The organism is Cohnella sp. SGD-V74, assembly GCF_003001675.1.
Classification (GTDB): Bacteria; Bacillota; Bacilli; order Paenibacillales; family Paenibacillaceae; genus Cohnella.
Genome location: NZ_PVYW01000017.1, coordinates 57672 through 115342 on the forward strand (window position 1 = coordinate 57672; position 57671 = coordinate 115342).

Annotated in this window: 48 protein-coding genes (2 of these 48 cut by a window edge); 6 read left to right on the top strand and 42 right to left on the bottom strand. The window is 59.3% G+C overall.

Annotated features, from left to right (window positions below):
- The 15 genes from B0G52_RS23680 to B0G52_RS23750 all read right to left on the bottom strand — a co-directional run.
- Nucleotides 1-884: the 5' portion of an aldose epimerase family protein gene (locus B0G52_RS23680; protein ID WP_094047880.1), read on the bottom strand. It extends 58 nt beyond the left edge of the window; the window shows 884 of its 942 coding nt (coding positions 1-884); the start codon lies at nt 882-884; its stop codon lies off the left edge, out of view.
- Nucleotides 885-920: 36 nt separating this feature from the next.
- A complete protein-coding gene (locus B0G52_RS23685; RefSeq protein ID WP_094047881.1) occupies nt 921-2153 on the bottom strand; it encodes an NAD(P)/FAD-dependent oxidoreductase in 1233 nt (410 codons plus the stop codon).
- Nucleotides 2154-2168: 15 nt separating this feature from the next.
- Entirely contained in the window at nt 2169-2483 is a 315-nt protein-coding gene (locus B0G52_RS23690) for a MocE family 2Fe-2S type ferredoxin (RefSeq protein ID WP_094047882.1), read from the bottom strand.
- Nucleotides 2484-2508: 25 nt separating this feature from the next.
- Nucleotides 2509-3615, bottom strand: coding sequence for a fatty acid desaturase family protein (locus B0G52_RS23695; protein ID WP_094047883.1), 1107 nt, complete (start codon nt 3613-3615; stop codon nt 2509-2511).
- A 158-nt stretch (nt 3616-3773) separates the two neighbouring features.
- Nucleotides 3774-4682, bottom strand: a complete 909-nt coding sequence (locus B0G52_RS23700; RefSeq protein WP_094047884.1) for an AraC family transcriptional regulator — start codon at nt 4680-4682, stop codon at nt 3774-3776.
- A 122-nt stretch (nt 4683-4804) separates the two neighbouring features.
- Complete coding sequence (locus tag B0G52_RS23705) at nt 4805-5926, bottom strand: fatty acid desaturase family protein (RefSeq protein WP_094047885.1); 1122 nt, start codon at nt 5924-5926, stop codon at nt 4805-4807.
- Nucleotides 5927-6031: 105 nt separating this feature from the next.
- On the bottom strand, nt 6032-6826 hold the full coding sequence (locus tag B0G52_RS23710; RefSeq protein WP_158223840.1) for a response regulator transcription factor: 795 nt from the start codon (nt 6824-6826) through the stop codon (nt 6032-6034).
- The gene (locus B0G52_RS23715; protein ID WP_094047887.1) at nt 6819-8570 is read right to left on the bottom strand and encodes a sensor histidine kinase; all 1752 of its coding nucleotides are present in this window, start codon (nt 8568-8570) and stop codon (nt 6819-6821) included. Before B0G52_RS23715 ends, B0G52_RS23710 begins: the two co-directional genes overlap by 8 nt.
- Nucleotides 8571-8739: 169 nt before the next feature.
- Complete coding sequence (locus B0G52_RS23720) at nt 8740-10308, bottom strand: type 2 periplasmic-binding domain-containing protein (RefSeq protein WP_143762623.1); 1569 nt, start codon at nt 10306-10308, stop codon at nt 8740-8742.
- An 84-nt stretch (nt 10309-10392) separates the two neighbouring features.
- Nucleotides 10393-11274 carry a carbohydrate ABC transporter permease gene (locus tag B0G52_RS23725; RefSeq protein ID WP_094047889.1) on the bottom strand — a complete coding sequence of 294 codons (882 nt, stop codon included), beginning with the start codon at nt 11272-11274 and terminating at the stop codon, nt 10393-10395.
- Nucleotides 11275-11286: 12 nt separating this feature from the next.
- The gene (locus B0G52_RS23730) at nt 11287-12270 is read right to left on the bottom strand and encodes an ABC transporter permease (RefSeq protein ID WP_094047890.1); all 984 of its coding nucleotides are present in this window, start codon (nt 12268-12270) and stop codon (nt 11287-11289) included.
- On the bottom strand, nt 12267-14552 hold the full coding sequence (locus B0G52_RS23735) for a DUF5703 domain-containing protein (protein ID WP_094047891.1): 2286 nt from the start codon (nt 14550-14552) through the stop codon (nt 12267-12269). The genes B0G52_RS23730 and B0G52_RS23735 overlap by 4 nt, the downstream gene beginning before the upstream one ends.
- A gap of 251 nt (nt 14553-14803) precedes the next feature.
- Nucleotides 14804-15604 (bottom strand): ABC transporter permease, encoded by an 801-nt coding sequence (locus B0G52_RS23740; RefSeq protein WP_198960716.1) that lies wholly within the window; start codon nt 15602-15604, stop codon nt 14804-14806.
- Nucleotides 15588-16406 (bottom strand): ABC transporter permease, encoded by an 819-nt coding sequence (locus B0G52_RS23745; protein WP_094047892.1) that lies wholly within the window; start codon nt 16404-16406, stop codon nt 15588-15590. The genes B0G52_RS23740 and B0G52_RS23745 overlap by 17 nt, the downstream gene beginning before the upstream one ends.
- Nucleotides 16407-17402 (bottom strand): ABC transporter ATP-binding protein, encoded by a 996-nt coding sequence (locus B0G52_RS23750; protein WP_094047893.1) that lies wholly within the window; start codon nt 17400-17402, stop codon nt 16407-16409.
- 378 nt (nt 17403-17780) lie between these two features.
- Between B0G52_RS23750 and B0G52_RS23755 the strand changes: the two genes are divergently transcribed.
- The 3 genes from B0G52_RS23755 to B0G52_RS23765 are packed head-to-tail and all read left to right on the top strand — an operon-like array spanning nt 17781 to nt 20906.
- Nucleotides 17781-18986 (top strand): helix-turn-helix domain-containing protein, encoded by a 1206-nt coding sequence (locus B0G52_RS23755; protein ID WP_094047894.1) that lies wholly within the window; start codon nt 17781-17783, stop codon nt 18984-18986.
- A 40-nt stretch (nt 18987-19026) separates the two neighbouring features.
- Nucleotides 19027-20100 (top strand): ABC transporter substrate-binding protein, encoded by a 1074-nt coding sequence (locus B0G52_RS23760; protein ID WP_233162981.1) that lies wholly within the window; start codon nt 19027-19029, stop codon nt 20098-20100.
- Entirely contained in the window at nt 20097-20906 is an 810-nt protein-coding gene (locus tag B0G52_RS23765; protein ID WP_094047896.1) for an alpha/beta hydrolase, read from the top strand. Before B0G52_RS23760 ends, B0G52_RS23765 begins: the two co-directional genes overlap by 4 nt.
- Nucleotides 20907-21354: 448 nt before the next feature.
- On the opposite strand, the gene B0G52_RS23770 is transcribed toward B0G52_RS23765, so the two are convergent.
- The 8 genes from B0G52_RS23770 to B0G52_RS23805 form a co-directional block, all read right to left on the bottom strand.
- The gene (locus B0G52_RS23770; protein ID WP_094047897.1) at nt 21355-22332 is read right to left on the bottom strand and encodes an aldo/keto reductase; all 978 of its coding nucleotides are present in this window, start codon (nt 22330-22332) and stop codon (nt 21355-21357) included.
- Between the two features lie 24 nt (nt 22333-22356).
- The gene (locus B0G52_RS23775; protein WP_094047898.1) at nt 22357-23739 is read right to left on the bottom strand and encodes an aryl-sulfate sulfotransferase; all 1383 of its coding nucleotides are present in this window, start codon (nt 23737-23739) and stop codon (nt 22357-22359) included.
- A 28-nt stretch (nt 23740-23767) separates the two neighbouring features.
- On the bottom strand, nt 23768-24337 hold the full coding sequence (locus B0G52_RS23780) for a MarR family winged helix-turn-helix transcriptional regulator (RefSeq protein WP_094047899.1): 570 nt from the start codon (nt 24335-24337) through the stop codon (nt 23768-23770).
- Between the two features lie 207 nt (nt 24338-24544).
- Nucleotides 24545-25618 (bottom strand): ABC transporter substrate-binding protein, encoded by a 1074-nt coding sequence (locus tag B0G52_RS23785; RefSeq protein WP_369827117.1) that lies wholly within the window; start codon nt 25616-25618, stop codon nt 24545-24547.
- A gap of 17 nt (nt 25619-25635) precedes the next feature.
- Nucleotides 25636-25968 (bottom strand): 4Fe-4S dicluster domain-containing protein, encoded by a 333-nt coding sequence (locus B0G52_RS23790; protein WP_094047900.1) that lies wholly within the window; start codon nt 25966-25968, stop codon nt 25636-25638.
- Entirely contained in the window at nt 25965-27611 is a 1647-nt protein-coding gene (locus tag B0G52_RS23795) for an FAD-dependent oxidoreductase (RefSeq protein ID WP_094047901.1), read from the bottom strand. The genes B0G52_RS23790 and B0G52_RS23795 overlap by 4 nt, the downstream gene beginning before the upstream one ends.
- 31 nt (nt 27612-27642) lie before the next feature.
- Nucleotides 27643-28524: an ABC transporter permease gene (locus B0G52_RS23800; protein ID WP_094047902.1), complete on the bottom strand. Its 882-nt coding sequence runs from the start codon at nt 28522-28524 to the stop codon at nt 27643-27645.
- Between the two features lie 36 nt (nt 28525-28560).
- Complete coding sequence (locus B0G52_RS23805) at nt 28561-29373, bottom strand: ABC transporter permease (protein WP_233162983.1); 813 nt, start codon at nt 29371-29373, stop codon at nt 28561-28563.
- A gap of 205 nt (nt 29374-29578) precedes the next feature.
- On the opposite strand from B0G52_RS23805, the gene B0G52_RS23810 reads away from it, so the two are divergent.
- Complete coding sequence (locus tag B0G52_RS23810) at nt 29579-30355, top strand: ABC transporter ATP-binding protein (RefSeq protein WP_094047904.1); 777 nt, start codon at nt 29579-29581, stop codon at nt 30353-30355.
- A 106-nt stretch (nt 30356-30461) separates the two neighbouring features.
- On the opposite strand, the gene melA is transcribed toward B0G52_RS23810, so the two are convergent.
- From melA to nirB, 12 genes are all read right to left on the bottom strand, one after another.
- Nucleotides 30462-31760 (bottom strand): alpha-glucosidase/alpha-galactosidase, encoded by a 1299-nt coding sequence (gene melA / locus B0G52_RS23815; protein ID WP_094047905.1) that lies wholly within the window; start codon nt 31758-31760, stop codon nt 30462-30464.
- Between the two features lie 34 nt (nt 31761-31794).
- A complete protein-coding gene (locus tag B0G52_RS23820; RefSeq protein ID WP_094047906.1) occupies nt 31795-32676 on the bottom strand; it encodes a carbohydrate ABC transporter permease in 882 nt (293 codons plus the stop codon).
- A 16-nt stretch (nt 32677-32692) separates the two neighbouring features.
- Nucleotides 32693-33589: an ABC transporter permease gene (locus tag B0G52_RS23825; RefSeq protein WP_094047907.1), complete on the bottom strand. Its 897-nt coding sequence runs from the start codon at nt 33587-33589 to the stop codon at nt 32693-32695.
- Nucleotides 33590-33629: 40 nt separating this feature from the next.
- Nucleotides 33630-35303, bottom strand: coding sequence for an extracellular solute-binding protein (locus B0G52_RS23830; protein WP_094047908.1), 1674 nt, complete (start codon nt 35301-35303; stop codon nt 33630-33632).
- Nucleotides 35304-35663: 360 nt separating this feature from the next.
- Nucleotides 35664-36698: a response regulator transcription factor gene (locus tag B0G52_RS23835; protein WP_094047909.1), complete on the bottom strand. Its 1035-nt coding sequence runs from the start codon at nt 36696-36698 to the stop codon at nt 35664-35666.
- A complete protein-coding gene (locus B0G52_RS23840) occupies nt 36667-38433 on the bottom strand; it encodes a sensor histidine kinase (protein ID WP_094047910.1) in 1767 nt (588 codons plus the stop codon). Before B0G52_RS23840 ends, B0G52_RS23835 begins: the two co-directional genes overlap by 32 nt.
- A 364-nt stretch (nt 38434-38797) precedes the next feature.
- Nucleotides 38798-38971 carry a hypothetical protein gene (locus tag B0G52_RS35665; RefSeq protein WP_158223841.1) on the bottom strand — a complete coding sequence of 58 codons (174 nt, stop codon included), beginning with the start codon at nt 38969-38971 and terminating at the stop codon, nt 38798-38800.
- A gap of 37 nt (nt 38972-39008) precedes the next feature.
- Nucleotides 39009-39470 carry a flavodoxin gene (locus tag B0G52_RS23845; RefSeq protein WP_094047911.1) on the bottom strand — a complete coding sequence of 154 codons (462 nt, stop codon included), beginning with the start codon at nt 39468-39470 and terminating at the stop codon, nt 39009-39011.
- A 372-nt stretch (nt 39471-39842) separates the two neighbouring features.
- A complete protein-coding gene (locus tag B0G52_RS23850; protein ID WP_094047912.1) occupies nt 39843-40082 on the bottom strand; it encodes a hypothetical protein in 240 nt (79 codons plus the stop codon).
- Nucleotides 40083-40180: 98 nt separating this feature from the next.
- Complete coding sequence (locus tag B0G52_RS23855) at nt 40181-40693, bottom strand: hypothetical protein (RefSeq protein WP_094047913.1); 513 nt, start codon at nt 40691-40693, stop codon at nt 40181-40183.
- A 94-nt stretch (nt 40694-40787) separates the two neighbouring features.
- On the bottom strand, nt 40788-42929 hold the full coding sequence (nasC, locus tag B0G52_RS23860; RefSeq protein WP_094047914.1) for an assimilatory nitrate reductase catalytic subunit NasC: 2142 nt from the start codon (nt 42927-42929) through the stop codon (nt 40788-40790).
- A 27-nt stretch (nt 42930-42956) separates the two neighbouring features.
- Nucleotides 42957-45017, bottom strand: coding sequence for a nitrite reductase large subunit NirB (nirB, locus tag B0G52_RS23865; protein WP_094047915.1), 2061 nt, complete (start codon nt 45015-45017; stop codon nt 42957-42959).
- 418 nt (nt 45018-45435) lie between these two features.
- Between nirB and B0G52_RS23870 the strand changes: the two genes are divergently transcribed.
- Nucleotides 45436-46665 (top strand): nitrate/nitrite transporter, encoded by a 1230-nt coding sequence (locus B0G52_RS23870; RefSeq protein ID WP_094048066.1) that lies wholly within the window; start codon nt 45436-45438, stop codon nt 46663-46665.
- Between the two features lie 879 nt (nt 46666-47544).
- Here the strand turns inward: B0G52_RS23870 and B0G52_RS23875 are convergent.
- The 5 genes from B0G52_RS23875 to B0G52_RS23895 form a co-directional block, all read right to left on the bottom strand.
- Nucleotides 47545-48930 carry an alpha-L-fucosidase gene (locus tag B0G52_RS23875; protein WP_094047916.1) on the bottom strand — a complete coding sequence of 462 codons (1386 nt, stop codon included), beginning with the start codon at nt 48928-48930 and terminating at the stop codon, nt 47545-47547.
- 11 nt (nt 48931-48941) lie between these two features.
- Nucleotides 48942-50663 (bottom strand): ABC transporter substrate-binding protein, encoded by a 1722-nt coding sequence (locus B0G52_RS23880; RefSeq protein WP_233162985.1) that lies wholly within the window; start codon nt 50661-50663, stop codon nt 48942-48944.
- A 114-nt stretch (nt 50664-50777) separates the two neighbouring features.
- Nucleotides 50778-51677, bottom strand: coding sequence for a carbohydrate ABC transporter permease (locus B0G52_RS23885; RefSeq protein ID WP_094047918.1), 900 nt, complete (start codon nt 51675-51677; stop codon nt 50778-50780).
- A 16-nt stretch (nt 51678-51693) separates the two neighbouring features.
- Nucleotides 51694-52662 carry an ABC transporter permease gene (locus tag B0G52_RS23890; protein ID WP_094047920.1) on the bottom strand — a complete coding sequence of 323 codons (969 nt, stop codon included), beginning with the start codon at nt 52660-52662 and terminating at the stop codon, nt 51694-51696.
- 199 nt (nt 52663-52861) lie between these two features.
- A complete protein-coding gene (locus B0G52_RS23895) occupies nt 52862-55108 on the bottom strand; it encodes a helix-turn-helix domain-containing protein (RefSeq protein WP_233162987.1) in 2247 nt (748 codons plus the stop codon).
- A 132-nt stretch (nt 55109-55240) separates the two neighbouring features.
- Here B0G52_RS23895 and B0G52_RS23900 point away from each other — a divergent pair, with 132 nt between their 5' ends.
- Complete coding sequence (locus B0G52_RS23900) at nt 55241-56035, top strand: S1 family peptidase (protein WP_094047922.1); 795 nt, start codon at nt 55241-55243, stop codon at nt 56033-56035.
- A 224-nt stretch (nt 56036-56259) separates the two neighbouring features.
- On the opposite strand, the gene B0G52_RS23905 is transcribed toward B0G52_RS23900, so the two are convergent.
- The gene (locus B0G52_RS23905) at nt 56260-57048 is read right to left on the bottom strand and encodes an IclR family transcriptional regulator (protein WP_094047924.1); all 789 of its coding nucleotides are present in this window, start codon (nt 57046-57048) and stop codon (nt 56260-56262) included.
- Nucleotides 57049-57078: 30 nt separating this feature from the next.
- On the bottom strand, nt 57079-57671 hold the 3' portion of the coding sequence (locus B0G52_RS23910; protein ID WP_094047926.1) for an aspartate aminotransferase family protein. The gene runs 724 nt beyond the window's last position; only the last 593 of its 1317 coding nucleotides appear in the window; its start codon lies off the right edge, out of view; its stop codon occupies nt 57079-57081.

Here is a 57671-nt window from a genome sequence, read left to right on the forward strand (position 1 = left end):
GCAATACGCAACAGCTTGCCCTGCCTGAACGCCTCCGTCAAGCTGTCGTAATAGCCGTTGCACGGTTCCAACGCGCAGACGGAGCAGCCGGTATGCTCGCCTTCGTCGACCCAGAAGCCGAAGTACGGAAGCTCGGCCGCGGACCATGACAGGGAGACGAATTCTCCCGTATCGGCCTCGCGGAGCATAGCCCAGCCGTCCGTCAGTCCGTTCTCCGCGTAGAACTTGCGCGAATCGAGCGCGAAAGGCGGACCGATTCGGTCCAGCGCGCGGGCGCCGTCCCCTTGGGGCCACGCATAGCTTTCTCCCTGACGGAACGCCTTGCCGCCGTCGACGCACAGAAGCTTCTTCATCCCTTCCGGCAGCACGATTCGGGTCTGCTCCGTCGCCGCGAACAGCGGATGGGCCGTCCAGAAGACGAACAACGGCTCTTCACCGGCGTTCGCTGCCGAGTAGGACATGCGCAGCGTCGAGTCGTCTTTGAAGGCCAGCGCCCTCTTGAACCTATAAGGCAACGCGATGCCGTCGACTTCACCGATCAGCCCCGAGCCGCTCGCTTCCATTCGCCACGGGACGGACCACAGCTCGCCGTGATCAGGCATCGGCCTTCCGTAATAAGCGCCCTCCCCGGGATAACCGCACGCCACGATCGTCGGAAAGCACTCGTCCCAGCCGCTCAGATCGGCGCGGCCGTAATCCGACCCGTACGGCACTTTCGCCAGCGGCCTCGGGCCGGAGTCGATCAGCCATTCTTTGCCCGTCGGCTTGTACAGCAGGGAGACGATCTTTCCTCCCAGCTCCGGCAAGACGATAACGCTCATCCGCTCGCTCTCCAGCCTGTACGCAGGCCAATCCCGATAGCTCGTTTGCGTCAGTCTTCCCACGCAGTCAGCTCCTTCTCTTTGGCTTATATCTGTCGGTCAGTCCGCGAGCAGCGATTTCAATTTCACGTCCGGATCGGCCAGCTTGGCCGGATCGAGGACCGCTTGCCGGGCGATGAGCATCTCGGATACGCGGATATCCTTCGCCAAGCTCGGCGCGCCGACGCCGCTGGCGGCCAGGAGCCTGCCGGCTCCGTCCTGATGAAACACGATCGTGTTTCCCGCGGATTGCCGGGTAGCGGTCGACGTCGCGTCGTGGGACAAGCCCGCCACTTGCAGCGTCAGATCGTACTGATCCGACCAGAACCACGGAACCGCTTCGTAGGGCGCCGTCTCGCCAAGCATGCTCTTCGCCGCGTGGATGCCCTGATCGACCGCGTTGCGCCAAGCTTCCAGGCGAAATCTCCGGCCGCCGTAAAGCCGGTGCGGAAACGAGCAGCAATCGCCCGCCGCGAATATGTCGGGATCGCTTGTCGCCAGCCGCTCGTCGGCCGCGATGCCGTTGTCGATCGCCAGCCCGCTCTCCGCGGCCAGCGCCGTCTCGGGCGCCGCGCCGATGCCGACGATCAGCGTATCGCCCCGGAGCACTTCTCCGTCGGCCAGCTTGATCGCGTGCCACGCCCCTTCCCTTGCCGCGCCGACGATGCCTGTGCCGAGCTTAAAGGCGATACCCGCCCGGCGATGGCGTTCCTCCACGATTGCGGCGATCTCCGGCGGGAGAACGCGCATCAGAATACGCGGTCCAACCTCCAGCACGGTTACCTCGCAGCCTCTCTCCCTGGCGCTGGCTGCGACCTCCAGCCCGATGAAGCCCGCTCCGACGATCAGCACGCGATTGCCCGGCACCAGACGTTCGCGGATCGCGAGCGCATCGGCGAACGTCCGCAAGCAGAGCGCCCCGCTCAGATCGGCCCCTTCCATCGCCAGTCGGCGGGGGCTCGCGCCCGTCGCCAGCAGCAGCCGCTCGTACGGAACGGCGCGCCCGTCCTCCAGATGGACGGCGTGCGCCGACCGGTCGATTCGCACGGCGACGCTTCCCGCGATCCAATCCACGTTAAGCTCGCCCAGCCGCTCTTCTCGCGCCACGTAGACGGGCGTTGGCGTCTCTTCCGCCAGGAGCGCGGCTTTCGACAGCGGCGGCCGCTCATACGGCGCTTCCTTCTCCTTGCCGACGAGCGTAATTTTGCCGGTCCATCCTTGCTCGCGGAGCTGCTCGGCAGCCCTTGCTCCCGTCTCGCCCGCGCCGACGATTACCATTCCGAATGCGTTCATTCTTTTTTCTCTCCCTTAATCGACCTGGATGTACACCGTACCCGCTTCCACCTTCACGGGATAGGTCCTCAGATCGACGCAGGCCGGCGTCTTCTTCGCCTTGCCCGACGTATAATCGAACCTGCCGTTATGCTTGGGGCATTCGATGACCGCCCCCATGACGAGTCCATCCGCCAGGTGAACTCTCTCGTGCGTGCAAAATCCGTCTGTCGCGTAATAGTCGCTGTCCTCCGAACGATAGATGGCGAACGACCTGCCCTCGTGATCGAAACGGATTACATCTTCTTCTTCGATATCGTCCGCCGCGCAGGCGGCTACCCAATCTGCCATTGTCCATCTCTCCTCCATCGTATCTTCACGAGGTTGTCGGTTGCTCTCCCGGCGCTTCCGCGATAATCGGCTTCGGTCCGTATTGATAGGGCTGCGCCGTCGGCGGCAGCTCCCGCTGTATCGTATAATTGCGATCCTTGCGCTGCTTCAGCAGCGCATGAATGACTTCCCTGAACGCTTCCCACGTGCTGCGGTTCGGACGCGGGCAATCCGCCTTGATCTCCTCGTGCAACGCAGGCAAGGCGTGATACGGCACCATCGGGAACATGTGATGCTCGATATGGTAGTTCATGTTCCAATAGAGGAAGCGGAACACCGGATTCATATACACCGTGCGGGAATTGAGCCGATGATCGAGCACGTCCTCATGAAGGCCCAGATGCTGGATCATCCCGAAGATGACCATCAGCCCCGCTCCGTAAAACGACGGCAGAACGACGAACATCGCCGGCAGTATACTCCCCGTATAGAAGCAAGCGGCTATGACGCAAGCGAAAATCAACAGGTAGACCCGCGACTCGCGGAACGACTTGCGAAACTCCGACTCCGGAATGAAATCCCGCTCTTCCTTGCCGACGACGCCGAAGGCGTGCATGAACATCCTCTTGATATCCTTCGGTCCGCCGACGAGATGGGCGAACTGGATGATGATGACGCGCCACACCGGCGGACGCGGCTGGTGAATCTCGGGATCCCGGCCCACGACGTAAGTGTCGGTATGATGGCGGGCATGGCTCCAGCGCCAGGGCGTGGCCGGCCTCAAGACGAGAAACGAAGCGAATTGATAGACGACTTCGTTCATCCAAGGCGTCTTGAACGCCGTCCCGTGGCCGCACTCATGCCAACGCGAATCCCCTGGGGATGTATACAAAATCCCATAGACAAGAAACGCCGGCACGGCCCACAACGTTCCCCAGGAAAAATAGGCCAGAACGCCCGCTCCCGCCAGCAGAACGATCCAGAGAATCGTATCGCGGATCGCCGGTCCGTCCTTGCGTTTCATCAACTCCTTCATCCGCTTGCGCGGAATCGGACTCGCGTACCATTCGGCCGCGACCAGTCCGCGTTCCCTGGCTTTCCCCCCTTCGGGTCCCGTCAGACTGTAATCCCTCTTTTCTTGCGAAGCGCTCACTAGCATCTCCTCCCCAATAGTCCGGCGAACGGATCGCCGCTTCTTGAGTCAAATTATAAGCGCTTTCGCTTTAGCTGTATTTGGTCCAGAGTGATAATCATGTGACCAAAATCACACTGCTGTCACTTCCGACAAGAAGCTCGTTGAAATTCGATTCTTCATCTATCCGGCGTGTCCCGGTACAGCGTAGCGACGAACTGACTTAAGCTCATTCGCGTTTTACGCTTGAAAATTTTCCCGAAGGCATGGATGTCCGAATAGCCGACTTCGGCGGCGATCTCGCTGAACGACAAACCGGATTGGAGAGCAAGCTCCTTCGCTTTCTCGAGACGGATCCATACGAGATATTGCAGCGGCGACATGCCGAAAGCCCGCTTGAATTGCGAAATGATGTAGTTGCGGCTCCAGCCGGTCAGACGTTCCAGTTCGTCGTGGCGGAACCCGCTTTGCAGCCGCTCGTCAATATAATTGCGAATCTGGATCAGCTTGGCAGTGCCGGAAGGTTCGATCGCTCCGACCTTTCGCGGGCTTCCGACTTCGCCTGACCGGAGCTGTGCAAGACTCGTTAACACGCCAATCAGCAGGTGTTGGCAGCGCTGCTTGGGCAGCAGCCCGGGCTGTCGATAGAGATGGACGAGCTCGGTCAGACTGTTCTCGAGCGGATGCTCGGCATAGTTGCCCATGTCGTGGGGACGTTGAGCCGGGGCGGCAGCGGACGGCGGCGCGGCAAGCAGCTCATGCAACGGATAGTCGGAATCGCCGAAATGGAACACGATCGAAAGGCAGACATACGGTTTGCCGGGTCGCGTGCGGACGCTGTGGTCCTCGCCAGGCCCCTGGAACAGCAGGTCGCCCTTCCCCGTGACGTACGGAATGCCGCTGATTTCGTAATCCGCGACGCCCTCGACGACGTATTGCAGTTGATACTGCTTCAATACCCTCGGCTTGAGCGACCACCCCTCCGGAGCGTGAAACATATGCGCAAGCGTAATATACGGAGGAAAATAAAACTCCTCCAAATCCTCCAGTGTCTCGGAAGGATCGAGAATGTACAGCTTTTTGTCCATGGTCGCCTTCCTCCCCCCCGGGGCTATCGTTGACGTAAATTTCCTCGGCACACGCCGAGACGGAATACTCGATTGCTTGAAGGTTGCATCTAAATCTACTCTGCGAGTTACAAGGCGTTTTGTCAACGCATCCCGGATGGTCGTATCCGCTCCGCATCTCCCGGCACTTCTGCGTTCGCCGGCTTCGGTCCGTATTGATAAGGCTGCGCCGTCGGCGGCAGCTCCCGCTGTATCGTATAATTGCGATCCTTGCGCTGCTTCAGCAGGGCGTATATCACTTCCCTGAACGCTTCCCACGTGCTGCGGTTCGGACGCGGGCAATCCGCCTTCATCTCCTCGTGCAGCGCAGGCAGGGCGTGGTAAGGCACCATCGGGAACATGTGATGCTCGATATGGTAATTCATATTCCAGTACAGGAATCGGAACAGCGGATTCATGTATACCGTCCGGGAATTCAGCCGATGATCGAGCACGTCCTCATGCAGGCCTAGATGCTGGATCATCCCGAAGACGACCATCAGGCCCGCTCCATAGAAGGACGGAAGAATAATGAACATCGCCGGCAAAATGCTGGACGTGTACACGCAAGCCGCGATTACGCCGACAAAGATGAGCACGTACACGCGGGATTCCCAGAACGACTTGCGAAATTCCGCTTCCGGAATGAAATCTCTCTCTTCCTTGCCAACGATGCCGAACGCGTGCATAAACATCCGCTTGATGTCCTTCGGCCCCCCGACCAGGTGGGCGAATTGCATAATAATGACGCGCCACACCGGCGGACGCGGCTGGTTGATCTCGGGGTCGCGGCCCACGACGTAAGTGTCGGTATGATGGCGGGCATGGCTCCAGCGCCACGGCGTCGCCGGTCTTAAGACGAGGAACGATGCGAATTGATAGACGACCTCGTTCATCCAATGCGTCTTGAACGCCGTGCCGTGACCGCACTCATGCCAGCGGGAATCTCCCGGCGAAGTATACAAAATCCCGTAGACGAGAAACGCCGGTATCGCCCACCACGTCCCCCAGGACAAATAGGCCAGAACGCCCGCTCCCGCCAGAAGCGCCAACCATACAATCGTATCCCGTATTGCCGGACCGTCCTTGCGCTTCATCAGCTCTTTCATTCGCTTGCGGGGAATCGGCGTCGCGTACCATTCGGCCGCCACCAGCCCCCGCTCCTGAGCTCTCTTGCCCTCGGGCCCCGTAAGACTGTAATCCCTTTTCGCTTGCGAGGAACTCATTCGTTAACCTCCTCCCACAACTCACTCAGCTTTGTATTTGCTTTTCGGCGTCGCCAAAGAAACGGAATCGGAAGTCGATTCCGTTCGGAAGAAATATCGATTGGTCTAATCCTCCGATTTGTCGTCCCCTACAGCGACCGAATTTTTCTCGCGATACACTCCGGGCGTTACTCCCGTAAACTTCTTGAAAACCTTAAAAAACTGGCGGCTGTTCTCGTAGCCGACTTTAACGGCGACTTGTTCGACCGCAACATCGGGATTTTCTACCAGCATCGCCTTCGCTTTCGACGTTCTCACCCGATGAACGTATTGAACGAACGTCGTTCCCGTTTCCTTATGAATGAGTCCGCTGACATAGTTCGGATTCAAACCTACCGATTCCGAAACTTCCTGCAGCGAAATATCCTTCATATAGTGTTTCTTAATATACTTCTCGATCTGAGCGATTTTCTTGCTGCTTCTCATCGCATTGGCCATCCCGACCGGCGCGGAGTCTGCCTGCTCCTGCTCGGCAGCGACTATCGCGTTCTCGATCCGGTCCTGCATTCGACCAACCGCTTGCAATAGCTCGGCTTGGTTAACCGGCTTCAAGAAGTAATCGACCACTCCGTACCGAATCGCCGTCTGCGCATATTCGAATTCCCCGTATCCCGTCAGAATCATGCATTGTTCGCACAGATTGCGCTCTTTCGTGTGGCGGATCAACTCCAAACCGTCCATCTCCGGCATGTGAATGTCCGTAATAAGCAAGTCGGGGCGCACCGTTTCCATTAGTCTCAGAGCCTCGATCGCATCGTACGCGGTTTCGATTTGCGTGGGTCTGTCATACTCGTGAGCGATCATATTGGCCAACCCTCTGACGATCAGCGGTTCGTCATCCACGATCAACAGCCTAATCATCTCTATCACCGCCCTTTGCCAAGAGTACCAGCGTAAACGTGCTGCCTTTATCGACATGACTGACTACAGACAACCCGGAACCTTCGCCGTAGAAAGCTTTTATTCTCTCGTTCACGTTGTGCAGTCCGATTCCTCCCTCGATTTGCAGCAGGGGAGAATCGAGCCTGGAGCGCAATTTCCAAAGCTCATCCTCAGCAATGCCTACACCGTTATCGGAAATGGAGATCGTAATCCTCGGTCCTTCCTGAGCAATCTCAAGACGAACGATTCCCGTTCTTCTAAGTCCTGATATTCCATGAATGATGCTGTTCTCGACAATGGGCTGCAGCAGAAATTTCGGACAGATCAAGCTCCCCAGATCGGCTCCGTTATCTTCATATTCGAAAATAAGCCGCGATTCCATCCGAATCTTCTGTATGGCGATATAACGCTGCAAGTGGTCGACCTCATCCTGCAGGGTCACTGGATTTTTCTTCGTAATACTGTACCGCAGCAGCTCTCCCAGCGTATAGGCCATGTCCGCAACCTGATGGTCCCCGTTGATCTTGGCCAGCATCCGCATCGATTCCAGCGTATTGTACAGGAAGTGCGGGCGGATTTGAGCTTCGAGCATTTTGTACTCCGCGTCTTTTTTCATCATTTCCAAACGGTGCGCCTTATGGAACAGCTCGTTGTTCAGTTCGATCATCGCATTGTAGGAGCGGATCAGCCCGCCGATCTCATCGTTGCCCGTCTCTCCCTTAAAAGTCGCAGGACGCCCCGGATTCAGCCGTTTAATATGTTTCGTCAGCCGAATAACTCTCTTCGCCATGGAAGCCGCAAATTTATAATAGACGAGGGATAACGCGACAAGCAGCAGAACGCCAACGCCAATGTAGATGCCCTCCCTGCCTTGCATGCCGTTGAACAGAGAGTGTACGGGAGTAACCAGAACGCTGTCCAATCCGAAGGTTCCCAAGTGGATGCGATTCAGCAGCACTTTCTTGTCGCTCAAATAAACATACTCGGCATCGCTTGCCGCCAGTTTCCCGATTTCGCTCGCAAGCGCCGGATCGTCGGGGAAATTATCGCTTCTGTACACGAGCTTGGCCGTCTGATCGACAATCACATAAGACGAACCTTCGGCCAGGCTGACCGTTTCATAAAATTCCCTGAGGGCATCGGGCTTTAACGCGATTTCGATCAGACCGAGCTCATGGGAATACTGGTTGTTGAATATTCTGCTGTAATAGCTGAACGTCGGAAATTCGTCTTCCGTCCCCGCGCTGTAGAACCACTTCCCTTTTCCCGGAGGAATCCCCCGCAGTTGCTCCCATCTCTCCGGATCGGCAATGCTCCGTATGAGCTGGGAAATCGGCTGAATGTCAGGCGGAAGCGGAAGCTGCTCCTCGTTGTTATTGTAGATCGACAGTCTGCCAATTAACGGATTGCCGGTCACCGCGTACGTAATCGTAGGTTCGATGTCCTTCAAGTACGTGAATACCATATCGGCGTCCGTCAGCTGTCTTCGCGCCAAATACTCGATAATGCTATCGTTATTCTGAAAAAGTTTGGTTGCCGCCTCGGACTGCGCCAGACTAATATTCAAATTCCGGTTGGATTGCTCCAGGAAGTTCTGTCTGCCTCTCGAGTACTCGTCCAGCACGTTCTGCACGATAAGGTTATAGAATACGAACCCGAAAATGATAAACGGAATGCAGATGATGACGACATATCCGATAATCATTTTATGAACGATTCTCATTCCTCTGAACTCCGCTAAGAGCGCTTTCACTGAACGCAGCACCACTTCCAGGACCCCTTCGAATTACGTCTGGTTGCGTACGAGAATAACCCGAATGTCCCGCATTCGTCAATCGGAAGCTTTCCCCTCCGATCGGCGGAAGGACATTCGAGTCGTTCCCGTTAAGTCCTTAGTTGGGTTTTACTTCGTTATACTTCTCGTTTGCCCACTTCTCGTAATCCGCCAATCCCATGTCTTCCGCTTTCTTAAGCATTTCATTGTAGGCTTGAACAGCTTCCTCTTCGGTCTTGGCCAAGTACACCTTCGCTTCCTGATTTTCCAACATATCGCCGATATTGGTCAGAATGACTTGTTCTCTGGAGTCCGGATCCGGCTTTACTTTGGAAATATACGGATTATATACTTTGATCTTCGCTTGGTCGACTTCCGCTGCGGCCGTCTGCGTTCCCGGCGTATAGTAGAACAGTCCTTCGTTCACCGCTTTACCGACGAGATTGGCCCACCAGTAGATGCCGAGCTTGTTTTGAACTTCGGGATTGAGTTTATCGTAAGTCATCTCCGGGAACCCTTGCTCGTTCCAGTTCCAATGCTCGCCTTCAATGCCCCATTTCGCCAGCCGATCCCCTTCTTCGGAAAACAGGAACTGCATCAGCTTGATGGATTTTTCGGGATTTTTGTTATTCTTCGTAATGAACGTTCCGGACCAGCCCGCGGAATTTTTGTAGATAGCCGCTTGATCGTTCAATTGATTGACGATCTGCGTATAGCTGTAATCTCCGCCATTCGCCTTAATTTGAGCGTTAAACGTCTCAGCACCGTTCGTCGTCCATTCGTACGCGAAAGCTTTGCCGGACAGCGCCAATTGCTTGGCCTGATCCTCGTTCTTGTAAGCGAAGTTCTCGGCCGTAATCAGCCCTTCTCTGTACAGGCTGTTCATATATTTGTACGTTTCCAGCAGCTCCGCCTGTCTCAGGAAGTGGATCAGTTGTCCGTCCTTCTCGACAAGACCGTCGTTCGCCGCTCCGAATTGCGAAGAGAAATACGTGCGAATCCAACCTGCGGGATTCATGACGAGCGGAATTTGATCTTTGTACTCATTCTTGACGCGAATGAGGACGTTCTTGAAATCCTCCAGCGTGTTCAACGGCGGATTGCCCATCTTGTCCATGATGTCCTGTCTGACCATCACTCCCGGTCCCATGTCCGTAGCAAGCGGATACTGGGCCCACTCCTCGGGAGTGGAATACGCGCCCAATACCGTATAGATCTTGCCGTCATTGGCCGTATTCAGCTTGATTCTTTCCTCGTCCACGACAAAGTCCGGCGCGTATTGCGAGATCAGGTCGTCCCAAGGCAGACTCAGCTTCGGATCGGACATTCTGACGATCTGATTGCTGGTGAACACCAGGTCCGGCAAATCGCCCGAAGCGATCATCAGCGGCAGCTGCTTCTCGTCGGTGGCCACCGTGATATTCAGCTTAACTCCCGTTCTCTTCGTAATCTCCTCCGGAATCGGGCCGGACCAATCTTTGGTTGGATACCAGGAGTGGTCGACGAACAGCGAAAGCTCCACCAATTCCTCATTCGACGACGGATTGGCCGCCGACTCGGTCGACGTTGCCGAAGGCGATGCCGCCGGCTCGTTCCCCTTCGTATTCCCGCTGCTGCAGCCGACCACGCCAACGGTCAGTGCCGCCAGCAACAACAGCATCCCCTTAACACTCTTATTTCTTCTCATGTTCTGTTACCCTCCCTGAATGAATGATGACACGTTTGAAACATATATTAAAGCTTATCGCTCTAATATTGCCTGAAGGGGCATTCAGCCTTTGACCGAGCCCAGCATGATCCCCTTGACGAAATACTTCTGAAGGAACGGGTACACGCATACGATCGGAGCTACGGAGATGACCATCGCGGTGACCTGTACAGAGAAGCCGGTGACCTGACGCATCGCCGCATATTGACCGGACGCATTGTCCGTGGGAATCATCGATTGGTTAATGATCTGTATCATCCGGTAGGACATCGTCCTCAGGTCGTCGTTCTGAACGAAATAGGCCGAGTCCAGCCAGGAATTCCATTGTCCCGCTCCCATGAACAGCGCCATCGTGGCGATCAGAGGCGAGGATACCGGCAAGATGATCGTAAAGAAAATTTGCAGCTCCTTGGCCCCGTCGATGCGTGCCGATTCCCCGATCTCTGCGGGAATTTCCCGAAAGAACGAAATCGCGACCATTAGGAAGAAAAGATTGAGCATGGACGGGATGACGTATACGCCGAACGTATTGAGCAGCCCCAGCCCTTTCAACAAGACGTAATAGGTAATGAGGCCTCCGGAGAAATTCATCGCGACAATGAAGAAGATGAAATAAAACCGGCTGAACAGCAGTCCTTTCTGGCTGAGCCCGTAAGCGACCAGACAGGTGAATAGTACGGTCAAGCCGGCTCCGACAACCGTTCTTGCAAGCGTCACCACGAATGCGCTCGACCACTTGCCATCGTTGAAGATGTACGTGTAGTTGTCCAGAGTAAAGGCTCTGGGCCATAAATAGATGCCTCCGAAAGCCGTATCGGTTCCCTGGTTAAAAGACAAAATGAGAATATAGTAGAACGGGTAAAAGGTGCAGAGGCCGATTAACGCCAGCGCGACATAATTCAAGCTGTCGAGCACCCTGTCCTCTGTCGTTCGTTTTCTGCGCACAGGTCGTACCTCCTAGAAAAGACTGGATCCGGATACTTTCTTGGCGATATAGTTGCTGCTAAGAATGAGAGTCAGCGCGATCACGGATTGAATGAAATCGATCGCGGTCGCGAAGGCGAACCTTCCTTGTGCCAGTCCAACGTTAAAGGCGTACGTCTGCACGATTTGCGAAGTATCGCTGTTCAAAGGATTCCCGAGCAGGAACGACTGCTCGAAGTTGGAGCCGACCAGACCTCCGCCCAGAATGTTGCCCAAAGATAAAATGAGCACGACGATGATGGAGCCTTTAATTCCCGGGACCGTTACGTGCCGAATGCGCTGCAGACGAGTCGCCCCGTCGATTTCCGCCGCTTCGTAGAGCGAAGGATCGAGCCCCGCGATCGACGCCAGGAAGATGATCGTCCACCATCCGGCTTCTTTCCAGATCGAGCTCGCGACCGCCAGGCCCCAGAAGTAGTTCGGATCGGTCAAGAGGTCGAGAGGCTTGTCGATGATGCCGAGCTGCATCAGCATATCGTTAATGATTCCCACATCGGTAGAGAAAAAGGCGTATAAAATGCCGGTTACGACGACCCAAGAAATAAAATGAGGCAAGTAGCTGACGGTCTGAACGATTCTCTTAAACACTTGACTTCGCATCTCGTTAAGCATAATCGCGAACAGGATAGGCACCGGAAACGAGAAGAAGAGCTTGAGAAAGCTGAGAATCAGCGTATTCTTCACCAACGTCTCGAAATTGTAATCGGTTACGAAATCCTTGAAATGGCGCATCCCGATCCACTCGCTCGTGAAGATGCCGCCCACTCCGTCTACGATGCGATAGTCTTTGAATGCCATCAGAATACCGACCATGGGACCGTAGGAGAAGACGAGAAGGAATAGCATCCCGGCCAGGACGAAAAACTGAAAGGCCTTCTGTTTCTTGAACGTCGTCCAGACGGATGATCCATGAGAGACCCGGGGTCGCTCCGATGCCGGCTGCGCTTCGGGTTTCATTCGAACTCCCCCTTCTTGCCGTTCATTCGCACGATGTCTTTGCTCCGGGATTCAGGCGTCACGATCAGCGATTGCCATTGCCCGTCGCGGTATTCTCCCTCTACGATCGTGTTCATCGGCGCATGAAGCTTGAATCTCACGTCCCAATCGTCCGGCCAAGCCGGCAGCAAGTAAATCCGGTCGCCGTGCGTCTGCATGAGCATCTCCTGCAGGCCGATCATTCCCGAGCCGCCCCAATTGTGATCGGGCGTCCAGTCGTGTCCCGGTCCCCAGAATGCGGGGAACCTGAGGTTGCCGTCCGCCAGCTTCTTCACGGCGTATTCCGACGCTTCTTCCGTTAATCCGAGCTGCGCGGTGAAGATCCCGCCTTGATGCCAACTGACATGACTCTTCTGATTGTCGTGGTACAGGCTGTAGTTCCACGTATTCTTGGCCGTGATCAGCTCCGGTCTCCCTATACCGAACACCCCGAACGGAAACAGCGGGTACAGCTGGGGAATTTCCTGATTCTGCACATGAGACCACGATACCGCCGGCGCGATCGTTCGTTTGCCTTCCTTCTCCTCGTACGGCAGAGGAGGAATGCGCTCCAGCATGTCGAGCCACTCGCGCTTCTTCGCGGACTCCGCAATATCGTCGGGCAGAGCGAGCAGCGCAGTGAGGACGGCCAGCAATCCGGAGATAACGTCTGACGGGTTGGTCGCGTTCTTGAACATCTCGCAAGCGGTCGAAGGAGAGATGACCAAGTATCCGTTCGCGTCGAACGGCTCGCCCGTCAGCTGAATGCCGCGGAAACGATAATGCTCGTAAAAGAAGCGCACAGAGCTCTCCACGAAAGGCATATACTGTCCGATATCCTTCGCGCTGTAACGATAGAATTGCAAAATCATGAAGGCGAAATCCAGTTGATGAACGTATTGATAGCTGACGTATTCCGAATCCTCCACTCCGGGTTCGCACTGCTCGCTCCGCTTCCAGCCGTATTCCCGGCTGCTCGGAAGCCCCGTATTGTTTAGCTGTTCGGCGAAGGCCGCTCCCCTGTGTCCCCAATAAACTTCGCTTCTGCATTCCGCGGTGGACAACGCCCGCTTGTAGAACTCGAACTGCGGCGTCATCATTTCGAAATCCCCGGACTTCAGCATCGGCCAGTAGACCAGCCTTTGATTTTGCGCGGTGAAGGTGCCTCCGCCCCAACGCCGGAAATCGGGCGTCTCGTCGTCGTATTTCGGATGAACGTGCTTCGGATCAAAGGTGAACAATCCTCCGTTGAACTTGGTCGGATCGCTTCCATAAGCGTTGCAGGCCAGCATGAACCGGAAGAGCTGGTAATTGCGGCCGACTTGCCAGACCGGATCGTCCTCATCCTTCTTCTCTGCCCTGATCGTGATATAGCCCCGCTCCCAGAAGCTGCTCCACCATTCCGCGTTTCTCCGCCAAGCCTGTTCCGGGCTTGCCGCCTCGGCAATCGCCTGGAGCGCCCGTTGCTTCCAGTCGGCCGGTTCCGCGTATCGGCCTTGATGCAGCAGCAGGTTCAAGCGATGGGAGGTATTCACGGCGGCGCTGGCCAGTGACCAGCGGACATAGCCGGCGCCTTCGTACTCGCCCTGCTGCGTACCCGAGTATACAAGCCCTTCTCCCGACATCCGCCCCCCGAAGATGAAATCCCGCAATGGATCATAGATCCGGTCCTTATGCTCGCTTAGCTGCTGCAGCTCGATCTCCAGGTCCGTCACGAGGCGTTCGTTATCGTTCCGGTGATAAAACCAGATTTCGTTCCCGTCGACAGTTACGATGTCGGGCGACGTGAACACCTCGCCGGGATAATCGATGAGCGAAGCGCAAGGGTCCCGATCGATTACGACGCGACGCTCCGTTCGCCAGCTCTCGTAACCGGCTTCGACCTTGAGCGGCTGCTCGGAGTCGATTTCGATATGAACGCGAGGCTCGTGCACCTCGACCCACAGCTTCGCTTTCAGTTGCCCCCGCTCCGGATGGACGGCCTCAATCTCGATTGCCCCCTGCTCCAACCTCAACGTCTGTTTGAACGTATCGCAGCCGTCGAACGGATTGGGCGTCAGTCTGATGCGAAACCTTCCCAGCTTAAGAAGCTGGTTGTTCTCGTCCAGCGCTCCGCTTCTGCCGGCATAAAACCTAATTTCATGCTCCTGAACCCATACGTTAAGCCCTATATCTCCTCCGCCAACGGGCATCGATTCGGAGCTGCTGCCGCTCTCCGAAGTCCACTCGACGTCGTACTCCCGCAGGAACGGTTGAATCGCCATCTCTGTGACCACCTCTCTTGTGTGCGCTTACAAGGCCGATTATACTCCCGTCGACTTTGAACTTTATACGGTTTATTCTTCATACTAACCGTCCGAATTTCATATTTGCCCGTGCCCTTGGCTACCTGTTCGAAGCGCCTTGGCGCAGCTTGCGCAGCGCAAAAATCCCTCGCGGCCGCGAGGGATAATCGGTACGATAGGGTCAAGCCTGCATACTCCGCCTTCCAGTCAGGGACAGGCCCCCCGACCGCTCAACTCCGCATCGCAATCGTATTGCCCGAAGCGTATCTGCGCAGCCCTCTGCGGAAGAGCAGCGCTCCCGCGAGCGTTAATCCGCAGGCGGCGGTCACCGCGCCGGCCGCGAACAGCGGGTCGAAGTCGCGCAGCAGGCCGATCGGCAAGTAGCTGATAAAGCCGGCCGGCACAAGCGAGAACAGCGCCAGCTTCACGAAACCCCGGAAGATGTCGGAAGGATACGTCGTCAGGGCGATGAAGCTGTTGAACAGCTGCTGCGTCATTCCCTCCGCGTTGCCGATCCAGAAGGCCGAGCAGCCGGCGACGACCATCACCGCGATGAACAGCATGCCGCTGATCAGCAGCCCGAGCGCGAACAGCAGCATGCCCCGAGGCGACGTATCCCCGACCATCAGGTACACGGCGATTCCGAACAGGAAATCGCCCGCCGCCGTTACTGAGCAGCGGCTGACGAGCACGCTCAGCAGCACCGGTCTCGGCTGCGACAGGTAGACGTCCAGATGCCCCGTCGCCACGATGCCCGCGATTCGCGGGAAGTTGCCGAACAGCATCGCCGCCCAGCCGAAGCCTCCCGTGCTGACCGCCCACAGCAGCATCACGTCGTGAAGCTCCCAGCCCTGCACGACCGGAAACCGGCCGAAAAACAAGCTCCAGAAAAACAGCCAGATCGCGTTGTTCACGAACATCATCCCGGCCAGCAGCAGGAAGCTGAGCCTGTACTCCATCGCCGCCAGATTGACCTTCCAGCAGGTCCATACGTACCGGGCGTTCGCCATGAGTTTATCCGCCGTTGACATGCAGCTTGCTCACTCCTCTCCGGTACATTCGGCTTACGGCCAGCGCCAGCAGGACGATCCAGCCGATCTGGATCGCAAGCTGCTTGGCGAGCAGCGCCGCATCGAAATGCACGCCCATTCTCGCCGGGAAATAGAGCGCGGCCTGGAACGGCAGCCAGGCGCACACGCGCTGCAGCCATTCCGGCATCAGGTCGATCGGCAGCAGCATGCCCCCGATCGTGAATTGCAGCTTCTGCAGGACGAAGTACAGCCCGCTCGTCTCCTCGACCCAGAAGGCGCACAGCCCGACCAGCATCAGCAGCAGGAACGTCACCGTCAGCGCTCCCGCGCTGAGCGCCAGCAACCCGAGCCAGCCGTAGCCGAACGCCGGAGGTCCGACGAACGGCCAGGCGATGGCGCTGCCGATCGCCAGATGGACGATGAAGCGGGTCAGCGCCTCGGACGCGAAGACGGAGAAGTGATAGCCTGCGTAAGACTGCGGCCGAATCAGCCGAATCGCGACATCGCCGTTCTTCACTTCCTCCTCGATCCGGGAACACAGCGGCGGAGCCGCCAGCGTCAGCGCCTCGGTGAAGACGAGATACCAGACGATCTGCTTCAGCGTGAAGCCGGAGATCGACTTGGAGAAATCCCCTTCATATGCGGCCGACCAGAGCTGAATGAAGACGAATAGGATGAAGAGCAGGAAGAAGCCGCGCATGGCGAAGTCCGTCTTGTACGCCAACTGGTGGCGGAACGCGATTCTGCCGACCGCGGCCGCCTTGCGTCCCGCGACCGCCCACCGATTGCTCTCGCCGTCCATCTAGTCCGCCTCCCCTTTCATGCCGTAGATGTGCTTGATGATTTCCTCGAGCGGCGGGTCCTCGACGTTGACGTCCGTGAACCCGACCCGGCCGATCAGTTCGCCCAGCACGCGCTCGATCGTCGTGCGCTTCAGATCGACCGCCAGCCGACAGCCTTCCTCTTCCGTCTCCCAACGGGTTCCGGCAATAAGCGGCAGCGCAGCCGGATCAGCCCCCTCGGTCAGCTTCAGCGTGACGATCTTGCGGCTGAGCACCTCCCGCTTCATCCGCTCGACCGGCTCGTCGACGAGCACGCCGCCGTGATGGATAACGACCGCCCGCGAGCAGAGCGTCTCTACGTCGCCCGCATCGTGCGAGGTCAGAAACACGGTCGTTCCTTCCACGCGGTTTCGTTCGCGAATCAGCTCGCGGATGCGCTGCTTGACGACGGCGTCCAGACCGATCGTCGGTTCGTCCATGAACAGCAGGCGGGGCCCGTGCAGGAACGAGGCGGCGATCTCGCAGCGCATCCGCTCCCCGAGCGACAGCTTGCGCACCGGCGTATGCAAATACGGGCCAAGCTCGAACCGTTCGATCAGCTCATCCTTGCGCCGGACGTATTCGTCCCGCTGCAGCTCGTAGATGCGGCTGATCAGCTCGAACGTATCGATCGGCGGCAGATGGTACCACAGCTGCGACTTCTGTCCGAACACGGCCCCGATCCGATAAGCGAGCCGCTCGCGTTCCTTCCACGGCGTCAATCCGAGCACTTCCGCCTCCCCGAAGGAAGGATGCAGAATGCCGGTCAGCATTTTGATCGTCGTCGACTTGCCGGCCCCGTTCGGACCGAGGAAGGCGACCGTCTCCCCTTCCCGCACGGTCAGATCAATGCCCCGCACGGCCTCCTTCGTCTCCCAGTTCGGTTTCCAGAGCGAGCGGAAGCTGCCGGACAGCCCGGCTTCTTTTCTTTTCACGCGAAACGTCTTGCCCAATCCCCTGGTCTGCAAAGCCAGCATCTCGATTCCCCCTCATCTCTCTGCCTTGGTAAAGCAAAAAAGACCTCCGGCCCGCCCCGCCACATAGTAGCGGAACTTGCCGAAGGTCTTTTATCCCTCGCGGTGTAACGCGGCCCTTGCCGCAGCCGGTTTCGCTCGGTTCGGCGAGCTCGGCGCTGCGCGCCCTTCGCTCCCGGCTCCCTAGAAACCCTTCCGTTTGATGTAAGATTTTACTCCGGACGTTCGGGAATGGCAAGACATTTTTATAGTGGTTGTTCAGAAAGTCCGCTCTTGATCGCGAAGCCTCTCGGGAAGCGGACTCGACATCGAATCATCGATCGTCTATAATCTCCATATATAATGATAATCATTCTCATTCTCATTCAAGGAGAGAAAAGCATGAGTCTCACGAAACGCGCGGAAAACGATACGGCTGCGGATTCGATACGGAGCTCACTTGAAAAAATTCGCGAATACGTGGCCGAGCATTACGACGAGCCGCTGACGCTGGATCAGCTGGCCGGAATGACGTCGCTCAGCCCCAAATATTTCGGAGAGCTGTTCAAGAAACACTTCGGCCAAAGCGTAACCGACTATTTGACAGAAGTTCGAATCTATCAGGCCAAACGATATTTGCGGGACACGGACGGGCTGCTGCGGGATATCGCGCGCAAGGTCGGCTACAACGACGAGTTTTATTTCAGCCGCAAATTCAAGAAGGAAGTGGGCGTCCCCCCGTCCGCATATCCGCGCAGCGCGACGAGGCGCATCGCCGCCCTTTCCCCTTCCTCGGTCGGATATTTGCTCGCGCTCGGAATCGTGCCGGTGGCCGCTCCGGTCGACGCCAAGTGGACGCCTTACTACTATAACGCCTACTTCTCCCGCATTCCGATCCACCTCAAGCAGGGTGAAGCCGATTCGGGAGAGACCGGCGACGAGCTGCTGAAGGGCCGTCCCGATGCCGTGATCGGTTCCGAGCAGCCGCGCAACCTTCGTCTGCTCTCGGCTCTTGAGCGGCGCTCCCTCCCCTTGTTCGTGCCGGATCGTCAGCTCGGCTGGGAGGCCCAGCTTCGTCAGATCGCCGAGTTCCTGAACGCGCAGGGTCGCTGCGAGGCCTGGATCACGGCTTACCGCCGCAAAACCGAGCTGGCGCGCAATCTCGTCGGCCAAGCGGTCGGCATGGATTCGTTCGTCGTCTTGCGTCTGTGCGGGAACAGCATTCATCTTTACTGCAATCGGGGCATTCGCGACGTCGTCTATCACGATTTGCAGCTTCATTCAGCCTGCCTGAAAGCCGACGTATACAACGACAAAATCAGTCTGCAGCAGCTTCGCCAGCTCGATCCCGACCGCATTCTGATGCTCATCTGTCCAGACGCCGAGACTCGGACGGCTTGGCTGGCCCTTCAGCATTCGGCGGAATGGCGTTCCCTCCCCGCGGTGAACGGCGGCCGGATTTATCCGATCCCTTCCGATCCCTGGTTCGAATACTCCGCCTTCTCGATCAACCGCATGCTGAATGAAATGCTGATGATGTTTACCGGAAAATGTCCAAACGACGATCTGGAATACGTCCATGGAGACGGGAGGTTCTCTGAATTATAATCATTCAGTGAGAATGATTATCACTTTGAGGAGGATTTCTGTGTTTTCCTTTTATCGAAACAGGGCTGCCCGGCTCAAGAGAGTCGGCCTGCCTGCCTTGCTCGTCGCGGTCGTCGCCCTGGGTATGCTATCCGCCTGCGGCTCCGATAACGCCTCCGAGCCTGAAGCGTCCGCCGGGGCTTCGTCTCCCGCGGTCTCCGCATCTCCGTCTTCAGAGAGCGCGGCTGCTCCTTCGGCGGAGACCGCCGCTTCCCCATCGCCGGAAACTGCCGCAGCAGCGGCGTACCCGCAAACCTTCCAGGACGAATTGGGCCACGAAGTGACCCTTCCGGCCGCTCCGACAACAGTATTCGCGCCGGCCATGGAGGATTCCCTGCTCGTGCTCGGCGTTAAGCCCGTCGCGCAATGGGCCAACGGCGATATCGTGCCCGCCTATCTGCAGGAGCAGCTCGGCGGCGTGGCGAAGGCGGATTTCTCCGCGGGGCTGCCGTCTCCGGAAACCGTCGCTTCGTACAAGCCGGATCTCATCGTACTGAGCAACTCCTATTACGCGGAGAACGGCGTATACGAGCAATATGCGAAAATCGCGCCGACTTACGCCTTCAGCCAGTCATCGGCCGATCTCGACGGCTCCCTGCGCAAGCTCGGCGAGCTGCTGGGCAAGGAGCAGGAAGCGGAGCGGGCGCTGAGCGACTATAAGCGCAAGGTTGAAGCAGCTCGGACGAAGCTCGCTCCGGTCACAGAAGGGAAAAAGGCGTTGATCATCCGCATGAACGCCAGGGGCATGTTCCTGATGGGCGGGGATTATTACGGCGGCTACGTGCTTGCGCAAGAGCTCGGCTTCGGCAAGAGCAAGCTGGTCGAGAAGGAAAGCAGCGCGGACTTGTCGCTGGAGCTGCTGCCGGAGCTGGACGCGGATTATATTTTTATCGCGAACCATGCCGGCTCGGGGGACGCGTTCCACAAAGAATTGACGGACAGCCCGCTATGGAAAAACATTCCGGCGGTCAAAGAAGGAAGAGCGTTCGAGGTCGCGGACGACTCCTGGCTGAACGGCGGCTTGATCGCGGGCGGCAACGTAATCGACGAAGTCGTCCGGCTGCTTGCGCCATGAGCCAAGCGAATGAACTGCGCCTCGGCGCACACGAGGAGCACCGTCTTCAGGCGCGGAGCAACGGACGCGAATACCGGATTCTGATCGCAAGTCCGAAGGAGCCTCCCCCGCCCGGCGGTTATCCGGTCCTCTATGCGCTGGACGGCGACGCGACCTTCCTGACGATGGCGGAAGCGGTGCGGCTGCAGACGCGCAAGCCGCATGGCTTCGATCCCGCCGTCGTCGTCGGCATCGGCTACCCGTCGGGCGAACCATTCGACATGAGCCGGCGCTGCTACGACTTCACGATGCCCGCCGCCGAAGGGACGCTGCCTGCGCGTCCGGACGGGCGGACGTGGCCGGAGCATGGCGGAGCCGATCTGTTTCTGGACTTCCTGGAACAGGAACTGCTTCCGTTCGTGGGAGAGCGATTCCCCGTCGACCCGGCCAAGCATACGCTGTTCGGCCATTCGCTCGGTGGACTGTTCGTGCTGCACGCCCTGTTCTCCCGTCCGGCGCTATTCGCTCGGTATGTCGCGGGCAGCCCGTCAATCTGGTGGGGGGACGGCGCGATTCTGGAGGAATACGACTCCTTCGTCCGCCGCTTCGATGGCAAGCTGCCGCCCGCTCGCTTGCTGTTCACGATTGGGGCCGAGGAGCTTCCCGACATGGTCGAGGACGCGGAGCAGCTGTTCGCCAAGCTGCGGCCGCTCGCGGACGAAAGCGTAAGCTTCCAGGCGGGGCTCGCCAAGTTTCCCGAGGAGGAACACGTGAGCGTGCTTCCCGCGGCCATCAGCCGCTCGATCCGGTTCGGGTTGAAGAGCTGAACGAGAGATCCACGTCAAAAACCTGCGACTGCTCAATTGACCTACGGAGGAGCCCTTCACCAGGACGCCTCGTCTAAGCGCCAATGTTGGATTGTTAGAACAACGCCCCCGTTGAGCCTATTCAATGGCATGTGTCTATGTAAGAGAGCTAATCACTCGCAGAAAAGGGGCTATCCCATAAGTAGGGTTGTACAAGATTATCGATGAAAAAAGAAGGGCATCTATCTCCCGGAGACTGCCTCATACGGTCCTGAAATCACCTTTTAACGGGTTTACCGTTCTCATTTCAGGATCGTATAGCAGCGGAGGGAGATAGATGCCCATTACCCTGCATCCATCGATAATCGTTCAGTACAACTCTGTTTACTTGTGGGGCAACCCCTTTGGAGAGATTCACGACGGCCGTTCGGCCGTATTTTCGGGTCATGCGAGGCTGGCAGCCGTACGGCTAACCTTCCCCGCCAACAAGCGAGACAGCCGCTTCATAATCCAGCGCTACGTCCGCAGCCGACAGGCTCTCCAGCAGATGATCCTTCTTCTTGCTGCCGATGATCGGGAAGACGGGAAACGGATGGGTCAGCAAGTAAGCGAGCGCGACCTGCGTCGAAGTGGCGCCGAGCTCGCGGGCCAGCCGCTCGGCACGTTCGAGACGGGCAAAGTTCGTCTCGCTGTAATAGGAACGGACGACTCCGCTGCCGGAAAATTCCGCCGCCGTGTCCCGGCGATGCCGCCCGCTGAAGAAGCCGTTTGCCTGCGAGCTGTACGGAATAGCGGCGATTCCCGTTCGGCGATGCCATTCGACGAATTCGGGGTCGGAGACGACTTGCGTCGGGTCCTGGATCGAGCCGGGGTTGACCTCCGCCAGATTCCACAGATTCTGCACGGCGACGAACCCGGTATAGCCGTGACCGCGGGCGTACTCATTCGCCTGCTCGATGCGCTCGATCGTCCAGTTCGAGCAGCCGTAATACCGGATTTTGCCCTCGCGGACGAACTTCTCCAGCGTCTCCACGATCGTCTCGACCGGAACGCTCGGATCGTCTCTATGCAAGTAATAGAGATCGATATGATCGACGCCCAATCTGCGCAGACTGCCTTCCACGTCGGCGGCGACGTCCGCGGGAGCGAGGCGTCCGACAGCCGGCTTGTCCAGCCGGGGATGCCCTCCTTTGGTCGCCACGACAAGCTCGTTGCGGTTCTTCCGCGACTTCATCCATTTCCCGAGAAACCGTTCACTGCTGTGAGGCTCGATCGGCAGCCAGTTCGCGTACACTTCGGCCGTATCGACGAAGTTGCCGCCCCGTTCCGTATAGAGGTTCAGCAGCTCTTCCGACTCCTTCTCCGGAACGGTCGCTCCCAGATCGGCGGTTCCCAAACAAATGACGGAAGCGATAAGATCGGTTCGATTAATCGCGCTCAGCTTCATACGATAGACAGCTCCTTCTTGATGTTATGATTCGGCGTTCAGCCTTACGGTCGTCTCCGGTCCGCGCCCCGCGGCGCCCGGAACTCGCCAATCCGCGATGTCCGGCGGAACGATCGGCGTCTCCCGCGGACGGGCAAGCTGCGGCAGCCATTCGTAGGGAACCCGGTACGCCCGGTCGACGGGATTAGATCCGCGGCTGTTCTTATAAGGCGATATGTACTCCCATACGAGCTCGTGCTCTCGCGTCACTTCGAAGATGCGCCCGCCGCCCCCTTCGGTAATAAGCGTGTTGCCGTTCGGAAGCCGCTGAGCGGAGCCCAGATACGGGCTGTAAAACCGGTTGGCGTCCTGCGGCATCGCGTGGCCCGCCTCCGCGGGGCCGTACTGCCAGACGATCGCGAAGGTGACGGGGTCGAGCTCCAACACTCGGGAATAGTCGCGCAGCGCGGTTTTCAGGCCGTCCGCGGACGAAGCGTGCGGAGCGCCGTAACCCGCCCAGCCGCCGTTGTCGAACAGCAGCAGATTGCCCTCCCCGGGCAGCCCCCTGGGAATCAGATGCGGATGATGCGCTCCGATGATCCAACCGAGCGCATGCCACCGCGACGATTCGTAATTCGGTCCGAGCCGCCAGACGACGGCTCCCGTCGCCCGGTCCGTAATCGCGATAATATTGGCCTCGCGGGCGGACCATAGAACGTTCGCCGGGTGGAACCGGGCGTCTCCCCCGTCGTAGTGGCGGTTGGGCCCGAGTCTGGAAGCCGCGTTCATGTGCAGCCACAGCCCGGGATCGACGCCTTTGCGGCGCACGTTCGGATTGCGCCGGATGACGCGGCGCGCGTCGGCGCCGAAGCCCAACTCGCCGACATGATCGCTGGCAAGCCACTCCCAGACGATGCGGCCGGATTCGTCCACCTCCAGCAGCGCGTCGTCCGCCAGCGGCTGGTCGGAGATCTCTGGCACGGAGACGGTGCGGCGGGCCAGAATCAGCGTCGTCCCCTCCTTCTCCGAATCTTGGAGCTCGTGAGGCGAATAATAGACGGGGTCTCCGCCGCGCTGATAATCATGATGCGCCCGCGCCATCCATCGGGCAGGATAGCCGGGATCTTCGATATATTCGCAGCGGTCGAACCTCCAGACGATCCGTCCGTCCCAGTCGGCTTCCACGACGTCCGCCTGATCCTGCATGCCGTATCGGGGATCGCGCAGCGCCGTGCTGCCCAGGACGCTTCCGCCCGGGCGCATTTTGTTAGGCTGGCCCTTCAGTCCGCTCCACAGCCGGACCTCCCTGCCGTTCATATCAATCAACAAGGCGCCGAGTCCCGGCGCCTGATAGAAGGTATATCCGCTCCAGGCGCGCCCGGGATCGTAAAAAGTCGCGCCGGTCGGATAGATGGTCGGTCTTCCCATGCGCATCCCCTCCGCTGAGTCGCATCGTTCAGTAAGTCAGGAAACGGCCCGTTCCCGGCACGGACTCGTCCTCCGGCTCTCTTCCGGAGGCTGCGGCTTCCGCATTCTCCTTGGCTAGCGCGTTAATGGTCTCGGAATAATGGCCGAGGTTCGCCATCATGCGATGCAGCATCTCGATCTGTTCGATCAGCTCCGGCTCCTTGACCCCGGAGAACAGCACCTCCGCGCAGCGGGAGCCGATATTGCGATTGCGGCGCACCATCTCCCTGCCTTGCGGCGTAATATCCAGCGTCACGGATCTTCGGTCCTCTTCCTTCCGGCGGCGGACCGCCAAGCCTTCCCGCTCCAGCTTGTCGCATAGAGCGGTGACCGCTCCGGACGTAAAGTCCAGCTCCTCCGCCAAATCTCCCAGCCGCTGCTCGCCTTCGCGAATGATTTTCTGCAGAATCAGCAGGCCGGGCAGCGAGACGCCTTCGACCGAGATCCGGTCTCTTTCCTTCACGAATCTTCGCACGACCCGGCGGAACAGCCAATCCGCTTCCTCCAGCAACTCCGCATAGGGCCTCTCCGCACGAAAGGGTTCCCGCTCGTCTGTCATTCTACCGATTGCCTCCCTTAGCCTGCACAACCCAAATCCCGTACCGATTGGGAATGTCCCGTTCCCACCATTATATCATTTCCCCTCTGCCGCCGCATCCGAATGGCGGCGGGGGCCCCTCCGCACGGACGTCCCGCCTCCGAAGACGGTTCAAAAAGCACGCGGCGGAACTCCTCCGCCGGTGCTTCTCTTTTGTTCGCCGTCCCTTTACTCGGCTTTCAGAACCCAATCCTCGATCGCGAAGTCGTTCTTCGCCAGTTTCTCCTCCACGAGGAAGTTTTTCGTGCCTTCCAGCAGCTTCAGACCGTCGTCGGTGAACGCCGTATCTTTGATGTCCTCGATCGGGCTCAGCTTCTTCACGATGTCGACCGTCGTCTTCTGGAAATCGGCCAGGAATTGATAGTATTCCTCCGGATTCTGCTGCAGATCGGCCAACGCCTTCTCGCGGGCCTCGTTCCACACTTTCGGAAAATCCGGAAACTTCTTCAGATAGTCCTCGGACACGACCGTAGAACTCGTTCCGAGCAGCTCGGGATGGTCGGAGGAGACGTCCAGTTGAACGTTGCCGCTCTCAATGGACTTAAGCGCCGTCAGGCCGACATCGGTCATCGCGTCCACGCTTCCGTTGGCCAGAGCGGCCTGAGCGTCGGGAATCAGCATGTGCACGAGCTTGTAGTCGGTCACGCCGGCTTCCTTCAGCAGGCCGACGACGTAACGGTGCATGAAGGAGCCTTTCTGAATCGCCAGCGTCTTGCCTTGCAGCTCCTGAATCGTCTTCGGACCGTTCGGGCCCGCGATTACATGACCGATCGTCCGGGTGTTGGGCTGGGCGATCAGCCTCGTCTTGGCCCCGCCGGCCCGCGCGATGATTGCCGGAGTGTCTCCGAGACTGCCGATGTCCAGCCGGCCGCTGATCAGGGATTCCGTCTGATCCGGCCCGTTCGGGAAGCCCGTCAGCTTCACTTCCTTGATGCCGTATTTTTTCAATTCCTCTTGAATGATTCCTTTGTACAAACCCCAGCCTTCCGCTCCGGGCGCATGATTCTTATCGTTGAGGCCGATGTAGCCGTAGTTCAGCACCTCGGGTACGTTGCGCGCCGGCTCTCCGGACGAAGCGGAAGCCCCGCCCGCCGAAGGCGCGGACGCCTGCTTCTCTTCCTTGGCGCCGCAGCCTTGAATGACCAGCGCCAGCGCGATAACGCCCGCCAGCAGCGCCCCCGTCCACCCCCGTTTGCCCATCTCCTTGCGCGTCTTGCTCTCGTCTCTCTCCCACATCTCCATTTGCTCCTCCCAGGAAGTCAGAATCCCGATCTGACCGATAATTGATACATATAATCGTGCTTGGCGACCGGAACTCTGCCCCTGCCCCAACCGACCTTCTCGCGATAACCGCCCAGCAGCCCTTGCTGCTCCAATTCCTCCTCGGTCACGCCCATGACGCCTTCCGAATCCGGAGAAACGTACAGGGCGTCTACCGGGCAATACAGCTCACACATGAAGCAAGTCTGGCAATCGTCCTGCCGGGCGATGACGGGAATGCCGTCCTCGCCTTTATCGAACACGTTCGTCGGACATACCGATACGCACTGATTGCAAGACACGCAGCGAGACTGGCTGACGACCTCGATCATGCTGTCACACTCTCCTTAACCGGCTGCCGCTCCTGCGAGGCCGCATCGTCCGCGACCCGCTCCGTGCTCACCCACACTTCGTCGAGCCCGCCGCTGATCAGCCGATGGCGCTGGCCGCCGTCGATCGTCGGGAAATCCTCCCGCTTATGCATACCCCGCGTCTCCTTGCGAGCGAGCGCCGAATGATACATCCATCTGGCCGTCGCCGTCATCGCCGCCGCCTCGCGCGCTTTGACGCCCTCTGCGCTGACGGACACGGCGTTCTCGCGCTGGGCTTTCCACAGGCCGTCGAGACGTCCGATGGAATCGGACAGCCCTTGCTCCGTCCGGAACAGATTGCGGTCGTACGGCTTCACCTCGTCCTGAACCGCCTGCACGTATTCTTGCGTGCGGGATTGGGAAGCGCCGCCGTCCGCGGAAGCGCTCGTCAGCGATTGCGACGACAGTCCTCTGAGCGAACGGGATTTCGCGGAATCGCCCAGCTTAAGCACATATTCCGCGGCTCCTTCGCCGGCGAACGAACCGGAGGACATCGCCCAGGCCGAGTTATGGCTTCCGCCTCCGGTAAAGCCGCCGCAGATCAGTTCGCGCGTCGCGGCGTCTCCGGCCGCGTACAGGCCCGGCACCTTCGTCGCGCACGTCTCGTCGACGATGCGGATGCCTCCCGTTCCGCGCACCGTGCCTTCCAGTCGCAGCGTTACCGGGAACAGATCGCGGAACGGATCGATGCCGCGGCGGTCGAACGGAAGGAAGAAGTTCGTCTGCGCCACCCGCAGCAGCGGCTTAAGATCCTCCGGCGCTTGATCGAGCTTGGCGTACACTTGACGTCCGGCCAGCAGATTGCGGGCAATGACCGAGCGGCCGCGCTTGGAGCCGGCTCCCTCGACGACCGTGCCGTCCTCGTAGTAGAAGCTTGCGTAGCTGTAGTACGCTGTCTTCGTCACGGAGGAGAACGTCGGGCAGATCGCGTAGGCGTTGGAGAACTCCATCCCCGACAGATCCGCGCCCGCTTCCGCCGCGAACAGGTAGCCGTCGCCGGTCAGCACGTTGCAGCCGAGCGCCCGGCTCAGGAACGCGCAGCCCCCGGTCGCAATCACGACCGCTCCCGCGCGGATGCTCCAGGCGTCGCCGGTCTGCGTATTGACGCCGGCCGCGCCTCCGACGCCGTAATCGTCCGCGAGCAGCTCCAGCACCGGGCTGTGATCGAGAATTTTCACGCCGGACTTCTGCACGAGCTTGCGCATCAGCTTCATGTATTCCGGGCCTTGCAGGCCGCGCTTGTGCGGCTTGCCGCTAGGATCGACCGGGAACGGATAGCCAAGGTTGCCCAGCTTGTTCATATTCTCGTACGTCCGGTCCAGAACGCGGTTCATCCATTCGTGCTCGGCCAGCTGTCCGCCCATCGCATATCTGCTGGCTTTGGCTTCCTCTCTTTTCTCCCGCTCGGGATCGATGTACCAGACGCCCGTCCCGGACGGGGCAGTCGCGCCGCTGGAGCCGCAATAGCCTTTGTCCACCAGAATCACTTTCGCCCCTTTGGCCGCCGCCGAGATCGCCGCCCACGTTCCCGCGGGGCCTCCGCCGATGACCAGCACGTCCGTCTCCAAGCTTAATTGTCCCCTTGCCGTTGCTTGAATCGCCATTTTTGAACAGCCTCCTTATTGGTTTGCGCGCTCAGCCTTGATAGCTGTCCCGCCAATGCAGCCATCTGCTCTCCAGCAGCCTGACGGCGGAGTCGACCAGCTTGCCTACGACCGCGAAGATCAGAATGCCGACGAAGATAACCTCCGGCTGGCCGTTCTGCTTCGCTTCGTTGATGAGAAACCCGATCCCGCTCGTCGAACCGACGAACTCGGCGACGGCCAGCCCGATCCAGGAGACGGCCAGCGACAGCCGCAGTCCCATCAGAATGTTCGGCAGCGCCGCGGGCAGCACCAGCCTCAGCAGCCGCTTCGTCCGGCTGAATTCCAGCGAACGCGCGACTTCGAACAGTTGGCCGTCGACGTTGCGGATGCCCAGGAACGTATTGACGTACAGCGGAAAAAACGAACCGCTCACGATAATCGCCACCTTGGACGTCTCGCCGAAACCGAACCACAGTATGATCAGCGGCGCGATTGCCAGATGCGGCACGAGCCGAAGCACCTGCAGGCTTGGATCCAGCAAATATTCCAGCCGCCGGATCATCCCGGTCGCGATGCCGAGCGCAAGCCCCAGTCCCCCTCCGACGACAAAGCCGAGTCCGGCCCTGCCCGCGCTTACGCCCAGATGATGCAGCAGCTCTCCCGAGCCCGCCAGCCCGGCGAACGACTCGGCGATCGTCAGAGGCGAAGGCAGGAAGTCGCGGGATATCCAACCAATCTCTCCCCCGATTTGCCAGACCAGCAAAATCAACAGCGGAATGAGCGCCCCCTGCCCGAAATCCTTAAGCAGCGTCAGCCGCCAATCCGGCCGTTTGCCGGCTCCCTGCGCGGGCTCCAATGGAGGCTCGGCCGCCTCCTTCGCGTTCTCCCTGCGGCCCGCCGGCCGCGCCAGAGCTTCAACTCGATTGCTCATCGTTTTCCCTCCCGAGCAGCCAGCATTTTCGGCCGCCTATCCTTTATAGCGATCCTTCCAGCGAAGCAGCCAGCCCTCGATTACGCGAATGAGCGTATCGGTAGCCAGACCGGCCGCGGCGAAGACGAATATTCCGACGAAGACGACCGGCGTATCGGCGAACTGGCGAGCGTCGGACATCATGTACCCAATGCCTTCCGTGGAAGCGATCAGCTCCGCGACGACGAGCCCCAGCCAAGCCAGCCCCATCGATATCCTCGCTCCAAGCAGAATGTTGGGAACCGCAGCCGGCAGCACCAGCCTGACGATCTGCTTGATGCGGCTGAAGCCGAGAACCCTCGCGACCTCGAACAGCTTGTTGTCGACGTTGCGAATGCCCATGAACGTATTGATGTAGATGGGGAAAAATGCGCCCTTGGCGATTAACAGCACCTTGGATTGTTCTCCGATCCCGAACCAGAAGATGAATAACGGAACGACGGCGAGACTCGGAATCATGCGAATCATCTGGAAGGAAGGATCGAGCAGCTTCTCCGTCCGGCGGAACAGCCCGACCGCCACGCCGAACGCCAGCCCCAATCCTCCTCCGAGGACGAACCCCGTCAGCGCCCGCCACACGCTGATTTTGAAATGGGCCCACAAATCTCCCGAAGCCGCCAGATCGACGAACGATTGCGCGATGACGGCCGGGGTCGGAAACATCAGACTCGAGATGTACCCTAAATCTCCGAACAGCTGCCACAGCGCCAGCACGAACAGCGGCACGATCAGCGCCAACCCCGCCAGCGTCCACTTGCCCGGCCTTTCTCCGTAGCCGCGACCGGTTCGAACGACGGCTCGACCGTTCATTTCCATCCCTCCTTTTCCCAAAAATACTTTAGCGTTAATTTAATTAGCATTGATTAATCGAATAGTAATCCAATAATACCTACCTGTCAAGTGGGATTTTTAAAAGAAAAGTTGCTACATGCCTTGTTGACAGTCGAGAAAGAAGATGTTACGTTATTTCCATTAATCTCATCGGTATAGTAATAATTATGAGGAGGATGTTTCTATGACTAACCCGCTGCTGGAAATAAAAGCGCTGAGCAAGCGGTTCGTCGGCGCCAAAGGTACGGTTACCGCTCTGCAGAACATCGATCTGTCCGTAAAGGAAGGAGAATTCATTACGATCATCGGCCCGAGCGGATGCGGCAAAAGCACGCTGCTGCGGATCGTGGCCGGACTCGACACGCAGTATGCGGGTTCGGTCGAACTGGAAGGTTCGCCGATCGACAAGCCGGGCATCGACAAGGGCTTTATTTTCCAGGAGCATCGCTTGTTCCCTTGGCTGACGGTGGAGAAAAACATCGCTTCGGATCTGTCGCTTGCCAACAAGGAAGTCAGGCGCAAGGTGGATGAATTGATTGAATTGGTGCGGCTGCAAGGCTTCGAGAAAGCCTATCCGCGGGAGCTGTCGGGGGGAATGGCGCAGCGGGTCTCCATTGCCAGGGCGCTGCTGCGCAAGCCGAAAATTCTGCTGCTCGACGAGCCGTTCGGCGCGTTGGACGCCTTCACGAGGGCGCATATGCAAGAGGTGCTGCTCGACGTGTGGCGCAACAACAAGACGACGATGCTGTTCGTCACGCACGACATCGACGAAGCGGTGTTCCTGGGCGAGCGCGTCGTCATTCTGAAGCCGCGTCCGGGCGAGATCAGCCGGATCGTGCCGATCGAGATGGCTTATCCGCGCAAGAAAACGAGCCCGGACTTCCAGAGCGTGCGCCTGAAGGTGCTGAGCCAGTTCGAGTCGGTCGAGGAGCCGGTATTCTCGCAAGGGGCGGGCATCTGATCCGCGACGCGGCCAAACAAGAAAAACGGGATTGCCCGCAGAGCGAGGGTCGTTGATGACCCACAGCTCGGCGGCAATCCCGTTTGCGTTCAACAAGGCGCTTCGATTAATGCAAGTCCGGAAGCATCGGACGGTTCGCCTCCAGCAGCTCGTCGACCAGCGCTTTGATCCGGTCGATCGGCAGCTCGGCGGACGTATGCGGATCGAGCAGCGCAGCGTGGTAGACGTACTCTTTCTTGCCGGTCAGAACCGCCTCCATCGCCAGCAGCTGCATGTTGATATTCGTGCGGTTCAGCGCGGCCAGCTGCGGCGGGAGCGCGCCGAACCGGGTCGGCGTAATGCCGTTGGCGCCGACCAGGCACGGCACTTCCACGCACGCCTCCTCCGGCAGATTCGAGATAAGGCCGCCCGTATTGAGCACGTTGCCCGCGATCGAGAACGGCACGTTCGTCTCCATCGCCTCCATGATGTAGGAGGCGTATTCGTGCGTCCGCTCGTGCGTAATCGACCGGTCGTTCACCAGCCCGTTCATCACCTTGTCCCAATACTCCTGCCTGCTGCTGCCCCAGCCCTTGTAATTTTCCGTCGGAATGTTGTAGCGCTCGAGCAGCTCCGGGTAGGCGTTCTTGAGAAAATAAGGCACGTATTCGGCGCCGTGCATGCTCGATTCCGTCACGTAATAGCCGAACGTGTTCATGATCTCGTAGCGAACCATGTCGTCGTGCGGTCCCGGCCGCGCCGCCGCCCGCCGCTTGATCTCCGGATACAGATCCTCGCCGTTCCGCGTAATATCCAGCAGCCAGGCTTGATGGTTGATGCCGGCAATCCGCCAGCGCACGCCTTCGGCGTCCATGCCGAGCCCTTCCAGCAGCTCCTTCGCGCATACTTGCACGCTGTGGCACAGCCCGACCGTCTTGACTCCCGTCCCCCGCAGCATCGCTCCGGTCAGAATCGCCATCGGATTCGTATAGTTCAGGAACCACGCGTCCGGACACAGCTCCTCCATGTCCTTCGCGAACTCCAGCATCGGGCCGGCGGTGCGCAGCGCCCGCATCAGGCCGCCGACGCCGAGCGTGTCGGCGTACGTCTGCTTGATCCCGTATTTGCGCGGAATTTCGTGATCCCCGAGAATGTACGGCTCGAACGCGCCGGCCGTAATCGCGTTGACGACGTAGGTCGCGCCCTTCAGCGCCTCCCGGCGGTCGGCGTACGCTTGCACCGTCGCCCGGCCTCCGAGGTTCGCGTTCAGGTTCTGCAGCATCGTCTCCGATTCCTTGAGCCGCTGGAGATCGATGTCGTGCAGCGCGAAATGCGCGTCCGCCAGAGCCGGCGTCAGCATGCAGTCTCCGATCACGTTTTTGGCGAAGATGGTGCTGCCCGCTCCGATAAAGGCGATTTTCAGCATAGTTTCTCTCTGCTCCTTTAGGGTTGAATAATAGTTATCCTTTCACGCTTCCCATGACGATCCCTTCGGCAAAATGCTTCTGCAGGAACGGATAGACGAGCAGCACCGGCAGCATCGCGACGAACACCTGCGCCGCCTTCGACGTGCGGTCGGAAATTTCCGCCCATCTGGCGACATCCGCCGCCGTCATCAGCGCCATGTCGCGCCCGACGATGACGGTCTGCAGGTAGCTCTGCAGCGGGTAATGCTCCGGCCTGTTCATGAGAATGAGTCCCTCGAACCACGAATTCCAGTGCGTGACGATGCAGAACAGCGTCAGCGTGGCGATCGCGGGAGCCGACAGCGGCACGGCGATGCGCCAGAGCGCCTGCCAGCGGCTCGCCCCGTCGATCTCGGCCGCCTCCTCGATCTCGTCCGGCAGCGACTTGAAGAAATTAAGCAGCAGGATCACGTTGAACACGGGAACCGCGCTCGGCAGAATCAGCGCCCAGAACGTATCGAGGATGCCGGTCATTTTAATCGTCATAAACCATGGAATGAGTCCGCCGCTGAACAGCATCGTCAGCACGAAATACCAGGCGTACGCGTTGCGGAAGCGAAAATGCTTCCTGTCCTTGGACAGCGGATACGCGATCAGAATCGTCAGCAGCATGTTCAGCGGCATGCCAACCGCGACCCGCAGCACGGAAATGAGAAACGCATTGCCGAATTCCGGCTTGCCGATGACGAATTCGTACGACTTCAAGCTGAAGTCGACCGGCCACAGCGTCACTTGCCCCGCGGCCACGGCCGAGCTGGAGCTGAAGGAAATCGCCAGCACGTTCACCAGGGGAAGCAGGCAGGCGGCCGCCGTCGCCGCCAGAAACAAATAGTTAAGAACGACGAACAGCCTCCTGCCGAATGATGCCCGAACCACGACGTCTCCCCCTTTCTTAGAAAATCCGGTAGCCCGTCAGCCGGTAAGCCAGCATGTAGGACGCGCCGACCATGACGAACGATACGACCGATTTGAACAGTCCAACCGCGGTCGCCACGCCGTAGTTGGCGTTTTCGATGCCGATCCGGTACACCAGCGTGTCGATGATGTCGCCGGTCTCGTATACCTGCGGGCTGTACAAATTGAAAATCTGGTCGAAGCCCGCGTTCAGCACGTTACCGAGGCTGAGCACCGACATGAGCACGATAATCGGCAGCAGGCCGGGCAGCGTCACGCTCACCGTCTGCCGGATTCTGCCCGCTCCGTCCATCTCCGCCGCCTCGTATAGCGCGGGGTTGATGCCCGCCAGCGCCGCCAGGTAGACGATTGTGCCGTAGCCGAACTCCTTCCACGTATCGGAGATCGCCATCGTGAACGGGAACCAGCCGGGATCGCCGAGAAAATAAACCGAAGGCAGCCCGAGCCAGCCCAGCAAACCGTTGACGATGCCCGTAGACGGCGACAAGATGTCGATGAGAATGCCGCTTAAAATAATCCACGACAGAAAATGCGGGAAATAGACGATCGTCTGCACGCCGCGCTTGAACAGCCGGTTTTTCGCCTCGTTCAGCAGCAGCGCGAACGTCACCGGAACGACGATGCCCGCCGTCATCTTCATCGCCGCGATGAAGAACGTATTCCCCAGCACCCGGGCGATGCCGGGCATGCGCAGCATATATTCGAAGTTCGCCCAGCCGACCCAAGGGGACAGGAACATCCCCTTGGACGGTACGAGCCGTTCGAAAGCCATGATGATGCCCGCCATCGGAATGTAGCTGTAGATGAACACCAGCACGAATCCCGGCAAGATCATCAGGTGCAAAGGCAGTTCCCGGAAGCTTCTGCTTTTCATGCGTTATCCGCCTCTTCCTTGCCGAGCGTTCGCGGCCGTCCTAGCGGGACGCCTGCCACTCGTTTACTTCCCCGGCGATCGTGCCGCCGCCCAGATTGCTCCATTGCGCCGCGAAATCGTCGAACTCATCGATCGAGCCGCTCATGATAATGCGGGTGAACGCCTGAAGCTGGAGCTTCTGCAGCGTCGCGTTGTTGTCGGTCATTCCCTGCGTCGGAGCGCCGAAGTAGGCGTCGTCCATCAATTGGCCGTTCGTCTCGTAACCGTTGATCACGGCCAGCGAGCCTTCCTCTCCGTACATGCGCTCGTTGCCCCACAGGCCGACGTCTCCGCCCCGGTAAGCGACGATATTGTCGTAATAGCCTTTCTCTTCCGCATTCAGCTTCGACGAATCGTTCGAGGCGAGCGCCTGGACGACGTTCAGATGCGCGTCCAGATTTTTGCGCGGCGCCTCGCCGTAGAGCAGCGCGTAATCGAACGTGGCCAGACCGCTGGCGTCCACGTTGTAGACGTCCGGCTGCGCGGTTTCTCCCCACAGCTTCTCCAGGCCGAAGTTGAGCAGCTTGACGGCGGCTTCCGGGTTTTTCGCGCCTTTCTTCACGACGTAATACTTGCTGATCGCGAACGGCACCTGCGCCTTGGCCGGCTGATCGTCCACGGAAGGAAGCGGCAGCGCCTTCCACTGCATATTCGGATCGGCGTTCTTGGCGTCCTGCAGCCAGCCTACGTTCCAGAAGAAGCCGTAGAACAGGCCGAGCTTGCCGGAAGTGGCGGATTCGTTCACCTTGGAGGCGTCCTTCGTGCCGAATTCCTTGTCGATCCACCCGTTCTTGTACATCTCCTGCAGCTTGGCGAGCGCCGCCTTCGTCTCCGGCTGGACGCTCCCGTAGACCAGCTTGCCTTCCCCGTCCTCCACCCAGATGTTCGGATAAGCGTGGAAACCGTTAAAGAAGCCCTCCATGCCGGCATAGAAGCCGAAAATATCTTTGTTGATCCCGAGACCGTGTGTATCGGCTTTGCTGTTGCCGTCCGGATCGCGGGTCACGAAAGCTTCGGCGGTCGCGACGACGTCGTCGATCGTCTTCGGCTCGGGCAAGCCCAGCTTCTCCAGCCAGTCGGTGCGCACCCACAGCACGTGCGTCTGTCCGAGACCCGAGCTCATGTTCGGAAGCGCGTACAGCTTGCCGTCGAAGGTGGCGGATTTCAGCGCGTTGCCGCCGTCCTCGTTCAAGATTTTCTTCGTAAAATCGGAACCGTATTGCTCGTAGACCTGCGTCAGATCCTCGACCTGTCCGTCCTGGACGAGCCGCTTGAGCTGCGAGGCGTTGACCGGCATAATATCCGGCAGATCGTCGGAGGCGATCGCGATATTCAGCTTCTGGTCGTACTGCGCCGCCGGCGCCGTCCACACATAGTCGATGCCCAGCCCGAGCTCGCTCTCGTAAGCGCGCGACCAGACATTGTTGTCGATCGACTCTCCGTCATTGAATTTCAATCCTTCCGATATCGCCCGCACGGCGGATACCCGGATCGGCGGGTCGTACTTGCCCAGCGGGTCCGCCGGGGCGGATGGCGCGGCCGACGCGCTCGGCGAGCCGGCCGAAGAGGGACTCGCCTCTCCCGACGGTCCGTCGTTGCCGCCGCTGCAGGCGGACAGCAAGGTCAACAGAAGCGCGGAAGCGGTAATTGCCGATAATCCTTGTTTAAGGTTCATGCGAATGGCTCCCCTTTGTGTGATTCGTAACTTCCTCGTCATTATAGCAAGCGGCTGAGGCTGGGCGAGAGCGAGGCTTTTCCTCGCATGGTGGGAGTATCGTCCTTCTTTTGCCCGTCCTCCGGATCGTCGTCCTACCGTTTTCGAACGCGATTCCGACTAAGCCAAGCAAAAACGCCTTCGGCGTCCTCTGGACGATGAATGCGTTTTGTCGGAGACGATTCAGATAAGGATAGCGGATTTTATACTTGCTGAATCGCGAAAAAAGGAGCGGACCGCTTCGTCCCGGTTCCGCTCCTTCCCCTCCGTCGGGCCTGCCGTTGCTTTCCTTCGTCAGGTCCGTCCGCCCCTTCCCCTTGGTCAAGTCCGTTCCGAGAACCGCTGCCGGTATTCGGAGGGAAGCAGGCCCGTCTGCTCCTTGAACATTTTGCTGAAATAGCGCTGATCCGAGAAGCCGCATCTCTCCGCAACGATATAGACCGGATAGTTGGTTTGCAGCAGCATGTCCCGCGCCGCATAGACGCTGACGTGCTGCAAAAACTGCGTGAACGTCATCCGGGTAATATCCCGGAAGCAGGTGCTGAAGTAGCTTTTGCTCAGGTTGACGCTCTGGCTGACCTCTCCCTGCTTCTCGTGGCTGCCCGGACGTTCCGCGATGCGGTCGACGGCTTTGAGAATCGCCTGAATGACGTCCTCCGAGTATTGGGAGCGGCGCAGCCAGCGCAGAATCGCGTCCCTCAGCCGCTCCAGCCATGCCGGAAGGAGAGCGGCCTCCGGCTGCGGATGCTCGCTCCAGGCGAACATGGGCAGCCGGATACGCCAGCCTTCGACCGCCGCCGCCATCGCGCGTTCCAGCTCGGGAGCGGCGTCTCCGCCAGCCTCGCGCACGGACTCGGCCAATGCGGCGAAGCGCGCTTCGTCCGCGATCCAGCCCAGTCCCGCGCTCGCCTCCCCGACTTTGCGGAGCGCCTCCGCGGGCAGCGCGGAGGACGGAAGTGAGGCGCGCTTGCCTTCCCGGACCGCCTTGCAGATCCGCTCCATCGCGGCGCTCAGGTCCATGTCCTCCAGCTGCGTTTTCACAATGTAATCGATCGCTCCGAGACGGAGCGCTTCCTGAATATAATCGAAGTCCTGATGACAGGTCAGAATAACGACTTTGATTCCGGGATACTCCTGCCGGAGACGCTTCGTCAGCTCCAGTCCCGACATGCCGGGCATCGTAATATCCGCCAGCAGCAGATCGACCGGCTCGCCGCGGACGAATTCGAGCGCCTTCTCCCCGGTTGCCGCTTCCCCCGCGATCTCGATGCCGTAGTCCTCCCATGGAACGGTCAGCCTGAGCCCTTTGCGAACGAGGCTCTCGTCATCCACGATCAGCGCCCGGATCATGCTCATCGCGTTGCCCTCCCTTCATCTCGTCCGGCAGACGAATCGTCACGCGGGTACCCTCGCCCGGCGCGCTCTCCATCGTCAGCTCCGCTTCTCCTCCGTAATAGACGGCCAGCATCTGCTTCACGTAGCGCAGGCCGATGCCGAGTCCGGTTTTCCGGTCGCCGTCACCCTCCAGCATATCGGCCAGCCGGTCGTCGGGAATACCTTTGCCGTTGTCGCTCACCCGCAGCAGCAGCGTCCGGCCCTCCCTGGAGATCGTCACGTCGATTGCGCCTCCCTCGTCTCCGTCGAAGCCGTGATACAATGCATTCTCCACGAGCGGCTGCAAAATAAACCTCGGTATCGGAATGTCGAGCGCTTCCTCGTCGATGTCCAGACGCACGTTGAAGGAATGGTCGTAACGGATGTTTTGCAGCTCGATATAGTCGCGGATCGCCTCGGCTTCTTCGCGCACGGTGACGATGATCGTTTTTTTGCCGAGATTGTAATGCAGCACGCGGGTGAATACCGACACGAGCTTCGCGATATTGCTCTGGCCCTGAATACGGGCAAGCCATTGGATCGTGTTCAGCGTATTGTGCAGGAAGTGCGGATTGATCTGCACGAGCAGCTTCTCCACCTCGAGCTGTCCTCTGCGCTTCTCCTTGTCCTCGATATCGAGAATCAGTTCGGCGATGCGCCGCCCCATCGACTGAAAGTTGTCGAGTATGCGGTCGAACTCGGGAAGCCCCGTAGCCGCCGTCTCCGCCGGCGTCTGATTGTAGCTGAACCTGGAAATCTCGCGGTTGATGATCCGGATCGGCCGGTACACCATTCGCCAGATCAGCCACGCCAGGGAAATGCCGGCGAGCAGCGACAGCGAGGCGAACAGCGCGAACTGCTTCAGCCACTTGTTCATCTCCCGGTCGTAATCGGACCTCGGAATGAGCTGATACAGCGTCCAGCCGTGCCGCCCCTCCGTCCGGAACGTCTGGTATTGCTCCGCGGGCTCGCGGAACGGTTGTCCGACGGCGACGGCTTCTTCACCGAGATTGCCGTAGACGACGCGGCCGTCGGGATCGACGAGCGCATGGTAGACCGGGAAAGCTCTGCCCGAATCCCCTCTCGGCTCCGTCTCGAACAGAGACTCCAATCCGCCGATTCCCGTCTCGATGTAGGCGTACAGAACTCTCCCCTGGCCGTAGTCCAATTTCCTCAGCAGAGAAAACACCGGCTGCCCGTCCCTTTCTTCCGCCATGGAAGGATGGGGGCCGTAATACGTAAACGCTTTCTGATTATAAAAAGGAATCAACGCTTCCTCGACGAACGAGATCGGACCGGCCGAGTTGGGAAACAGCAGCGGCTCCTCCAGGCCCGGCGCGTAGAAAAACATGGCGGCGAGGTTCGGATTGGAAAAGTTGACGTTGGCGATCGAATCGGTAATATCCCGATACAGCATCGAGCGCTCGTAGGAATCGTCGCTGGAGATAAAACGGACGACTTCGCGCCCGATCCCTCCTTCGACGTCCAGCAGCTGCGAGACGCGGGCGAGCTCCTCCAACTTGCGTTCCAGCTCGTCTCGTTCCCGCTCCGCCTTCTCCACCCATTCGGTTTCGATTTTTTCCGTCTGGACGATATAGATCCACCGGTATGAAATATAGCCGATCAGCACGATCGGAATGACCGTGGCGACGATCAGCAGCAGCGCGAGCCTCGATCTAAGGGAACGAAACGGAATTCGGCGCAATGCGGCATTCATGGTGCGAGCCCCCCAGGCAAGTCAAGCTATTCCTCCAATTATAGCGCATGCGGGTTCGGCCGTCGTTCGGTCATTTTCTGGAATTGGGGGGAGTACGGTCCGAAGAATGAAGCAAAAACGCTTCGGCATCTTTGGACTCCTGTCTTTGCGGCTCTTGCAAAGCAAGCTGTTCCAAAGAATCGGTCATCGCCTCCCTAATTGCGCTCAAACGGAAGGCGATGTTCTGAAGATTCGGCTATCTTCTCCCGAAATGCGCTCAATTGGAAGGCGTTGTTCTAAAGATTCGCACATCGGCACTCGGACGAGGCTCCGGCGAAGAAAAAAACCGGAGAACTCCTCTCTGTCGAGAAGTCTCCGGTTTCGATCAGGCCGTTCCCTTATTCTCGCCGGCGGCTCTGCCGATCGGGTTGGCCAGCAGATGCACCAGCGAGACGGGAATATCGCCTGCTTCCTCTTGCCCGCTCAAGTCGTCCGACGCTTCGCGTTCGCGCTCTTGACCGTCTTGCACGGATTGATAAATCGTATACAACAGTCCCATTGCCTGGTCCTCCTTGTTTCTTATCGATGAATCGCGTCTAAGGTTGAGATACTCCGCCCGCGACAAGCTTAACGAACTCGCTTCCGAAGCTCCGGCAGGCTTCCGCGTCCTCTCCGGAAGGGGACAGTTCGACCTTCAGGCCCGGCAACGCGACGTCCGCTCCCGTCGCCTTCAGCTTGTCGATCAGCAGATCGACCGCCGCTCCGTATTCCGGATAGCAGGAATCGCACGAACCGAACACCGCCGCTTTGCGGCCGGCCAGCTTAATGTCGTCCATCTCCTCGTAAAAATCGAGAAATTCGTCGGGCAGCTCTCCGTCTCCCCATGTATAGGCTCCAAGCAGTATGCCGTCGTATCGTTCCAGCTCCGAAGCGTTCGCGTCCACGACCGATTTGACGACTACTTCGGCGCCTTGCGAGCGAATGCCCGAGACGATTGCGTCGGCCATTTCCTCCGTATTGCCCGTCAAGCTCGCGTAAATCAGAACGATGTCCGCCAAAGCCGCTGTCTCCTCTCTCTCCGCCTCCGCGCGTAAGCGCAAGGACAGTCGTCTATTCTTGTTTTCCTCATCACCATATTAATTGATAATGATTCTCATTGTCAATCCATGGACGTAAGATTTCTTATTTACGTATGCAAAGAGGCTGTCCCATAAGTAAGGGCGTACAAGATTATCGATGAAAAAAGAAGGGCATCTATCTCCTGGAGACTGCCTCATACGGTCCTGAAATGACCCCGTTACGGGTCTATCCATTCAAAATTTCAGGATCGTATAGAAGCGGAAGGAGATTGACGCCCATTTCCCTGCAGCCATCGATAATCGTTCGGTACACCTTTGTTTACTTATGGGACAGCCCTTGTCGGAGATGCTTCAGATCAGGAAGATCGCCAGCAGCGTAAACAACGACAACGTCAAAAGGCCGAAGCCGTAACCCGGGCCGAAGCCGAAGCCAGGACCGAACCAGCCCGAAATTCTCGCGTCCCCCGAAGCCCTCAAGTACACATTGTCCCTGTCCACGTTCACAATGACGCCTTCGTAGCATTCCCCGCAGCGCGTCTGTATCCTGACTCTGCGGTTCATATGTTGTCTGCACGCTTGATACATGTCCATGCTTCGAACCTCCCGGTTGAATAATGCTCACTTCCCTACAGCGTATGTGAGACATGCAACCGGGGATTGTACAAAACCAGGAATGTGCTTATGCCGCGTCAGATCAACGGCTTCTCGAGACGCACGCTGACGAGCTCGCCGTCCGTCCGGATCCAGCCGTTATTAAGCTGCACCGTCTGCGGCTCGCTGCCGCCCGTGATGGCGGCGAGCCGCTCTTCGGCCAAGCCGTTCTCGGAAAATACGGTCAAAATCCGGGCGACCGCATGCGCCGCCTCCGCGTTATGTCCCGGGAACGCGACGTCGAGCACGAGCAGATTGCCTCTCACGCCGACGACGCCCTCGACGCCGCTGGCATTGGAAAATCCGATCCCGTTCTCCCGGAACGACAGCTTATAATCCAGCTCCCCTAACAGAGAGAGCATCTCTTGCGTCGACGAAGCTACGCGTTCGTTGACTCCTTCGAGCGATCCGACCTGTCTTCCGGCCCAATCCTTCACTTCGTCCAGAGCGCTCCCCAGACTCTGCCGGGCTTCGTCCAGACTGCTCGGAACCGCGTTGCCGCAAGCCGCGATCAGCATTGCGAGCACCCCTGCTGCCGTCGCTTTCGCCATCCATTTCACGGACCTCCCCATCGTCTCATCCGCCCTCCCGTTCCGTTTCTCTTTCATACGCAGCGGAGGGCGCAAGGTAACGAAAAATAAGCCGTTATCCGCTTGCGCCGCGGCCCAAAGGCACGACGCGCACGGCGCTCACCTTGAAGTCGGGCATGCGGCAGTAAGGATCGAGCGCGGGGTTGGTGACGAGATTCACGTTCTGCGCGCCGCCCCAATGCATCGGAACGAACACCGTATCTTCCCGGATATCTTCGGTCACCTTGCTGCGCACGACGACGCTTCCGCGGCGAGACGTCACCTGCACGAGCACTCCGTCGGTAATGCGATACCTGTGGGCCGTACGGGGATGAATTTCCATGACGTTCTCGATTTCCCTGGCAGCCAGAGCGGGACTGCGGCGCGTCTGCACTCCGGTCAAGTAATGGGAAAGCAGGCGTCCGTTCGTCAGCAGCAGCGGATAATCTTCATCCGCGTCCTCTTCCGGCGGGCGATTGTCCACCGCGGCGAATACCGCCCGTCCGTCGCCGTGGGCGAAGCCGTCCTCGAACAAGCGCTTCGTGCCGGGATGATCCGGAGAAGGGCAGGGCCAGTACACGCCTTCCTCTCTCCGCAGCCTGTCGTACGTAATGCCGTAATAATCCGCCACCCCTCCGCGACTCGCGGCGCGAAGCTCGTCGAACACTTGCTCCGGCTCATGAAACGCGAATTTGTCTCCGCAGCCCAACGCCTCCGCCAGCTCGCACAGAATCCGCCAATCGTGCCGGGATTCTCCCGGGGCGGGACGCGCCGCCTCCCGGAGCAGCACTCGCCCCTCCAGGTTGGTCATCGTCCCCGTATTTTCCATATAGGACGTCACGGGGAGCACGAGATCGGCCAGCTTCGCCGTCTCCGACAGGAACATATCCGCCACGGCCAGAAAATCGAGCCCGGCCAGCCCTTCCTCCACGAGCGCCGCGTTCGGATTGGACACGATCGGATTCGAGCCCATGATCAGCATCGCTCGAATCTCCTTGTCGTACGTCAGCTTCATCATCTCGTAGGCGGATACTCCCTTGCCGGGCAGATCGGCCGGATCGATCCCCCATACCCCGGCCACGTATTCGCGGTCCCGGGGGTTCTCGATCAGCCGATAACCGGGAAGCTGATCGGCCTTCTGTCCGTGCTCCCGGCCTCCCTGTCCGTTGCCCTGCCCGGTCACCGCGCCGTAGCCGCAACTGTCCCGTCCGATCTTGCCCGTCGCAAGAATGAGATTGAGAAAATTGCGCACCGCCATATGTCCGTCGCTATGCTGCTCGACGCCTCTCGCCGTAAAAATCATGCCCGTGCCCGCCTTGCCGTAAGCGATCGCCGCCCGGCGAATGTCGGCCGCCGCGACGCCGGTCAGCTCCGCGATCTCCTCCAGGTCGAGCTTGGAGACATGTTCTCGCAGCTCTTCGAATCCGGTCGTGCGCTGGCGAATGAAAGCTTCGTCCGTCAGCCCTTCTTCGAACACGACTTTCAGCAAGCCGTTCGCCAGAGCCGCGTCGGTACCCGGCTTGACCCGCAGATGCAGATCCGCCAGAGCCGCCGTTCCCGTCGTCCGCGGATCGATGACGATGATGCGCGCGCCGTTCTCTTTCGCCTTCGTGAAGTAGGGCATAAGCGTAGGCTGACACTCCGCGATGTTTGTTCCGGCGAGGATGATGCATTCCGCTTGCGGAATTTCCGAAAGCCGATTCGTCAGCCCGCGGTCGATGCCGAACGTCTTCACCCCCGCCGAGGCGGCCGCCGACATGCAGAAGCGTCCGTTATAGTCGATATACCGGGTACGCAGCGCAATCCTCGCGAACTTCCCCAGCAAGTAGGCGGATTCGTTCGTAAGCGATCCGCCCCCGTAGACGCCGACCGCGTCCGGGCCGTGCATCCACCGTACGGCGAGCAGGCGCTCGCGCAGCACGCGATACGCCTCGTCCCAAGAGATGCGAACGAAGCCGCCGTCGACTTTCAGCAGCGGATACAGCAGCCGCTCCCGGCTCGCCGCATGCTGATGGGCATTTTTGCCCTTGACACACAAGCGCCCCTCGGAAGCCGCGTTCGGCGCCCCTTCCGCCCGGTAGACCGTACGTCCGCCGAACGGACTCGCCGCCTCCTCGACCGTCATTTTGCACTGGACGCTGCAGTACGGGCATTGCGTCAGCGCGCTTCCCGTCCCTGCATTCGTCGCCAAAGCGTCCTTTTCGACTCCGGTTTCCATCGTCCTTCCCCCTTATGCGGTTCCCGTTCAAGCGTTAGCCGCGGCGCCGAGCTGCGGCCGCCGGCCCATGAGCCAGTATTCCCTGCCGTCCGGATCCAGCAAAGTCTCCCGAACCGCCGTCAGTCCTTCCCGCTCCAGCCACTGCCACACCGCCTCGCCGTAGAACGCGTTCATCCTGTACCCGTGCAGGCAGGAGACGACCATCTCGACCGCCTCTTCTTCGGTCTGAGCGACGACGAGCAGTTGTGCCTGCTTCACCGGACGTCCCGCATATCCCCCCGCGTAGATTTCCCAGCCCGCCGGCGCTTCGGCCAGTCCGAAATCCCGCACGAGCAGCATACTCCCTTCGGCCACGGCAGAATCGACGGCGATGCGGACGTCGCCCGGCATTCGGACAGCGGGCAATCTGCGCTCCAGTTCGGCGCCGACGCGCGCCGCGGCTCCTTCAGCCCCTCCTCCTTCGCCGATGAACAGCTTTACCGGCCGGCCGGCGTCCGGGGCCGCCGAATAATACCGGACCGCTCCCTTGCACAACGCGCAGCCTTCGGGCCGTCTCCATCCCAGCTTAGCTGCCGTCAGCTCGAACGAAGCGAAGCCTCCCTCGGCGACCGCTTCCTTGAGCGCCGCATGCCCCAGCTTCGTGCAGCCGCATACCGGAGGCTCGCTCTCCGGCTCTCCGCCCGCTCCGCCGAGCGCCAGCTTCAGAACCGCCGCCACCATCGGCTTGCAGCCGCCGCAGGAGCCGGACGCCTTCGTCCGGTCTCTGACCTGTTCGACCGTACTCAGTCCTTCTTCGCGAACGGCGGCCAGAATCGCTCCCTTGGTCACCCCGTTGCATTGGCAAACCGTCTCCCGCTCCGGCATCGCCGCCGCTGCCGCGGACGGTCCGCCGCTCTCCGTACGCGCTTCGACGCGCTCCAGCGCGGATACGTCGGCTCCCCGCTTCAGCAGACTCAGCAGCGAGTTGCTCTCTTCTACGTCGCCGAACAGGATCGCCCCCGACACTTTGCCGTTTCTCGCGATCACTTTCTTGTACGTTTTGCGAATGCCGTCGTACTGAAGAAGCGCGGTGTCCGAATCCCGCTCGTTCACGCCGCCCGCGGAAAAGACGTCGACTCCCGACACCTTAAGCTGCGCATAAGGAATCGAGCCTCTGTACGGCTCTGTCTCAAGGCCGCACAGCTTTCTCGCCAGCACCTTGCCTTGCTCGAAGAGCGGAGCGACGAGTCCGTACACCGTCCCCTCGTGCTCGGCGCATTCTCCGACCGCGTATACGCCCGGCACGTTCGTCTCCATCCCGCCGTCGACGACGAACGCGCGGTTCGTCCAGATGCCTCCGGACTTCGCCAGCTCGATGTTCGGCCGAATGCCGACGGCCATCACGATCAGGTCGGCCTGCAGCCGAGAACCGTCGGAGAAAGCGATTCCTTCCGCACGCTTGCGCCCGACGATTTTCTCGGTCGTTTTGCTGAACAGGAACCGCATGCCCTGGTCTTCCAGCTCGGCGCGAAGCAAATCCGAAGACATCGCGTCCAGCTGCCGATTCATCAGATAAGGCGCGTTGTGGACAACCGTCACATCCATTCCGAGGTTGAGCAGCCCGCGCGCCGCCTCCAGGCCGAGCAGCCCTCCCCCGATGACGGCCGCTTTCCGGAAGATCGTCGCCGCTTCCATCATCCGCTCGCAATCGTCCACGCTGCGAAACCCGATCACGCCCGGCTTTCCCACGCCGGATAACGGCGGAATATAAGCGGAAGACCCCGTCGCCAGAATCAGCTTGTCGTAATCCGCCCTCATTCCCGTCGCCGTCTCCACCTTGCGGGATTGCGCATCGATCCGGACGACGGGATGGCCCGCGTGCAGGCGAATTCCCTTCTCCTCGTACCAATTCCAGTCGTGGGTAACGATATCGTTCAAGGACGCGTCGCCTTGCAGCACCTTGGACAGCATGATCCGGTTGTAATTCGGGCGCGGCTCGCTTCCGAAAATCGTGATCTCGTACAAATCCGGCGCCAGCGCGCAAATTTCTTCCACGCATCTGACACCCGCCATGCCGTTGCCGATCATAACAAGCTTCGGTCTGCTCATGCGGCATGCCAACTCCCTTCCGTAAAAAAGAACATAAAAAGCCCACCCCATACAGAAGAAGGGAGCGGGCGTCGTCGCCGGTTTTGGGCACGCCGTTGTGCCTCTGTCGAGCCTTTCGATATTATCAGCTTAATTTCGTCGATCATCAATGTCAAGTATAGTTACACTAAGTTAGTTTAATTCCCGTGAATTCGATATCGAAATATTTTATATGTTAAGTTTATTGACATATAGTTTGCATTTTTTTATAATGTGAATCGGGTTCACAATGTCGTGACCGAAATACATTTCCGGCGCACACAAAGAAGTGTCGCCTTCCGGCAACGAGGCCGCAAAGCTCCCTGTAGGGAACTTGCGGCCTTTTTCGCGCATTGCGATGCTGATCTATAACTCGTCTTCCGAAGGAGCGATGATGCAGATGGAAAATAAAAGTTTCTGGCAAAGCGGGCACAAGCCCACTCTCTTCAGCTCGTTTATGTACTTCGACATGAGCTTCATGGTCTGGGTGCTGATCGGACCGCTCAGCGTCATCATCATGCAGGATTATCCGATGGACCCGATTCAGAAAGCGAATCTCGTCGCGCTCCCCGTGCTCGGTGGTTCGATTCTCCGGCTCGTGTTCGGTTTCCTTACCGATTATATCGGTCCTAAGCGAACCGGTCAGCTCGGTCTGATCCTGACTACGATTCCTCTCGTCTGGGGATGGCAGTTCGTCAGCTCCCTCGACGATCTGTACATCGTGGCGCTGCTGCTCGGCGTCGCCGGAGCGTCGTTCGCCGCCGCTCTGCCGCTGGCCAGCCAATGGTATCCGAAGCAGCATCAAGGCTTGGCGATGGGCATCGCGGGAGCCGGCAACAGCGGCACGGTGTTCGCCACGCTGTTCGCCAACCGGCTCGCCGGCCATTACGGCAGCTGGGAGGCCGTGTTCGGCCTGGCGCTCATCCCGATCGTCGCCGTCCTGATCGGCTTCTCGATCTTCGCCAAGGACAGTCCGAACCGCCCCGCTCCGAAGAAGCTGTCGCAATACGCCAATGTGCTGAAGCAGCGCGACGCTTGGCTGTTCTGCATTTTGTACAGCGTCACGTTCGGCGGATTCGTCGGCATGTCCAACTACTTGACGATCTTCTTCAACTCCCAGTACGGCCTGTCCGCCGTCAGAGCCGCGGACTTCACGACGATCTGCGTCATCGCGGGCAGCTTCTTCCGGCCGATCGGCGGCTTCCTCTCCGACCGGATCGGGGGCGTGCGCATGCTTACCTTTCTGTACGCCGGAGCGTTCGCCATGTTCGCCTGCGTCTCTACGCTTCCTTCACTCCCCATGGTCATCGTCTACCTGTTCGCCGGCATGATGTGCCTCGGCGCGGGCAACGGCTCGGTGTTCCAGCTCGTTCCGCAGCGTTTCGGAGCGGAGATCGGACTGGTCACCGGCATCGTCGGAGCCGCGGGAGGCTTGGGCGGATACGCCCTTCCGCTCTTGCTCGGCAGCTTGTACAAATCTTCGGGCTCCTACACTCCCGGCTTCCTGGTCATCGGGGGCGTCGCGCTCGCCTGCGTCGCTTTGCTGCTGATCGTGCAAGGCTCCTGGAAGCGCACATGGAACGCCAGAGGCGCCGCCGCCAAAGTCGAGAACGTCGGCCAGGCGACTTGACGACAGGAGCTTTCCCGTATGCCGGGCAACATCAACCACAGAAATAGAGGTAGGGGTATGTATCTTCTTCTGATTCGCTCTCCAGAAGATACATACCCCTGCTTTAACTTACAGAATCTACACCGATTGAGTCAGATTGAGTCGGGTTACAGCAGCAAACTACGGGTCTGCGCGGCTCCAACCTCGCTCAGCCGGGTTACAGCAGCAAACGGCGGGTCTGCGCGGCTGCAACTTCGCTCAGTCGGGTTACAGCAGCAAACTGCGGGTCTGCGCGGCTGCAACCTCGCTCAGTCGGGTTACAGCAGCAAACTGCGGGTCAACAAGGCTCCAACCTCGCTCAGCCGGGTTACAGCGACAAACTGCGGCTCCGCGCGGCTGTAACCTCACTCAGTCGGGTTACAGCAGCAACTGCGGCTCCGCGCGGCTGTAACCTCACTCAGCCGGGTTACGGCGGCAAACTACTGGTCTGCGCGGCTCCAACCTCACTCAGTCGGGTTACAGCAGCAAACTGCGGTTCAACAAGGCTGCAACCTCGCTTAGCCGGGTTACAGCGGCAAACGGCGGGTCTGCGCGGCTCCAACCTCGCTCAGCCGGGTTACAGCAGCAAACGGCGGGTCTGCGCGGCTCCAACCTCGCTCAGCCGGGTTACAGCAGCAAACTGCGGCTCCGCGCGGCTGTAACCTCGCTCAGTCGGGTTGCAGCAGCAAACTGCGGGTCTGCGCGACTGCAACCTCGCTCAGTCGGGTTACAGCGGCATACTGCGGTTCAACGAGGCTGCAACCCCACTCAGCCGGGTTACAGCGGCCGCGTAGAGAATGTCCTAGCCGCAGGTAGGCTGCATCGGTCTCGTTCGCGGTCGCATCTTATTTCCGGAATGCCCTACCGAGTCAATATCCGAATCGCGTGCGCGATCGGAGCCTCGCCTGCACCGGCGGCGAATCCGTCGGGCAAGCGAACCTTGATCCCCTCGTCGCAGCGCTCCAATGCCAATCTGCGATTCGTGCCGAGCTCCTCCGCGCCTACGGCTTCCCTTGCATACGGAATGACCAACTCCGCCGTTACCGGCTCCTTTTCATCCCGATACAGCCTGAAACCATAGACGTTGTCGCCCTTGCTCGTAAACGCCCACTCCCCGGTGAAGAACGGCTCGCACATCCGCGTTCCGTAGATGCCCTCGCCATATTGCTCCAGCCATGCGCCAAGCTCTTTGATCCGCTTGATCGCCCCTTCCGGGAGCCGGCCGTCCGGCTGCGGACCGACGTTCAAGGCCAAGTTGCCGCCCTTGGAGACGATCTCCAGCAGCATATGAACGAGCCGCCGCGTCGATTTGTATTCGTCCTCGTAGCGGAACGAGAACGACGTCCCCATCGTAATGCAGCTCTCCCACGGAATGTTCATCGGACGGTCCGGAATCGATTGCTCCGGCGTGACGATGTTCTCATAAGGTCCGCCGACGGTGCGGTCGGCGGCGAGCAGCCAAGGCTGCGTCCGCCGCGCGCGGTCCACAAATTCGCCCAAGCGGATATCCTGGTTCACCCGGCCGCCGGAGCGAACCCATCCGGCGTCCAGCCACAGCACGTCGATGCGGCCGTAGCGAGTGAGCAGCTCCGCAAGCTGATCGTGGGTGAACTGCACGAACTTCTCCCACAGCCACGGATATTCGGCCGGATCGTACGACGGTCCGCGCCACATCTCCCGCCCGCGGGCATGGCCCGGAGTCCAGTAATACGGCGTGTGCCAGTCCGCCTTGGAGAAGTAAGCGGCAATGGCCAGCCCCTCCTCGCGGAAGGCGTCGAACAGCTCCCGGCAAATATCGGCATGCCTGTGCGTATGGAACGGGCAGTCCGGCCCCGTTACGCGGTAATCGGTCGTATGCGTATCCCACATGCAGAACCCGTCATGGTGCTTCGTCGTGAACAGCAAATACTTAAAGCCCGAGTCCGCCGCCAGCTTCGCCCAAGCCCGGGGCTGAAGCCGAATCGGGTTAAATGTCCGGTTAAGCCCGAAGTACTCCCGCTTGAGCTGTTCCCCGTCCGTCTCCCAGTCGATTCCTTCTCTCGACCAGTCGGCATCGTCGTCGCTCAGCGCCCAGGACTCGACGATGCCGAGCTGAGAGTAAGGCCCCCAGTGCATCATCAAGCCGAGCTTCTGGTCCTTGAACCATTCCAGCCTCTCGAGCAGCAGCGGGTCCTCCTGCTTCACCCACTCGTCTTCCTTGCTGAAATGATGGACTCCCGCCTCTACAACCTGCTCCTCGTCGGCCATCTTCCCGTCTCCTAGCGAACGGCAATCGCGTTCTGATAGATTTGGATATATCTCTCGATCTGCAAGCCGTCAAACCCTTTTGCGTAACTGTCCCAATCTTTGTCGATGTCCTTGCTGCCGGTAATGAACTGGGCCATGTTGCTCTTGATGTAGTCGCGGATCGTCGTCCTGAGCTGTGCGGCGATCTCCGTATCCTCCAACGCAATGAACACGCTGCTCGGATACAGCTCGTCGGAAGCGTACGCCTCGTATTTCTGCGACTCCCGCTTCAGCCTGACCTCGTAAGCGCCCTCGGCGAGCGGATCCTGGGGAGCCATCCACGAATCGCGGTACTGGTACGTGCGCAGCGACGGACCGATCTGCTCCCAGCCGTCGTTATGCGTCGTCTTCTCGGCGGCCTTCGGAATAAACGCGTATTTCGCCGGCTTGCCGTCCATGCCCAATTCGCCATCGGTCGCCTTGCGCCAGCTGTTGCCTTCCGGACCGTGCTCCTGCAGGACGATCGCTTCCTCGGTGAACAGGAAGTCGACCAGCCGGATGGCGGCGATCTGCTGTTCCTTCGTCGCTTTGTTCGTCAGCGCGAACTGCGACCGGCTGACGCCCGCGAAGTTCAGCGACTGCTGCAGGCCGTTCGGCCCTTTCAGCGGCGGCAGCGTCACGTAGTCCTTATGCCGCGGATGCTTGTCGTCCGGCGATACGGCGTAGCTGATCAGAGCGGTCGTGATCGCGCCCATGATGTTGTCCGGCTCGCGGTTGCCGAGCTGCTGGATGGCGTCGGCGTTCTGCGTGAAGGCGGCGGGATCGATCAGCCCTTCCTCGTACAGCTTGTTGAGGTACTGAAGCCCTTGCTTCCACTCTTCCTTGTTCGCGGCCAGGTCGACCTTGCCGTCCCGAACGAACAGGAAGTTGCCGCTGTCCTTGTCCACATAGTCGTCGGTAATAAAAGCGTTCATCAGAAACGCCGCGATGTTGCCGGCCCACATCTCGTCGGAACCGGTGAGCGGAATTTCGTCCTTCTTGCCGTTGTTGTTCGGGTCGCGCTCCTTGAACGCCTTCAACACTTCGTAAAATTCGTCCGTCGTCGTCGGCATCTGCAGCCCGAGCTGGTCCAGCCACGCCTTGTTGATCCACAGCTTCATCGCGTAGTTGCAGTGGTAGCACTCGTTGATCTGCGGAAGCGCGTAGATGTTGCCGTCCGGCGCGGTGATCGAGCCTTTCAGGTATGGCAAGTCCTCGATCGCCTTCTTGATGTTCGGAGCGTATTGCTCGATCAGATCGTTCAGCGGCAGGAACACGCCCTGCTTGCCGTATTTCATCTGCTCGTCTTTCGTCAGGTTGCCGTGCAGGATGACCTCAGGGTAGTCGCCGCTCGCCAGCATGAGCTGCTTCCGGTCGTTCAGCGCGTTGTCCGGCACCAGATCCCATTCTATGTTGATGTTCGTTTTCTCTTCGACGTATTTCGTATACGTGTTCGTGTCCATATTCTCGATGCTGGCGTACTGCGGCGCGAACATCTTCAGCGTCAGCGGCTTGGTCACGATCGGATACGTCCCGACGGGCGTAAACAACTCCTCCTGAGCCGGAGACTGGGAAGCGCTCGCTTGCGGAGATTGACTCGAACTGCCGGCCGGTGCGGAGGGATTGCCGGATTTGCTGCTGCATGCGCCCAGAATAAGCGTGCTCAAAAGCATGAATGCCGTCACGAAAGCGATTCGACGATTGCGTCTCTTCATACGGATGACTCCTCCTCTTCATCTACATTAATGGTCGTGCTCTATCACACTTGCGATGCCAACAAGCCCGCAGCCCTCTGTTCCGGCCTCACCTCCTTTACGGCGCCGGATTCGTCAGCCCTTCAGGGAGCCGATCATGACGCCTTTGACGAAATATTTTTGCACGAACGGGTAGATGATCAGCACCGGCAGGCTGGCCACGACGATCAGCGAATATTTCAACAGATCCTTCAGCCCCTGCTGCGCCAGAAAAATGTCCACGTTCGACACCATCGTCGGATCGATCGTATTCAGAATGAGAATGTTGCGAAGCACGATCTGCAGCGGGAACAAGTCGGCCGACCTTAGGAAAATAAGCGCATCGAAGTAAGCGTTCCAGTGGCCGACGGCGTACATAAGCGACATGACGGCGAGAATCGGCTTGGACAGCGGCAGGACGATGCGGAGAATGAAGCGGATGTCGTTGCACCCGTCCAGCTCGGCCGCTTCGGCCAGTTCGTCCGGAATCGTCGTCTGGAAGAAGGTTCGGGCCACAATCACCTGAAACACCGCCAGCGCCCCCGGCAAAATCATCGCCCATCTCGTATCGAGCAGCTGCAAATTTTTGACGAGCAAATAGTAAGGAATCAGACCGCCCTCGAAAATCATCGTAATGATCAGCAGCACCATGATGACGTTGCGGCCGTAGAACGTTTTTCTGGCCAGCGGGTACGCCAGCATGACCGTCATGACGACGTTGATCGTCGTCCCGGCGACCGCATAGATCAGCGAGTTCATATACCCGGTGCCGATCTGCGGATTGCGGAACACCGCCGTGTAGCCGTCGAGCGTGAATTCGACCGGGAACAGCCATACCCGGCCCGAGATGACGGCTTGGGGCGAGCTGAAGGAAGAGCTGACGATGTACAGGAGGGGAAGCAAAATAACGAGCAGCACGGCCGTCAGCAGCGCATAGATTCCAAGGATGAACAACCGGTCGCCCTGCGATTCGCGAATCTTGGATGATCTGAACATCTTTTCTCCCTCCCCGCTACCATAGACTGGTGCTCGACAGCCTTCTCGCCAAGTAGTTGACGGATATGAGCAGAATCAGATTGATGACCGAGTTGAAAAATCCGATCGCCGTCGAGAAGCTGAAGCTGGAGCTGAGCAGCCCCACCTTGTACACATAGGTCGAGATGACCTCGGACGTCTGCAGGTTCAGCGGGTTCTGCATGAGGTACACCTTCTCGAAGCCGAGCTTCATGACGTTGCCGAGGTTCAGGATGAGCAGAATCGTCGATACGGGAATGAGGCTCGGAATGTCGATGTTGATGATTTTCTGAATCCGCGACGCGCCGTCGACCTTGGCCGATTCGTAGAGCTCGGGATTAACGCCCGCCAGCGCCGCGATGTAGATGATCGCCCCGTACCCCGTATACTGCCACACATCGGACCAGACGTAGATCGATTTGAACAGACCCGGCATACCCATGAAGTTTGTATTTTCGACGCCCATCCATTGAAAAAACTTGCTGACGATGCCCACGTTCGGCGACAGCGTCATAATGATGATCGACACCATGATGACGGTCGAGATGAAGTAGGGCGCGTAGGTGACGAGCTGAACGCTTTTCTTGAACAGTCCGTTGCCTACCTCGTTCAGCATCAACGCAAGCAGGATCGGCGCCGGGAATCCGATGGCCAGACCGTACAAGCTGATGCCGAGCGTGTTGTTGATGTACAGCCAGAAGTTGGGAGATTCGAAAAACTGATTAAAGTATTTGAATCCTACCCAAGGACTGCCCCAGATGCCCTGAACGACGTTGTAATCTTTGAAGGCGATCAGAATGCCGGCCATCGGGACGTACTTGAACGTGATCAAATAAAGGATCGGCAGCGCGATGACCGCGTACAGCTGCCAGTGACGCCTGATTCTTTTGTAAGCGGATTTGCGGACGGGTTTCTTTCTCCCCGGTAGTCGGGGAGCCGCGATCGATTGCTCCGTAATGCCGGTCATAGCTCGTTGCTCCTTCCCCTGTCGAGTCGGCGGTTGCTTAGTGCCATTCTAGGCGGCTTTCGGCGGGAGCGGCAAGCAACAATAATCGAGGGCCGAACGATTTTCGCCGCGCCGGACGCAAAAGGCAGCCCGGGCCGTCGCCCGGGCTGCCTCGCATGGAAGCTGGTCCGCCAAACCGTTTTCCACCGCCATACGATTTTCACTCCGCCCTCCGTCTGGCAAGGTCTTCGCGGTATTCGCTCGGCGAGCAGCCGGCGACCCGGCGGAACACGCGGCTGAACGAGATCGCGTTCAAGTAGCCGACCCGGTCGGCGATCTCCTGCACCGAGAGAGACGTCTCCTCCAGCAGACGGCGGGCGTGCCCCATTCGGACGTCGATGAGGAAGTCGACAAATTTGCCGCCGGACTGTTCTTTGAACAGCTTGCTGATATATTTCGGACCGATGCCGAACTTGTCTCCCAAATATTCGAGCGACAGGTTCGGATCTTGATAGTGGTTCTCGATATATTTGCGCATTTCCCGAATGATCGCGGCATGCTGGCGCTTGTCCTGCTCCTCCTGCAGCTTGGCGGCCAGCTCGGTCAGAATACGTCCGCCCTCCTCCTTCATCCGCTCCAGCGAATGGCAGGCTCCGACGATTTCGTTAAGCCCCGGCAGGCCGTCCGTCTCCCAGATGTCCTGGAACTCCTTCGGCGTCGCCGCCATCTCGCGCTTCATATAATAGAGGAAATAGTTCATCAGATTGACGATCTCGTCCTTCGTCAGCAAGCCCTGCTTCATCTCGTCGAACCAGGCGTCGAACCGCCCTTTCCAATCGCCCTCCAGCAGCCGGTACGACTGCGCGATGGAGCGGATCGTGCTCAGGTGCGCGAACACCTCGACCTGGCCTTGGGTCGACGTCTGCCCGCAGTCGATAAGCCGGTTCTGGCCCAGCGTCATTTTGTACTTCAGCGCTTCGAGGGCGCTCTTGAACGATTGCGGAATATCGGAGAGCTGCTTGGCCGAAGTGCCGATGCCGATCGTCACCGTGAACTTGAGATGCTGCTCCGTCCAGCTCCGGACATGGTCGAGGAAGTCGAGCATCGCCTGCCTCTGTTCCTCGTCATCCCCTTGCTTCAGGAACGCCATCACGCTGAGCTGGAGCGCCGACGTCCATTCCGTCCACAGCTCGCAATCGTGCTTGGAGGCCATCTCCTGGATGACGCTGCGCAAGGAAAACTTCAACAGATTCTGGTCGCGGTGCGAATATTTGCGGCAAAATTCCGCGTAGTCGTCCATCTCCACGACGAACACGAGCTGCTCCCCCGAAGGCGCCGGAAGCTGAAGGCGGTCGGCCTCGTTCTTCCAACTGTCGAGCGTTAGCTCGGGATGGCCGTCGATCAGCCTGTGGAACAGGTTGCTCGTATGCAGATGACGATCCTCCTTGTGCTTGCGTTGATAGCGGTTGGACTGCTCAATAATATTTTCCAGCGCCGTCTCGATGAACGTGAACTCGTCGCCTCCCCCTTCCCGCGAAGCCCCGCCGGATACGGAGGCCGCATAGCCGCGGACGCGCGATGCGATCTGCTCCAGCGGCCTGGAGTTGCGCCTCGTCACGTAGACGAGCCAAATGAAGCTCAGCGCGATCATCAGCAGACCGACGACGAACCAGACGTTGTACAGGGACGAGACCAACTGCACGAGCCTTCCGTTGATCAGACCGCTCTCGTACGACCAGTCCGTATAGCTCGATATGTGCTCGGCGAACACTGTCGCCGTCTTCGCTTCCGGCTCCTCGCCCGGGAACAGGGGATTGCCCTCGGAGTCGCGAATGCGGATGAAGCTCGACTCGGGGTCGTAGAGACTCGACACCATGCTGCGCAGCGCGGTCGTCGACACGTTGACGACGATCATCCCCTTGTTGCTGGCGATGAACGGCACGCCTCGGACCAGACTGACGACGGGCTTGCCGTCCAGCAGGGAAAATTCCTTGAATTCCCGCGGTCCCGTCCATTTCTTCGCCAACGTGCCCCGATGCCGCTCGATAAACGGACGATCCTTGTAGTCGTCGAGATTGTCGCTCGTCGACGTGCTCAGCACGAATTCGTCCTCGAAGCGGTACAAGTAGATCGAATCAATGATCGGATACGACAGAATGAGCCCTTTCATCTGATCGACGGCGCTGATGTTCAAATACGCGTTGCTGCCCGATCGTCCGTCGAAGAAACCGGTCAGCTGCTTGTTGTAGATGATCTCCAGCATAATCGCGCTGTCGATCGCCTTCAGCGACGTATCGATTGAGCGCATCGCCTGAATTGAAAGCTGGTTGTTCGCATTGGCCGCCTGCTTGCGGTTCTGCTCGCTCAGCAGCTGAAAAAACACGAAGAACGAGAACGTCACCACGATCAGAAAAATCGGCATATAAGACAGCAGCAGCCGGACAAACCACGTTTTCCGCATAGACATCCCCATTCCACTTCGAATGTAAGCGCTTCACAAAGAGGTTGTTATGTTATTCGGCATTGGCCCCGCATTTTCCTACAACGGCGTATGTTACAATAACTGGACAAGAGTAGAGAAACCGAGGAGGGGAAGCTCATGGATAAAAAACCTTACGACGATCCCGAGACGGAAGATTGGGAATGGGAAGAGGACGAGGAGGAATCCGCGGAAGCTCAGCGGGCGGCCGCCGCCCGGCGCAGGAAGATCCGGAACGTCGTCGTCTCCCTGCTCGTGCTTGCCCTGCTCGGCAACGTGCTGGCGTTCTGGCCGCAAATCTACAACAGCACGACGCTGCCCTTCCTGTTCAAATCCAAGGAGCTGTCGACCCGCGAAAACGTGCAAAGCTACAAGGAAGCGGTCGTGCTCGTCAGCACGGATAAAGGAAAAGGAACCGGCTTTCATGTGGATGGGGGATACATCGTCACCAATCATCACGTGATCGAGGGAGGCGCGTATACCGCGGTTAAATTCCCGGGAAATGATCGGGCGTTCGAGGCCACGCTCGCCGGCTCCGATCCGGGACTCGACATTGCGGTGTTGCGGGTGGATACGGGCGAGTACGAGCAGCCCTCCATCGCCGTCGATCGAGAGTGGAAGCCCGGCGAGCACGTCTATATTATCGGCAACCCGCTCTATTTCACGCAAATCGTGAACGAAGGCAGCGTACTGGAGCTCGTACCGATCCGGGGACGGGACAAGCCCGCCCTGGCGATCGACGCGCCGGTGTTCAAGGGCAACAGCGGAAGCCCGGTCATCAACGGGGAGGGCAAGGCGATCGCCGTCATCTACGCTACGACGGAGCTGGCCGAGGAGAACGGCGCAAGCCGGACCGTCGGCCTGGCCGTGCCGCTCGCCGACCTGGGCGGTCTGCTGGACTCGATCGGCGATTGAGCGGCTTTGCGTCGAGACGGTCGACTAGTGTGCGGCGGTTGATGGACGTGTGCGGACGTTTGGGTGATACGTGGATTAGGGCGGTTGATGAGGCGTGTGCGGGCGTTTGGACGATGCGTGGATTCGGTCGGCTAATGAGGCGTGTACGGGCGTTGGGCGATGCGTGGATTCGGTCGGCTAACGAGGCGTGTACGGGTGTTTGGGCGATGCGTGGATAAGCTCGGCTACTGTGGTGCGTAGCCGAGCTTGCGGGAAACGTTCATGGCCGCCTCGCGAACTTGCGCGGAAATTTCCGGGAGCCGCTCGGCCTTGAACCGGTGCATCGCCCCGGACAGACTAATCGCCCCGACCGGCCTGCCGTCCGGGTCCAGCACCGCGGCGGCGACACAGCGCGCGCCTTCGACGATCTCCTCGTCATCCAGCGCGCAGCCCTGCTCGCGGATTCGCTGCAGCTCTTCGGCGAAGCGTTCCGGCGATTGGATCGTATTCGGGGTGAGCGGCTTTAGGCCGTATCTGCCGGCCAATCTGCGCGCCTCGTCGGCGGGAAGCTTGGCGGCGATCGCCTTGCCGATCGCCGTCGCGTGAAAGGGAGAGCGCGAGCCGATCGAATCGGTCATCCGCAGCGGATGGGTGCTCTCGATGATCTCCACGTACAGCACCTGGCCGTCCAGCAGCACGCCGAGATTCACCGTGTCGCCGTACTGCTCGGACAGCTTCTTCATCTCCGGCAGCGCCGCCGCGCGCAGCGAACTGCGTTCCAGCAAATTGCGCGTCAGCATCAACTGCTTGTAGCCGAGGCAGTACTTGCCGTCCTCGTCGCTGCGGCTGATGAACCCGCGGTTCTCCAGCGTCAGCACGATCCGGTACGTCGACGACTTCGGCTGCTCCAGCAGCTCGGTCAGCTCGATCAGGCTGAGCGTGCCGTGCTCGGCGAGCAGCTCAAGCAGATCGAGCGCCTTGTCGATCGACTGGATCGTATATCGTTCCGTTTTATCCGTGACATCCTGGTTCAAGACAATTGCCCCCTTAATGCCCCTGTATCTCTATGAATGCAGACCGGCCATAACCCGATCGATGGCGGCCAACGTTGCCCGCGTCTCGTCTTCTCCATGTACGGCCGAAACATACCACAATCCGCTGGGCCGAATCAAGACCCCTTCCTCCAGCATCCGTTCCGCGAACCTCGCGTATTTGGCCGCATCCCTTTTGTTGAACGCGTCGAAATCCTCCACTTTCTCTTCCCCGATAAACATCATATGGAAGACCGGACCGGCCTGATTGACCAGACCGGGGATTCCGTGCTTCGCGAGAAGCGAGCGGATGCCTTCAACCAACCGGTCGGCCGTCCTCTCCATCCGCCCGTAGGCGCCGCCTCCGTCTTTGGCCAGCTCGCGCAGCGTGGCGAGGGCTGCCGAAGTCGCTGCGGCGTTGCCGTTCAGCGTACCCAGATGGCCGACCGCGCCGTTCTCGATCAGCGCCATAATGTCCGCCTTGCCGGCTACGCCGCTGATCGCGATCCCCCCGCCCATCGCCTTGCCGATCGTCACCAGATCCGGCTTGAGGCCGAACTTGCCGTGCGCGCCGCTCAAACCTAATCTGAACCCGGTAATGACTTCGTCCAAAATCATGACGATGC

Excerpts from the sequence above, each read along its gene's own strand:
- B0G52_RS23755 (WP_094047894.1), top strand. The coding sequence starts at position 17,781 with ATGAGTCTCACGAAACGCGCGGAAAACGATACGGCTGCGGATTCGATA.
- B0G52_RS23780 (WP_094047899.1), bottom strand. The coding sequence starts at position 24,337 with ATGACAGACGAGCGGGAACCCTTTCGTGCGGAGAGGCCCTATGCGGAG.
- B0G52_RS23765 (WP_094047896.1), top strand. The coding sequence starts at position 20,097 with ATGAGCCAAGCGAATGAACTGCGCCTCGGCGCACACGAGGAGCACCGT.
- B0G52_RS23700 (WP_094047884.1), bottom strand. The coding sequence starts at position 4,682 with ATGGACAAAAAGCTGTACATTCTCGATCCTTCCGAGACACTGGAGGAT.
- nasC (WP_094047914.1), bottom strand. The coding sequence starts at position 42,929 with ATGGAAACCGGAGTCGAAAAGGACGCTTTGGCGACGAATGCAGGGACG.
- B0G52_RS23870 (WP_094048066.1), top strand. The coding sequence starts at position 45,436 with ATGGAAAATAAAAGTTTCTGGCAAAGCGGGCACAAGCCCACTCTCTTC.
- B0G52_RS23835 (WP_094047909.1), bottom strand. The coding sequence starts at position 36,698 with ATGAGCATGATCCGGGCGCTGATCGTGGATGACGAGAGCCTCGTTCGC.
- B0G52_RS23770 (WP_094047897.1), bottom strand. The coding sequence starts at position 22,332 with ATGAAGCTGAGCGCGATTAATCGAACCGATCTTATCGCTTCCGTCATT.
- B0G52_RS23775 (WP_094047898.1), bottom strand. The coding sequence starts at position 23,739 with ATGGGAAGACCGACCATCTATCCGACCGGCGCGACTTTTTACGATCCC.
- B0G52_RS23810 (WP_094047904.1), top strand. The coding sequence starts at position 29,579 with ATGACTAACCCGCTGCTGGAAATAAAAGCGCTGAGCAAGCGGTTCGTC.
- B0G52_RS35665 (WP_158223841.1), bottom strand. The coding sequence starts at position 38,971 with ATGGGACTGTTGTATACGATTTATCAATCCGTGCAAGACGGTCAAGAG.
- B0G52_RS23730 (WP_094047890.1), bottom strand. The coding sequence starts at position 12,270 with ATGAAACCCGAAGCGCAGCCGGCATCGGAGCGACCCCGGGTCTCTCAT.
- B0G52_RS23840 (WP_094047910.1), bottom strand. The coding sequence starts at position 38,433 with ATGAATGCCGCATTGCGCCGAATTCCGTTTCGTTCCCTTAGATCGAGG.
- B0G52_RS23895 (WP_233162987.1), bottom strand. The coding sequence starts at position 55,108 with ATGTCTATGCGGAAAACGTGGTTTGTCCGGCTGCTGCTGTCTTATATG.
- B0G52_RS23890 (WP_094047920.1), bottom strand. The coding sequence starts at position 52,662 with ATGACCGGCATTACGGAGCAATCGATCGCGGCTCCCCGACTACCGGGG.
- B0G52_RS23750 (WP_094047893.1), bottom strand. The coding sequence starts at position 17,402 with ATGCTGGCTTTGCAGACCAGGGGATTGGGCAAGACGTTTCGCGTGAAA.
- B0G52_RS23740 (WP_198960716.1), bottom strand. The coding sequence starts at position 15,604 with ATGTCAACGGCGGATAAACTCATGGCGAACGCCCGGTACGTATGGACC.
- melA (WP_094047905.1), bottom strand. The coding sequence starts at position 31,760 with ATGCTGAAAATCGCCTTTATCGGAGCGGGCAGCACCATCTTCGCCAAA.
- B0G52_RS23735 (WP_094047891.1), bottom strand. The coding sequence starts at position 14,552 with ATGGCGATTCAACCGTTCCTGCGGGAGTACGACGTCGAGTGGACTTCG.
- B0G52_RS23745 (WP_094047892.1), bottom strand. The coding sequence starts at position 16,406 with ATGGACGGCGAGAGCAATCGGTGGGCGGTCGCGGGACGCAAGGCGGCC.
- B0G52_RS23710 (WP_158223840.1), bottom strand. The coding sequence starts at position 6,826 with ATGATTAGGCTGTTGATCGTGGATGACGAACCGCTGATCGTCAGAGGG.
- B0G52_RS23850 (WP_094047912.1), bottom strand. The coding sequence starts at position 40,082 with ATGGACATGTATCAAGCGTGCAGACAACATATGAACCGCAGAGTCAGG.
- B0G52_RS23805 (WP_233162983.1), bottom strand. The coding sequence starts at position 29,373 with ATGAACGGTCGAGCCGTCGTTCGAACCGGTCGCGGCTACGGAGAAAGG.
- B0G52_RS23690 (WP_094047882.1), bottom strand. The coding sequence starts at position 2,483 with ATGGCAGATTGGGTAGCCGCCTGCGCGGCGGACGATATCGAAGAAGAA.
- B0G52_RS23830 (WP_094047908.1), bottom strand. The coding sequence starts at position 35,303 with ATGAACCTTAAACAAGGATTATCGGCAATTACCGCTTCCGCGCTTCTG.
- B0G52_RS23785 (WP_369827117.1), bottom strand. The coding sequence starts at position 25,618 with ATGGAGATGTGGGAGAGAGACGAGAGCAAGACGCGCAAGGAGATGGGC.
- B0G52_RS23795 (WP_094047901.1), bottom strand. The coding sequence starts at position 27,611 with ATGGCGATTCAAGCAACGGCAAGGGGACAATTAAGCTTGGAGACGGAC.
- B0G52_RS23800 (WP_094047902.1), bottom strand. The coding sequence starts at position 28,524 with ATGAGCAATCGAGTTGAAGCTCTGGCGCGGCCGGCGGGCCGCAGGGAG.
- B0G52_RS23885 (WP_094047918.1), bottom strand. The coding sequence starts at position 51,677 with ATGTTCAGATCATCCAAGATTCGCGAATCGCAGGGCGACCGGTTGTTC.
- B0G52_RS23720 (WP_143762623.1), bottom strand. The coding sequence starts at position 10,308 with ATGAGAAGAAATAAGAGTGTTAAGGGGATGCTGTTGTTGCTGGCGGCA.
- nirB (WP_094047915.1), bottom strand. The coding sequence starts at position 45,017 with ATGAGCAGACCGAAGCTTGTTATGATCGGCAACGGCATGGCGGGTGTC.
- B0G52_RS23790 (WP_094047900.1), bottom strand. The coding sequence starts at position 25,968 with ATGATCGAGGTCGTCAGCCAGTCTCGCTGCGTGTCTTGCAATCAGTGC.
- B0G52_RS23705 (WP_094047885.1), bottom strand. The coding sequence starts at position 5,926 with ATGAGTTCCTCGCAAGCGAAAAGGGATTACAGTCTTACGGGGCCCGAG.
- B0G52_RS23880 (WP_233162985.1), bottom strand. The coding sequence starts at position 50,663 with ATGAAGAGACGCAATCGTCGAATCGCTTTCGTGACGGCATTCATGCTT.
- B0G52_RS23715 (WP_094047887.1), bottom strand. The coding sequence starts at position 8,570 with ATGAGAATCGTTCATAAAATGATTATCGGATATGTCGTCATCATCTGC.
- B0G52_RS23855 (WP_094047913.1), bottom strand. The coding sequence starts at position 40,693 with ATGGCGAAAGCGACGGCAGCAGGGGTGCTCGCAATGCTGATCGCGGCT.
- B0G52_RS23685 (WP_094047881.1), bottom strand. The coding sequence starts at position 2,153 with ATGAACGCATTCGGAATGGTAATCGTCGGCGCGGGCGAGACGGGAGCA.
- B0G52_RS23900 (WP_094047922.1), top strand. The coding sequence starts at position 55,241 with ATGGATAAAAAACCTTACGACGATCCCGAGACGGAAGATTGGGAATGG.
- B0G52_RS23875 (WP_094047916.1), bottom strand. The coding sequence starts at position 48,930 with ATGGCCGACGAGGAGCAGGTTGTAGAGGCGGGAGTCCATCATTTCAGC.
- B0G52_RS23825 (WP_094047907.1), bottom strand. The coding sequence starts at position 33,589 with ATGAAAAGCAGAAGCTTCCGGGAACTGCCTTTGCACCTGATGATCTTG.